The sequence below is a fragment of the Streptomyces sp. NPDC060031 genome (assembly GCF_042736805.1).
In the GTDB taxonomy this organism is placed as follows: Bacteria; Actinomycetota; Actinomycetes; order Streptomycetales; family Streptomycetaceae; genus Streptomyces.
Map to the genome: position 1 here is coordinate 1 of NZ_JBHWVM010000019.1, position 55,626 is coordinate 55,626.

Below are 55,626 nucleotides of genomic sequence, written 5' to 3' on the forward strand. Positions count from 1 at the left end.
AGCACCACGACACGAGCCTGGCAAGACAGTGAAACGAGCAGAGACACTCACCGAACACGTCCGCTTGAAAGAACAACGAGGTTAAAGATCAAGCTCAGGGTCTGAAATGGTGCGGTAGGCGCTGACCCAGTAGCCCTTGGGCATGGAACCTCCAGTGTTGGGATGAGTGCATCTGACTTACGGGTTGGTCTCGGACGAGCGTCGGCGGGCGAGAGCGAGGCTTGTCAGCGTCGTGATCGCCATGGCGCCGATGCCGACCAGCGCCGCGGTGGTGTAGGCGCTGTCGTCGGGGAAGAGGTGGCCGGGGCCGGTGCCCGTGGCGAGGATCAGGCCGCCGATGGCGCTGCCCAGGGAGTACCCGACGCTGCGGACGACGTAGTTGAAGCTCATGGCGCTCGACGTCTCGCTCTTGGGGGTGACGGCCAGGATGACGCCGGGCATCGCGGCCGAGAAGCCGCCGACGCCGAAGCCGAGCACGCCCATCGCCGCGAACAGTTCGGCCAGGTCCGACCGGGCCGCCGCGAACAGGGCGAACCCGCCGCCGACCACGACGGCGCTGCCGGCCAGGAGCAGGGGGTCGGCGATCCGCGTCCGGACCCGCGGCGTGAGCTTGCCGGCGACGAACCCCAGCACCGAGAACGGGATGAGGACCAGCCCGGCGACGAAGGTCGTCAGCCCGAAGCCGTAGCCGGCGCCGTGCGGCGTCTGCGCGTACCGGGTGCTGAGCGTGAGCAGGAGGTATGTGCCGATCCCGCCGACGAACATGGCGAGGTTCGCCCCGGCGACCGCCGGGTGCCGCACCGCCCGCACATCGACCAGGGGCGTCCTGCTGCGCAGCTCGATGACGGCCCAGACGCAGAGCAGCACCACCGCGACGACGGCGAGGCCCGCCGTCACGGCGAGGTGCCGGCTCCACAGATTCCGTTCGCCGGCGAGGAACAGCACCAGGAGCAGCGCAGCGGCCAGGACGACCGCGCCTGCCACGTCCACGTGGGCGGAGCGGCCTTCGGGGGCTTCGGGCATGGAGCGCCACGCGGTCAGGAGGGCGGCGGCGGTGACGGCCAGGCCGAGGCCGTAGGCGGCCCGTACCCCGCCGAGCTCGGCGAGCAGTGCGGCCAGCGGGTAGCCGACGCCGGCCCCGATGATCGAGGCCACCGAGATCAGGGCGATCACGGCCGCGCTGCGCTCCTCGGGGAGGTGGTCCCGGGCCACGCCCATCATCAGCGCCGTCAGCCCGAGCCCGACGCCCTGGGCCGCCCTGCCGACCAGCAGCCACGCGAACGGCAGCGGCAGCACGGTGAGCGCGCTGCCGGCGACGACGACCGCCAGCGTGGCGAGGATCGTGGCCCGCCGGTGCGGGCCGGCTCCGAGCCGGCCCAGGACCGGCGTGGCGACGGCGCCGCTGAGCAGCGCGACGGTCAGCGTCCACTGCGCGCTGCCGAGCGAGACGTGGAACGAGGTCGCCACGCTGGTGATGAGCGGCGTCCCGAGGCTGGCGACCGCCGCCACGACCAGAGCGATGAACATCAGGGCGGGGACCAGCAGCCGCGCCTCGGAACGGGCCACCGGGAACGCCTTCACCGCGACCCCGCCGACCGGCCGCCCGGTCACTGCTTCGGCCCTTCGCGGTCCTGGCTTTCGAGTTCTGCCAGATGCTTCAGCGCCGGAAGGGCCGCCACCAGCGCCTCGACCTCGTCGCCGGTGAGCTCGCCGATCAACCGCTCGAACGCGTGGACGCCCGCCTGGCGCCGCGTCCGGACGTAGGAGGCGCCGGCCTCGGTCAGGCACACCAGCGTGACCCGCTTGTCGGACGCGTCGCCCCGCCGCTCGACCAGGCCGGACTCCTCCATCACCCGGGCCAGGGCGGTCATCGCGGGCTGGGTGACGCCCTCGACCGCGGCCAGATCGGTGATGCGCCGCGGGCCGGTCCGGTCCAGGGTGGCCAGGGTGGCGGCGGACGTCAGGCTCATGTCCCGGGGCAGGCGTCTCGCGGCCCTGGTGGCCAGCCCGTAGAGGGCTGCCCCGATGGCGGCGGACGCGCCAGGAGCGGTGTCTTGACGACTCATGCTCAAAACATAGCAGTCTTATATTCATAGTTTATGGAAATGGTCGACTGCGCTGTGGTGGCGCCAAGGAAAGTGACCCCGGATCTCAAGATTCCCGACAGAGTCGCGGAGAGCCTCTTCGGCAGAGGTGGAACCGCCGACTCGAAGTGCTGGGCGAGGACCCGTTCGGTGATCCCCGCCGTCCCTCCGAGCCCCGAATCGAAGTGGCCGCCTACCCCGAAGTCATCGCGCTCACCGGCCTGTTCACCTCCCCGCACTGGCGCGACCACCCCCAACTGCCTGCCGGGGCAGCACGCCGTTTTGGCGTTGCTCAGACCCAGCGACGCGAACCCGGCGCCGCGCTCAGCCGGGACGCTGGGGAGGGGCGCTGCCGTCGGCGCCTGCCTCGGGGGCCGCCGTACCCGCGACGTCGCCCGCGCCCACAGCGCCCGGTCCGGTGTGGCGACATGCTGGAGACCGGCATAGGCCGCGGCCCTGCCGGGCTTCGCTCTCCCCGGCGACACGGCGACCCCGTTGGCCTCCCATCGGCGCTCGCCGTGAAGTGCCACCGCAGTGGCGGCCCGGCACCTCGCGGGGAAGCGAAGGCCTGCCGCCTCCCCGGCTGAGCCGCGCCCGGCGGTGTGCGGGGAACAGGCCGGGCGGGACGCTGGGCCGTCCGATCCACCTGGCCGGCCGGACGGGCCGGCCACCGCGCTTCGCACCATCGCAGTCACTCAGCGCGGCCGCCCCGCGGGTGCCCAGGACGGGTGGGGGAGAGGATGCGACGCTGGAGTGAGGGGCCCGCGAGTGGAGGTCCGAGTGCGTCTCATCCGGTCCGCGGCCCTCTCCTTCGGCCTGGCGACCATGTCCCGGTGCGGCTCAATGGATGCGACGCAGAATCGTGCGGTCAGCCTGTGAGCCCGCCGGCCGGGGGCACCACTCACCGAGCGTCGCCAGGCGGCATTGCCGCGTGGATCCGGCCCGCCGGGACCAGGACCGCGCGACCAACCCGGAAGGCAGGTGCGTCCCATGCGCACGTCGACCCGTATCGCAGGTGCCCTCACCGGCCTGACCCTCACCCTCGGCGGTGCGGCCCTCGCCGCTCCCGCGGTCCGGGCGGACATCCCCGCCTGCACGCAGATGGCCGAACTGGCCGGTGCCACCGATTCCGGCTCCGTCACAGCGGCCTGCAGCCGTGGCGTGGTCGGAGACCTGCAGAATTGTGTGACCGGGCTGACCGGGGCCGGAGTGGCGGGCGGCGCCGCGACCGGTGCCTGCCGGGCGGCGGCCCACGAACCGCGTTAGAGGCCCGCGCGCGGCAGCCGCCCGCCGGCACCGGTCGGAGGCACCGGTCGGAGGCAGGTACGGCCCGTCTCCTCCTCAACCCTCGGCCTGCCCGGCCACAAGGCGGCCCCGGTGGGCAGTCTCGACGCCAAGGACATCGACGTCGCCCCGCTTCTACCGACCCGCACGCGGCGTACCGGTGCGGCCGGTCGAGGCCGGTGACGTCATGCCTCTCCGGGGCCGGGCAGTCACTGCCCGGGCGCGGCGCCCAGCCTCGCCTCGCGGGCCTCATGCGGAGCGCCCATGCTGAGCAGGAGGGCGCCGTCGTCTTGAGACTTGTCCTTCCCGAAGGCCGAACGAAGGCGCCTGAGAGGAGGAGGAAGTCATGCGCATACGAAGAATCCTGGGCCTCGCCCTGGCCGCGGCAGCCCTTGCCGGCGTGAGCGCCGTCGGCGCTGTCAGCGCCGGGGCCGCCTCGTCTCCGAACATTTCCAGAGACGACTGCACGGCCGACGGCGGACAGATCGTTGGACGCCCCTACGGCGGCTACGTCTGCACGCTGCCTGACGGGACCTCGCAGCCGATCACTTGACCGGTCGGCGCACGGCTGGGCGACCAGTCCGGCCGGTGCACCCGGCGCGGTGCGTATGGGGTGACGGCCCCCGGTCCACCGTTGGATGCATCGCCCGCGCCCGTCTCGACACCGCGGCACTCGCGAGGATGGACGCCGACCGTCTCGAAGCCAAGGCCGCCACCTCTTCGAGACGGTCCGCGCCGTCCTGAACACCGCGCTCGCCGCCGTCCTGAACGGCCTCGGCCATGTCGTCATACAGTGACCGACGAGGTCGTTCGCATTTCCTGGCTGTATTGATTTCGGATTTCCCCCTGACGTGTGTCCTGAACATGAAAGGAAGTTGCATGTAGGAGCGATTTCCCGAAGTGATGCTGTGCGAGAGATGAAGGTTTCGTGGCCCTTCGGAGCCGCCCTGCGGGGGGAGGCTTCAAACCGCCTCATGCTGCGTTAGCTGAAGACTGTCGTGGTGAGCGATGAGGAAAAGGCGTCGTAAGAGGCGTCAGGTGGGGACCGGGAAGACGAACGCAAGTGAATCGCTGCTGACGTGTCGTAAGGAAACCAGACGACATCAAAACCGGGGTGTGTCAAGAACTCCGGGATGAGCCTGGCGGGTGCCCGTCTATTGGCCAGGTGGTGTCCGGCATGTAGGCGACGTGAGTCCGGTCTGCGGCTCTCGCACGGAACAGGAGAAGGCAGGTCCGATACGCCCCGACGCAAGGTCGGGGGAGAGGGAGTGCCCCGAGCGGAGGACACCGTGAGGGGTCGAGTACCGATGCGGACCCTGCTGGCAGACCGGCCCGTAGTAGTGACGAAGCCCCTGTAACGGGGGTGGAGCGAAGGGGCCGGGTCGTTCGTGACTGAGTTGATCACATCAACCGGGCAGTAGCCCGGGAGGAGTGCGATGGGCCAGTTGAAGTCTCAGATCAAGCCGTTTGATATTTCGAAGTGGGAAGTCAAGGAGGCGTGGGAGGAAGTCAGGTCACATAGGGGCGCACCCGGAGTGGACGGGCAGAGCATCGAGGACTTCGAGAAGGACCTGAAGGGCAACCTGTACAAGGTCTGGAACCGTATGTCGTCGGGCTCGTATTTCCCGCCGCCGGTGCGCGCGGTGGAGATCCCCAAGCCAAACGGAGGCGGCACGAGAATGCTCGGCATTCCCGCTGTCGCCGATCGTGTGGCGCAGACCGTCGTGGCCCGGCATCTGGTGCGAAGGGTGGACCCTGTATTCCACCCGGACAGCTACGGATACCGGCCTGGACGGTCCGCCTTGGACGCGGTGGAAAAGTGCCGGGAGCGCTGCTGGAAGCGGGACTGGGTGGTGGAGTTCGACATCGCCAAGTTCTTCGACAGCGTGCCCTGGGACCTGCTGGTCAAGGCGGTGGAGTCTCACACCGACGCGGTTTGGGTGAACTTGTACGCGCGTCGGTGGCTCGCCGCCCCGCTCGTCATGCCCGACGGCTCCCTGCTGGAGCGGGAACGCGGGACCCCGCAAGGGGCCCCGGTGTCTCCCGTCCTGGCGAACCTGTTCCTGCACTACGCGTTCGACGCCTGGATGGCCCGGGAATTCCCGAGCGTCTGGTTCGAACGCTATGCGGACGATGCGGTGCTGCACTGCGTCACCGAGCGCCAGGCCCGCCAGGTGCTGGCCGCGCTCAGGAGCAGGATGGTCGAAGTCGGGTTGCAGCTGCACCCGGACAAGACCCGGATCGTCTACTGCAAGGACCGCAAGCGACGCGGCTCCTACGAGCACACGTCGTTCACGTTCCTCGGGTACACGTTTCGCCCCAGGAAGAACCGGACTCGGCACGGCAGGCAGTTCCTGTCGTTCGAGCCGGCCATCAGCAGGCAGGCCCTGACCCGGATCGGTCGCGAGGTGCGTTCCTGGCAACTGCACCGCCGCGCCCGCACCTCCTTCGGAGACCTCGCCCGCACGATCAACCGTGTGGTCGGGGGGTGGATCAACTACTACGGACGCTTCCGGTCGTGGGAGCTGTTCCCCTTCGTGATGCGCATCAACGCCTACCTGGTGCGCTGGATCCGCAAGAAGTACAAACGGCTCGCAAGCCGTCGGAAGGCCCACGCGAAGCTCGTGGAAATCGCCCAGCGGTACCCGCGGATGTTCGCGCACTGGCGCCTCACCACTGCTGCCTGCGAGATCTGATGATCAGAACGACAAGAGCCGTGTAACGGGAGACTGTTAAGCACGGTTCTGTGAGGGCCGAGGGGTGAGATCCCCCTCGGCTACTCGATTCATCCCCACCCTGGAAGAGGTCCAGCAGGTCATCCCGCTCCACCAACCCGTCTGAGCCAAGGAGCCGACCGGCACGGTGCACCCGCCGGTCGGCTCCGCCGTGCTCCTCGAAGTTCCGGGGGATGACTCCGTCGTTCGGCCCATCAAGGGCACCGGCCGCAACGCCGAAAAGGACCAAGCGGAGTCGCCCCACCCTCGCGTTCCGGTACGCCTCCGCGCCCCAGGCCGCCCCGATGCCGGCGGTCCCGTGTCCCAGCCGACAGGCCCGGAGGAAATCCCGCATGCGCGTCTTCCTGCCCCTGACCGCCCTCACCACCGCCGCGCTCCTGCTCGTCACGGTCACCGGCGCGACTCCCGCCGCAGCAGACCGGAACCCCGACGGCACACAACTGGTCAAGGTGTCCCACGGAGACCCGTACGCGAAGTGCACCATCGGAGCGAGGTCCCCCGACAGCATCGTCCACCCGGCCACCGAGGTCGAGCCGTACCTGTCCGTCGATCCGCGCGACCCCAAGCGCGTGGTCACCGTGTTCCAGCAGGACCGCTGGAACGACGGCGGCGCCCGTGGGCTAGCGGCCGGCTGGACCACGGACGGACACACCTTTCACCGGAGCACGCTGCCGTTCAGCCTGTGTGCCCCCGGCGGCGCGGATTACGAACGGGCCTCCGACCCCTGGGTGAGCACCGGACCGGACGGCACGGTCTACGCCAGTGGGGAGGGTGTCGACTTCACGAAGAGCACGCGCAGCGCCCTCCTGGCAGTCACGTCCCGTGACGGCGGCCGCACTTGGCAGAACCTCACCACCACGCACGTCGACGAGCAGCCGTTTTTCAACGACAAGCCCTCACTCACCGCCGATCCGATCCGCAAGGGCACCGCCTACCAGGTCTGGAACCGCCTCGACAACGACCCACCCGGCCCCAGCTCCCTCGACGGTCCCGGCTACATCTCCCTCACCCGCGACGGCGGCCGCACCTGGAGCGGGGCCCGGCCGTTCGTCGACACCAGCAGCGTGCCCAACACCCAGACCATCGGTCATCTGATCGTCGTCGACAGGCGCACCAGCACCCTGTACGACTTCTTCGACCGGATCACCTACTCCGAGGACCTGAGCACCGTCGTCGAAGCCCGCTACGAGGTGGTCACCTCGACCGACGCCGGAGAGACCTGGAGCGCCCCGGTCATCGTGGCCCGGGACACCTCCGTACCGGAGGTCGACCCGAACGACCCCACCAAACTGCTGCGCGCCGCGGCCACCCTGCCGAGCCCGGCCGTCGACCCCAAGACAGGCGCGCTGTACATGGCCTATGAGGGCTCGGACTTCTCCGGCGGCAGGTTCGACTCCGTCCAGCTGGTGCGCTCCACCGACGGCGGACGCACCTGGGGAGCCCCGGAGCTGATCAGCCCGAAGGGCGTGCCGGCCTTCTCCCCGTCGATCGCGGTCGACGAGCGGGGCACGGTCGCACTCACCTACTGCGACCTGCGCTTCCTCGAGCCGGGCGACACCACCACCCTGCCCACCGCCTACCAGCTGGCCACCCTGCCGCACGGGGACCCGAAGCGCCGGGTCGAGCGACGCATCTCGCGGATCTTCGACTGGCTGCAGGCGCCGTTCGCCGGGGGCTACTTCCTCGGCGACTACCAAGGCCTGGTGGCAGACGGCAAGGGAGTACGGGCTGTGCTCACCGAGACCCACTCCGGCGCACCACAGAACCGTACGGACGTGTACACCAGCAGTCTCCGCACCCGCTGACCGACGCGGACGCCGTCGGCCGGCCCGACCGCCGACGGCTGCGGACAGGCCTCGGACCCACTCCGTGACCACGTTGTGCGGGGCGGTTTGGCCGCGTCCCGCCCGGCGGGGCGGCATGAACTCCGTGCGGACGCGTGCAGGTCGTCCGTTGTTCCGGCCTCGGCTCGCGGTCCGGGACCTTGTGTCGGCCGCCGCGCTCGGCCCACTGTCGTCCGGGTGGGGCTGGAGGCCGAGCGGACCGGACTCGTCCATGCGGACCAGGACAGCTTCCGCAGGCGACTCGGCGAGGCGGGCCTGCCGTTCGTGACGGCTCTCAAGCCAAGCCAAGCCAAGCCACGGCCAAGCCCTGATCAACGCCGTCGGCGCAGGCAGACCCCTTGATCTCTACACCCCGGTCCAACAAACCACCGCTAGGCCGCCGGGTTCTCCCGTACCGTCGCGAGGTCCGCCGAGGTCTTCGTGGCGATGAACTCCGTGATGCGGTAGGCGCACACGCCCGCCACCGTGAAGGGATCCTCGGCCGCGATCTTCTCGATCTCCCCCCGGGAGACGCCGGCGGCCAGGATGACGCCGCCGTCGCGCGGGACCTTGCGGCCGGAGGCGAGGAAGACGCCGGACGCGTAATAGCCGTCCAGCCAGGCGATGTGCGCGTCCATCTCTTCCTCGACGGCTTCGACGGGCGCGGTGTAGGTGAGCTCCATGACGAACATGATCGCCAGGCTACTCTCGCTCCACATGACGAGTGTGAAGACCCCCGCCGACGAGGCCGAGGCCCGGGCGATACAAGACGAACTGCGCAATCTGGTCGTGCTGGACGAGGCGGGCCCCCTGCCGGGACGCGGGCTGGTCGCCGGTGTCGACGTCGCCTACGACGACGAGCGCGACCTGGTCGCCGCCGCGGCCGTCGTCCTCGACGCGGCCACCCTCCAGGTCGTCGAGGAGACCACCGCCGTCGGGCACGTCAGCTTCCCCTACGTGCCCGGGCTGCTCGCCTTCCGGGAGCTGCCGACCGTACTGGCCGCGCTCGACGCCCTGACCGTCACCCCCGGGCTGGTCGTCTGCGACGGCTACGGCCTGGCCCACCCGCGCGGCTTCGGCCTCGCCTGCCACCTCGGGGTGGTCACCGGACTGCCGAGCATCGGCGTCGCGAAGAACCCGTTCACCTTCACGTACGAGGAACCGGGCGCCCGGCGCGGTGACGCGGCCCCGCTGCTCGCGGCCGACGGCGCGGTGGTCGGGCGGGCGCTGCGGACGCAGGACGGCATCAAGCCGGTGTACGTCTCCGTCGGCCACCGCGTCTCGCTGGACAACGCCTGCGCGCACGCGCTGGAGTTGAGCCCCCGCTTCCGGATCCCCGAAACCACCCGGCACGCCGACTCCCTGTGCCGGCGGGCCCTGCGCGAGGCGTCCTGACCCCCGCCACGTGCGGCGGCCGGGCCCCCTCGCGCCCGGCCCGGATCAGCGGGCGTCGGCCACCCGGAAGCGGATTCCCGCCTTCTGGAGCCGGTCCAGCAGGGCGTCGCCCATCGCCACCGCCGGGGTGAGCTGACCGGAGGTCTCGGGCAGGGCGTCGTAGGCCAGGCAGAGCGCCGACTCGGCCAGCATCTTCGCCGTCTCCCCGTAGCCCGGGTCGCCGCCGGACACCTCCGTGAACACCCGGTGCCCGCCGCCCTCGCCCACGAACCGCACCGTGAACCAGCTGCGCGCCCGCCGCTGCGCGTCCGGCCCCTGCCCCGGCTCCCAGCGGCTCGCCAGCCACCGCCGCACGGGCGGGACCTGAGCCAGCGCCACCGTCGCGCCCACCGCCGCCGCGCCGGCCACCGCGACGGGCAGGTGCCGTACGGAGGCGTACTGCCGGTAGCGGAAGTCCGGCCCGTACCGCTCCAGCGCGGCCGCCGACCGGGCCACCACCTGGGGGTCCAGCGTCGGCAGCGGCAGCGCCCAGGTGCCGGTCTCCCAGCTGTACCGCGGCGCGCCGAGCGGCCCCCGGACCCGGCGCTCCGGCAGCCGGGGCTCATGGAGTCGGCGCGCCCGGGCCGCGGCCAGGTGCTGGCGCCCGCGGCCCAGTGCGGTGAGCGCGGTGGTCAGGGTGCCGCCCGAGACGAGGGCGTTGGAGCGCATGAAGCCGTCCACGCGCAGCGGCACCCCGGCGGGCAGCTGCTGCACCGTGAAGTACGCCCCGAGGTCGGCCGGGATCGAGTCGAAGCCGCACGCGTGCACGAGGCGGGCGCCGGTCTCGCGGGCCCGCGCGTCGTGTTCGACGTACATCCGGTCCACGAACTCCGGCTCCCCGGTGAGGTCGAGGTAGTCGGTACCCGCCTCGGCGCAGGCGGCGACGAGCTCCGCCCCGTACCAGATGTACGGGCCGACGGTGCTGGCCAGCACCCGGGTGGACGCGGCCAATTCGGCCAGCGTCGCGGCGTCCCGGGCGTCGGCCCGCAGCAGGGGAAGCCGCGCGCACGACGGGTCGATGGCGGCCAGCCGCTCGCGCAGCCGCTCCAGTTTCGCGGTGTCGCGGCCCGCGAGGGCCCACCGGCAGCCCGCGGGGGCGTGCGCGGCGAGGTATTCGGCCGTGAGCGCCCCCACGAATCCGGTCGCGCCGAAGAGCACGACGTCGTAGGCCCGTTCCTGATCGCCGTGCCGAACCTGTGCGTTCATGCCCGCTCCTCCCAGCTGGTGTCGGGGGCTGAGGCTAGCGTGAGTTCCGACTGTCCGTGCGACCAGGTGTGACCTGCGGTAAATGGAGGCGTCGATGAAGGCTGCGGTGCGCAAGTGGGAGGCGGTACGGGAGTTCGCCCTCGGGCTCCCGGAGGCCGTGGAGGATCACCCGTGGGGACCGGAGGACTGCGTGGTGAAGGTCAACAAGAAGATCTTCGTCTTCCTGGGGAACGCCGACGGGCCCCAGCCGCCCGGGCTCTCCGTGAAGCTCAAGGACGAGGCGCTGCACGGCCACGCGATGACCGCGCCCGGCGCGGAGCCCACCGGGTACGGTCTGGGCCGGTCGGGCTGGGTGTCCGTACCGCTGGGGGAGAAGGGGGCGCCTTCGCGCCAGGTGCTGTGCGAGTGGGTGGAGGAGAGCTACCGGTCGGTCGCGCTCAAGCGGCTCGTCAAGGAGCTCGACGCGCGGATCGGGCCAACCGGCTAAGCGCTTGCTCGCCGGGGCTTGTGCTGAGTGGAACACGTTCCTAGCATCACTGGTGTTACATCAGTTGTGTCACACAGTCGCACGCCAGGGAACGCAGAGAAGCTGGGGGCTCGATGGCAGTGACAGGCAGCAACGGGCAGGGCGCCGCACGCGGACGCGGCCCGCTCGCCGGAGTGCGCGTCGTCGAGCTGGCGGGCATCGGGCCGGGCCCCTTCGCCGCCATGCTCCTGGCCGACCTGGGGGCGGACGTCGTACGGGTGGACCGCCCGGGCGGCGGCGGACTCGCGGTCAATCCGGACTTCGACATCACCAACCGCAACAAGCGCTCGGTCCTGGTCGACCTGAAGTCCGCCGAGGGCCCCGCCCGGGTCCTGGAGCTGGTCGAGCGCGCCGACGTGCTCATCGAGGGCTTTCGCCCCGGGGTCGCCGAGCGGCTCGGCGTCGGTCCGGCCGACTGCCACGCCCGCAACCCGCGGCTCGTGTACGGCCGGATGACCGGCTGGGGCCAGGGCGGCCCGCTCGCCCACACCGCCGGGCACGACATCGCGTACATCGCCGTCACCGGCGCCCTCGGGATGATCGGCAACCCGGGCGAGCCCCCGGCCGTGCCCGCCAACCTCGTCGGGGACTACGCGGGCGGCTCGCTCTACCTGGTCATCGGCGTCCTCGCCGCCCTCCAGCACGCCCGCACCCCCGGCGGCACCGGCCAGGTCGTGGACGCCGCCATCGTCGACGGCACCGCCCACCTCACCGCCATGATCCACGGGATGATGGCCGCCGGCGGCTGGCAGGACCGGCGCGGGGCCAACCTCCTCGACGGCGGCTGCCCCTTCTACGGGACGTACGAGACCTCCGACGGCCAGTACATGGCGGTCGGGGCGCTGGAGCAGCAGTTCTACGACACCTTCGTGGACCTGCTCGGCATCAAGGACCAGGCACCCGCCCGCAAGGACCTCGCCCGCTGGGGCGAACTGCGCGAGGTCGTCGCCGCGCGCTTCAAGTCCCGTACGCGCGCGCAGTGGACGGCGGTCTTCGAGGGCACCGACGCCTGCGTGGCGCCCGTGCTCTCGCTGCGCGAGGCCCCGCACCACCCGCACCTGGCAGCCCGCGCCACCTTCACCGAGTTCGGCGGGATCACCCAGCCGGCGCCCGCGCCCCGTTTCTCCGCGACCCCGGCCGCCGTCACGAGCGGCCCCGCCCAGCCGGGGGCGGACACCGAAAGCGTGGCCCGCGACTGGGACGTGCCCGCCCTCGTGACGAAGGAGGGCTGATGGAACTGTCGATGATGCTCGACTACGCCGGGGATCCGCGCCGGGCCGCCGACGAAGCCGCCGCGCTGGAGTCGGCCGGGCTGGACGCCGTGTGGGTCGCCGAGGCCTGGGGCTTCGACTCCCCGACGATCATGGGCTACCTGGCGGCCCGCACCGAGCGGATGAAGATCGGCTCGGCCATTCTCAACGTCTACTCGCGCACCCCCGCCCTCATCGCCCAGACGGCGGCCGGGCTCGACGCGGTGTCGGGCGGCCGGGCGCTGCTCGGCCTCGGCGCCTCCGGCCCGCAGGTGGTCGAGGGCTGGCACGGGATGGCGTACGACAAGCCGATCGGCCGCACCCGCGAGACGGTGGAGCTGTGCCGCCGGATCTGGCGCCGCGAGACCATCGACCACCACGGCATCACCGACATGCCGCTGCCGCCCGAAAAGGGCGGCCGGCACGGGAAGCCGCTGAAGATCCTCACCCGGCCGGTGCGCGCCGACATCCCCGTCTACGTCGCCTCGCTCGGCCCGGCGAACGTCACGATGACGGCCGAGATCGCCGACGGCTGGCTGCCGACCCTCTTCATCCCGGAGAAGGCCCACGCGGTGTGGGGGAGCGCGCTGGCCGAGGGCGCGGCGTGCCGGGCCCCGGAGCTCGGCCCGCTGCAGACCGTCGCGGGCGGACTGCTGGCCATCGGCGAGGACGCGGCGGCCGTACGGGACCTCGCGCGCCCGCAGATCGCCCTGTACGTCGGCGGCATGGGCGCGCCCGGCAAGAACTTCTACAACGACCTCGCCGTCGCCTACGGGTACGGCGAGGAGGCCCGGAAGATCCAGGAGCTCTACCTGTCCGGCCGCAAGCGCGACGCGGCGGCCGCGGTGCCGGACGAGTTCTGCGAACTGATGACCTTGTGCGGGCCCGCGGGCTACGTACGGGAGCGCGTCGAGGCCTTCCGCGAGGCGGGCGTCACCCTGCTCAATGTCACGCCGGTCGGCCCCGAGCCGGCCCGGCTGATCGAAACCGTCAAGAACTGGCTGTAGGGAGCCGACCGATGAAGCGCCAGATCTTCGACGCCGACCACGAGGCGTTCCGCGAGACCGTCCGCACCTTCCTCACCAAGGAGGTGCTGCCGCACTACGAGCAGTGGGAGAAGGACGGCATCGTCAGCCGGGAGGCCTGGCGGGCGGCCGGCCGGCAGGGGCTGCTGGGCCTGGCCGTCCCGGAGGAGTACGGGGGCGGCGGCAACACCGACTTCCGGTACGCGGCCGTGATCGCCGAGGAATTCACCCGGGCCGGCGCCCCCGGGCTCGCGATCGGCCTGCACAACGACATCATCGGGCCGTACCTGACCTCCCTGGCCACCGAGGAGCAGAAGCGCCGCTGGCTGCCCGGCTTCTGCTCCGGCGAGACGATCACCGCCATCGCGATGACCGAGCCGGGGGCCGGCTCCGACCTCCAGGGGATCCGCACCAGCGCCGAGGACCGCGGCGACCACTGGGTGCTCAACGGCTCCAAGACCTTCATCTCCAACGGCATTCTGGCCGACCTGGTCATCGTGGTGGCCAAGACCACCCAGGAGGGCGGGGCGCACGGCCTGTCGCTGCTGGTCGTCGAGCGCGGCGCGGAGGGCTTCGAGCGGGGCCGCAACCTCGACAAGATCGGCCAGAAGGCCCAGGACACCGCCGAGTTGTTCTTCCACGACGTCCGCGTCCCCAAGGAGAACCTGCTCGGCGAGCTGAACGGCGCCTTCGTCCACCTGATGACCAATCTCGCGCAGGAGCGGATGGGCATCGCGATGGCCGGCATCGCCGCCGCCGAGTACCTGCTGGAGATCACCACGCAGTACGTCAAGGAGCGCGAGGCCTTCGGCCGGCCGTTGTCCAAGCTCCAGCACATCCGCTTCGAGATCGCCGAGATGGCCACCGAGTGCGCGGTCACCCGCTCCTTCCTCGACCGGTGCATCAGCGACCACTCGAGCGGTCAACTGGACCATGTGCACGCCTCGATGGCCAAGTGGTGGGCCACGGAGCTCCAGAAGCGGGTGGCCGACCGCTGCCTGCAACTCCACGGCGGATACGGATACATGACCGAATACCGGGTCGCGCGGGCCTTCACCGACGGCCGCATCCAGACCATCTACGGCGGCACGACCGAGATCATGAAAGAGATCATCGGCCGCTCCCTCCTCGGCTAGAGCCCAGACCTCCTCGAAAGGCTTGACCAGTGAGCACCGAAGCTTACGTATACGACGCGATCCGCACCCCGCGCGGCCGCGGCAAGGCCAACGGCGCCCTGCACGGCACCAAGCCGATCGACCTGGTCGTCGGCCTCATCCACGCCCTGCGCGAGCGCAACCCCGGCCTGGACCCGGCCGCCATCGACGACATCGTGCTCGGCGTCGTCGGCCCGGTCGGCGACCAGGGCTCCGACATCGCCCGGATCGCGGCCATCGCCGCCGGGCTGCCGGACACCGTGGCCGGCGTACAGGAGAACCGCTTCTGTGCCTCCGGCCTCGAAGCCGTCAACCTGGCCGCCGCCAAGGTCCGCTCCGGCTGGGAGGACCTGGTCCTCGCGGGCGGCGTGGAGTCCATGAGCCGCGTACCGATGGCCTCGGACGGCGGCGCCTGGTTCGCCGACCCGATGACCAACTGGGACACCGGCTTCGTCCCGCAGGGCATCGGCGCCGACCTGATCGCCACCATCGAGGGATTCTCCCGGCGCGATGTCGACGAGTACGCCGCCCTCTCCCAGGAGCGCGCCGCCACGGCCGTCAAGGACGGCCGCTTCGCGGGCTCCGTGGTCCCGGTCACCGACCGCAACGGCCTGGTGGTCCTGGACCACGACGAGTTCATCCGCCCGGGCACCACGGCCGACACGCTGGCCAAGCTCAAGCCCTCCTTCGCCGACATCGGCGAGCTCGGCGGTTTCGACGCCGTCGCGCTGCAGAAGTACCACTGGGTCGAGAAGATCGACCACGTCCACCACGCGGGCAACTCCTCCGGCATCGTCGACGGCGCCTCGCTCGTCGCCATCGGCTCCCGCGAGGCCGGCGAGCGGGGCGGTCTGCGGCCCCGCGCCCGGATCGTCTCGGCCGCTGTCTCCGGCTCCGAGCCCACCATCATGCTCACCGGTCCCGCCCCGGCCACCCGCAAGGCGCTCGCCAAGGCCGGCCTGACCATCGACGACATCGACCTGGTCGAGATCAACGAGGCCTTCGCCGGCGTCGTGCTCCGCTTCGTCAAGGACATGGGCCTCTCCCTCGACAAGGTGAACGTCAACGGCGGCGCCATCGCGCTCGGCCACCCGCTCGGCGCCACCGGCGCGATGATCCTCGGCACCGTCATCGACGAACTGGAGCGCCAGGACAAGCGCTACGGCCTCGTCACCCTCTGCGTCGGCGGCGGCATGGGCGTCGCCACGATCGTCGAACGCCTGTAGCCGTGCGGCGCAGCGAAGGTCAGACCACCCCGTAGCGCCGGGAGAGCCGGCCCCGCCCCACCGGCCGGTCCCGCCGGGGCCCTGCCGCCCCGGCATCCGCCGAACCAGACTTCCACGGAGAGACCCACCCCATGACCGAGACCCGCACCATCCGCTGGGAACAGGACGAGACCGGTGTCGTCACCCTGGTCCTCGACGACCCCGACCAGTCCGCCAACACGATGAACCAGGCCTTCAAGGACTCCATCGCGGCGATCGCCGACCGCGCCGAGGCCGAGAAGGACTCCATCCGCGGCATCATCTACACCTCCGCCAAGAAGACCTTCTTCGCGGGCGGCGACCTCAAGGACATGATCCGGCTGCGCCCCGAGGACGCACAGCTCGCCTTCGACACCGGCACCGAGATCAAGCGCTCGCTGCGCCGCATCGAAACCCTCGGCAAGCCCGTCGTCGCCGCCATCAACGGCGCGGCCCTCGGCGGCGGTTACGAGATCTGCCTCGCCTCCCACCACCGCGTCGCCCTCGACGCGCCCGGCTCGAAGATCGGCCTGCCCGAAGTCACCCTCGGCCTGCTCCCCGCCGGCGGCGGTGTCACCCGTGCCGTCCGCCTGATGGGCATCGCCGACGCGCTGCTCAAGGTGCTGCTCCAGGGGACCCAGTACAACCCCCGGCGCGCCCTGGACAACGGCCTGGTCCACGAACTGGCCACCACCCCCGAGGAGATGCTGGCCAAGGCGCGCGCCTTCATCGACGCGAACCCGGAGTCCAAGCAGCCCTGGGACGTCCCCGGCTACAAGATCCCGGGCGGCACGCCGTCCAACCCGCGCTTCGCCGCCAACCTCCCGGCCTTCCCGGCCAGCCTGAAGAAGCAGCTCAACGGGGCCCCGTACCCGGCCCCGCGCAACATCCTGGCCTGCGCCGTCGAAGGCTCCCAGGTGGACTTCGAGACCGCCCTGACCATCGAGGCCCGCTACTTCACCGAGCTGGTCACCGGACAGACCGCCAAGAACATGATCCAGGCGTTCTTCTTCGACCTCCAGGCCGTCAACGCCGGCCGCAGCCGCCCCCAGGGCACCGCGCCGCGCAAGGTCACCAAGGTCGCCGTGCTCGGCGCGGGCATGATGGGGGCGGGCATCGCCTACTCCTGCGCCCGCGCGGGCATCGAGGTGGTCCTCAAGGACGTCACCCCCGAGGCCGCCGCCAAGGGCAAGGCGTACTCCGAGAAGCTGCTCGACAAGGCCCTCTCCCGGGGCCGCACCACCGAGGCCGAGCGGGCCGGGCTGCTGGCCCGGATCACCCCGACCGCCGAAGCCGGCGACCTGGCGGGCTGCGACGCCGTCATCGAGGCCGTCTTCGAGGACACCGCGCTCAAGCACAAGGTGTTCCAGGAGATCCAGGACGTCATCGACCCCGACGCGCTGCTCTGCTCCAACACCTCCACCCTGCCGATCTCCGGGCTCGCGGAGGGGGTGAAGCGGCCCGCCGACTTCATCGGCCTGCACTTCTTCTCGCCCGTCGACAAGATGCCGCTGGTGGAGATCATCAAGGGCGAGCGCACCGGCGAGGAGGCCATCGCCCGCGCCTTTGACCTGGTCCGCCAGATCAACAAGACCCCGATCGTGGTCAACGACTCGCGCGGCTTCTTCACCTCGCGCGTCATCGGCCAGTTCATCAACGAGGGCGTGGCGATGGTCGGCGAGGGCATCGAACCCGCCTCGATCGAGCAGGCCGCGGCCCAGGCCGGGTACCCCGCCAAGGTGCTCTCCCTGATGGACGAGCTGACCCTCACCCTGCCGCGCAAGATCCGCAACGAGACCCGCAAGGCCTTCGAGGCCGAGGGCCGGGCGTGGGCCGAGCACCCCGCCGACACCGTCATCGACCGCATGGTCGACGAGTTCGACCGCCCCGGCCGCAGCGGTGGCGGCGGCTTCTACGAGTACGACGAAGCGGGCAAGAGGTCCCGCATCTGGCCCGGCCTGCGCGAGCACTTCACCAAGCCGGGCGTGGAGATCCCCTTCGAGGACATGAAGGAGCGGATGCTGTTCTCCGAGGCGCTGGACACCGTCCGCTGCCTCGACGAGGGCGTGCTCACCTCGATCGCCGACGCCAACATCGGCTCCATCATGGGCATCGGCTTCCCGGCCTGGACCGGCGGCGTGATCCAGTACGTCAACGGCTACGAGGGCGGCCTGGCGGGCTTCGTAGCCCGCGCCCGCGAGCTGGCCGAGCAGTACGGCGAGCGCTTCGCCCCGCCGGCCTCCCTGGTGGCGAAGGCCGAGCGCGGCGAGACGTACGCCGACTAGTTCCGCGAACGGGGAAGGGCTGCCGGGCCGCGTCCCGGCGCCGGCGGTCCTTCCCCGTCGCCGTCCCTCCGCCCGCAGCCCCGGGGTTCGAACGGGCGTCCCGCGGCTGGCTATGCTGCTCCCCGAGCCGGAGGGGGAGGACACGTGGGGGAGAAGGACGGTGCGGAGGCCGCCGAGTTGAAGCACACCTGGCGCGTCACGGAGGTCGAGTACCGCACGCGCGTGGTGCTCACGCGGGTGACGGCCCCCTGCGGTGATGACGCGGCCGACGACGCGACCGATGCCCACCACGACGAAGGGGCGACGGATGTACAGGCCGGCCGCTAGACATGCCGTGACGACGACGGCCGCCGCGCTGCTGCTGCTGTCGGGGTGCGGCTCGCCCGGCGAGGGCGACGGCGACGACCGGCAGCCGACCGCCGCCCCGGCCGACAAGGGCCCGGTCTGCGTCGGCGAGGCGTCGAAGGACGGGGTGCGACTCCTGCGCGGGGGCGGCTTCCGGCTGCCGGGCGCGGGCGGGGCGCAGTACACCGCCGCGACCGCCGACGGCGCCACCCGCACCGCGGTCCTGCGCGACGGAGCCACGTACGAGGACGGGCAGCAGGAGCAGACCGTCACGGCCGGCCAGCAGGTCACGTTCGCGGGCCACGCCTACACCGTCGGCCAGATCTGCTCGTACCGCGTCGTCCTGGAACCGCAGGACGCGCAGGACCGTACCGCCCTCGCCGCGGCCCCCGCGTCGATGAAGTCGGCCGGCGGCCCCGCGGACAACGGGCTGTGCTTCACCGGCAACCCCGAGGTGATGGCCGCCGCGTCGAAGGGATTCCCCGCGGAGGGCGCCACGCTGTCGATCCTCGCCAACGGCGGTGTGACCGGCTTCCCCACCGGCCTGTCCCTCACGGTCTCCGCCATCGACCCGAAGGCGGGGACGGCCCATTTCAAGGGCGTGTGTGCGGCCGTCATGGTGGCCGACTACGAGGATGTCCGGATCGGGGACACCGTGGAACTGGCGGGTGCCCACTTCCAGGTGGCGGAGCTGACGGAGCAGGCCGTGCGCCTGCGGCGCACGGCGTAAGCCGGCCGCACGGGCCCTCGGGACGACACTCCCTAGGTCCCGTTCTCCCCCGATACGAACGCCACCCGCAGCTCCTCCTTCAGCGACCGCTGAAAGGCCGTCACCAGAGCCTGCACGACCATCGGTTGCATGTGCGCCGACAGCGTCTTCATCGACTCCACCCGCTCCGGATCGCTCTCGCCCTGCGTGAACGGCCCCCACACCTCGTCCCGGAACAGCGCGGTCAGCTCGTGCGCCGCCGTCCGCGCGTGCTCCAGCAGCACCTCGCGCGCGACCAGGATCGTCTCGTGCGCGATCGGTACGTCGAGCAGCGCGACCCCCAGCCGCAGCAGTCCCACGTCCACCCGGAAGCCGTCGCCCGAAGCGGAGAGCACGTTCATCGCGGTCAGCCGTCGCAGATCGGTGTCCGTCAGCGCCCGCCCGGCCCGCTTCTCCAGGTCCTCGCGCGAGGACTCCAGCGCCGCGTCCGGAGCCCACGTGGCCACCAGCGCCCGGTGGATCGCCAGATCGTGCGCGCTCAGGTCGTCCGGCAGGGCGTCGAGGTAGCGCTGACAAGCCGACAGGGTCATCCCCTGGTGCTGCAACTCCTCGATCAGCGCCAGCCGGGACAGGTGCTCCGGCCCGTAGTGCCCCACCCGACGGGGTCCGATCACGGGAGGGGGCAAAAGCCCGCGGGTGCTGTAGAACCGTACGGTGCGGACGGTCACACCCGCCCTGGCCGCCAGCTCATCGACGGTGAGCATCGGCTCGGGTGCCCGGTCGGTCATCGTCTGCGCCTCGCTCTCTGCTCCACAGCTTGGGTTCAACAGTATTGCTGTCGCACCAACGATGTGAAACGGCCAGGAGCTGCCCATGACCACGAACCTGCGACTGCCCGGACGACCCGAAGAGCTCACCCTCCCCGCCCTGCTCGCCCGAAACGCCGCCGAGCACGGCGGCCTCCCCGCCCTCTCGTGGCGCGAGGGCCCCGGCTGGTCGACCCTGACCTGGTCCGAGGTGCGCCGCAAGGTCGCCGTCCTCGCCTCCGGATACGCCGCCCTCGGCATCGAGCGCGGCGAGCACGTCCTGCTGATGATGGGCAACCGCCCCGAGCACTGGCTGACCGACCTGGCACTCGTCCATCTGGGCGCCGTCCCCGTCACCGTGTACGGAACCTCCGCGCCCGAGCAGATCGCGCACATCGCCCGGCACTCCCGGGCCAGGGTCGCCGTCGTCGAGGGCGCCCGCGAGCTGGCCCGGTGGGAACCTCTGCTGGCCGACGCCGGGGTCCCGCTGGAGCGGCTGGTCGTCGCCGAGGCCGCGGACGCCGGACCGCACCGCACCTACGGGTCCCTGCACGCGAGCGGCGCCCGGCTGCACCGGCCCGACGCCTTCGAGAAGGCCTGGCAGGAGACCCGCCCCGAGGACCCGCTGACCGTCGTCTACACCTCGGGCACCACCGGCGACCCCAAGGGCGTCCGGCTGACCCACCGCAACATCATGCTCCAGTCCGTCCGCCTCGACCGGGACGTGGAGCTGCCCGAGCACGCCGAGCACATCTGCTACCTGCCCTTCGCGCACATCGCCGAGCGGATCCTCGGCATCTACCTGCCGCTGCTGCGGGCCGCGCACGTGCGGCTGTGCGCCGACCCGGCCGCGGTGTCCGTGGCGGTGCGCGAACTGCACCCGGTGCAGTTCTTCGGCGTGCCCCGGGTGTGGGAGAAGCTCGCCGCCTCGGTACGGGCGGTCCTCGCGCGGCTTCCGGCGGAGCAGCGGGAGGCCATCGAAGCCGCCAACGACCTGGCGCGCGCCGTCGCGGGCCACCGGGAGCGCGGCGAGGAGGTCCCGCAAGGGCTCGAAGCCTCGTACCTCCGGGCCAAGGAGCGGGTGCTGGACCCGCTGCTGGGGCTGGCCGGGCTGGACCGGCTGCAGTGGACGGCCAGCGCCACCGCGCCGATGCCGATCGACGTGGTGCGCTTCTGGGCCGGCTGGGGGATCACGATCATGGACGCCTGGGGGCTCACCGAGACCTCTGGCGTGTGCACGGTCAACCGCCCGGACGGCTTCCGGCTGGGCTCGGTGGGCCGCCCGATCGAGGGGCTGGAGCTGCGGCTCGCCGAGGACGGGGAGATCCTGACCCGCGGCGCCACGGTCTTCGGCGGCTACCTGCTGCCCGACGGGACGGTGGAGAGCGCGGCCGACGCGGAGGGCTGGTTCCCGACCGGGGACGTCGGCCGGCTGGACGAGGACGGGTTCCTCTGGCTGACCGACCGCAAGAAGGAACTGATCATCACCTCGAACGGCAAGAACGTCTCGCCGGCGCTGGTGGAGAACACCGTCAAGGAGCACCCGCTGATCGGCCAGGCGCTGGTCCACGGCGACGGCCGCTCCTACCTCGTCGCCCTGCTCGTCCTGGACCCCGAACTGGCCCCGGCCTGGGCGGCGGCCCGCGGCATCGAGGCCGTCTCGCTCACGGAGCTGGCCGGGCACCCGGCCGTCAGGGAGGAGATCGCCCGCGCGGTCGAGGCGGCCAACGCCCGGCTGAACCGCACCGAGCAGATCAAGAGGTACCGGCTGCTGACCGAGGAGTGGGGTCCGGAGAGCGGGGAACTCACGCCCTCGCTCAAGATCCGCCGCCGGGTGATCCGCGAGAAGTACGGGGCGCTGATCGACGGGCTCTACGCCGAGCCCCGGGAGGGTGTCCGCGAAGCCCCGTGACCCGGAGCGACCGCCGGCCCGACCGCCGGCCCGGGTCGGGTCCGGCGGTCCCTAGCGGCCGTCAGCGGGTGGTGGTCCCCTGGCTAAAAAGGCTGGTCAAGTCAGCCTCTAGTGAGACTCGACCAGCGGCGGACGGTCAGGGAGTAGCCCCGGCCGGAAGGGGGCCCGGCCGGGACTGAGGCGCGGTCAGTGCGCGATGACGAAGCCCCGCTCGGGCTGTGCCCCACGCGCCATCGCGACTCGGGCACGGACATGCGCTGTGACGTCACGGCCCTCGGCGTCGACCACGAGCCACACGCCGTCAGGATCACCGGGGCTCACCGGAGTGACGACCCCGGGGATTCCGTGCCGCCGCATCGCGCTGTGGAGCTCGAAGGCGTCGTTCGCAGTCATGTCCTCACCCTTTCCTCGCGTGCGCCGAACCTACTCCCCTTCGCCGCCACCGCCACCGCCACCACCGCCGTGGGTGGCGCAGCCGCCGGGGTTGATCGGGCCGCAGCCGCCGGGGACCGGGGTGTGGCTACAGTTCGCCGCCACCGAGACGAGCGGCCGCTCCGGGCCGACCCACAGCTCGGCGTCGGGCGTGTACCCGGCCTGCTCGATCAGCGCCACGGTCCGGGTCAGCACGTCCGGGTCGTGGCGGGACGGATCCGGCCGCTCGGGGAAGTGGTGGACCATCCGCCCCAGACGTGCGGTCAGCGACTCGTACAGGTTCGTATGCAGGATGAGCGCATGCCACCCCTCGTCCACCTCGCGGGTCGGCGCGATCCGGACCGTGGGGAACTTGGCCGCGGCGGCCACGAACTTGAGCGCCTCGACGGCGATCCGGGACGCCATGGAGATGTCCATGCCGGGGTTGTTGTCGAGGACGGTGGCAAGGACACCGGAGAACTGGGCGTCACTGAGGAGCGCGCGAGCGTTCATGGGTGCGGTGAGGGTCGGGGTGCTGCCGGTGTACGGGCCGTCGGTGGAGCAGGGCGGCGGCGGGCCAGCGGGCTTGTTGGAGCAGGCCATGTCTTCTCCTCGGTGTGCGGTCGGATGGTGCATGACCCGAACCGGAGCCCGTGAAGGGTGTCGCCAGGGTTCGGGGCGGAAGGCCCGGTCATCTGTGCGCACGCCGAGCGCGCAGACGACCGGGAGCCTTAGGGGTGGATCGTGCCGACGACGATCGCGCCGAGCACGATCAGGACACTCAGGACGTACAGGCCTTGGCGCTGCCACTCGCTCACGACGTTGACTCGATGTTGTCGACGTGGGTGGTGACCTCCAGGCCGGACTCGGTCCGGATGTACGCGAGATCGACCCACCGCGCGTAGACGATGTCGCCGCTCACGTTCTCGTGGACGACGGCCATCAGCTCGCCTTGGGCGCCGGACGCGATGTCGCGGACCTGCGTGCGGAGCAGCGGGTGCGGGACGTGCTCGTAGACCTCAGGCATCGGTCGGCTCCTCGCGGGAGCCGGTGAAGTGCTCCCAGCCGACGCGGGCTCGGTCGAGCAGTTCCGCGCTGGGCTCGCCCAAAACCTGGGTGCCCCACGCTGCGGGGTATCCGTCCGGGGTGTCGATGCCGACCACGCCGTGGGTGCAGTCATCGCTGGTCACGGCGACACGGCCGACTGCTGCGGGAGGGCATCGACGAGCCTTCGCAAGCCGCGGGCGAGCGAGCGGGCGTGGCTCCAGTCGCCGGCGGCATGCCGCCGGAAACCGGCCTGGAGGCCGGCGGTGAGGAGGTCTTCGACGAGGCGGGCGGCCTCGGGGGCTTTGGTCACGGCATGCTCCCTACCGTCTTCAGTGGGTGGTGAGAGACACCATGGACCCACTGAAGTCCTGTTGCGAGGACTTTCAAGCGGCCTTTCGGAGTCCTCGCACAGGGCTTTCTGGTCTTGTTCTGGTGAACCATGGAAGTCAAGAGGACGTCCTGAGATAGTGGGTTAGGACACCTATCCATCAGGGGAGTTGGAATGACCCGACCCACCGGCAACGCCCGGTTCAGGGCAGCCCGCCAAGCCGCTGGCTACCGGACTCAGCAGGAACTTGTGGACGCTCTCGCGTCCCGCGGGCTCCACATCGGCCTGCGGCAGGCCCGCCGCTACGAAGGCGAGAACCCGCCCCTCCCGAATCCGGACGTACGGCAAGCCCTCGTCACACTCCTCGGCCGCCCCCTCGACGAACTCGGCTTCAACGTGCCGCCCGGCACCGGGCCCCAGGCCACCAAGAGCCTCATCGCCCCCGCGAACCGTGGCCCGCTCCGGAGCCCCAGCGCGCCGCAGCCCGCCACCGCCGGGGCCGACTTCCTCGCCGTCACCCGCGCCCACCGCCGGCTGTACTGGACTGTCGCCCCCGCGATACTGCACCCCGCTGTCGCCGCACACGCCACCCTCGGCGGCCAGCTCCTCGACGCGACCACGGGCCGCACCCGACAGACCCTCGCCGCCGCCCTCGGGGAGAGCTGGCTCTTGGCGGGCAGGATCGAGTTCTTCGACCTTCGCGAACCCGACCGGGCCGGAGACACCTGGGTGCGCGCGCTCCAGGCCGCCGGAGAGGCCGACGACGCCCTCCTCGGCGCCGCGATCCTCGCTCACATGGCGTTCATCCCCGGGTGGGTCGGGCAGCGCCCCGCCGCGACAGAGCGCATGGTCGCGGCCCGGACCTATGCGCGACGAGGACAGGCGAGCGGCCACTTCGTAGCCTGGCTCGACGCGGTCGAGGCCGAGTGCGCCACCCGCTGCGGGGACACGCGTGCGGCCCTCAACCTGATTGCCCACGGGGAGACCGTCGTCGAGGACATCGCTAGCCCTACACCCGAGTGGATGGACTGGTTCAGCCCGATCCGACTGGCAGCCTTCAAGGGCCACACGCAGCTGGTCGCCGGGCACCTCCCGCAGGCCCGCGAGACGCTGCTCCACGTGCTCGACGAACTCCCTGGGGATGCCGACAAACAGCGCACGGTCATCCTCGGCGACCTCGGCGCGGTGGAAGCCGCCGCCGGACGCCCGGCGGACGCGGCCCAATACGCCCTCCGCGCGCTGGAGCTGTTGGAGACGCACTGGTACGCCACCGGGCTGGAGCGGGTCCGCGAGGTGCGGCGCGCGCTCGGCCCGTGGGAGCACGAGCAGTACGTCCGCGACCTCGATGACCGGCTCTACGGCTGGGGCGCGGTGGTCAGCGCTCTCGCGTGTTGAACTCGGCGATCCGGGGGGCCAGTTCGGCGAGGCTCTCGATGCGGAAGGTCGGCAGCTCGCGTGCCTCGGCGGTGTCCCATTGGATCGTGGCCCACGGGCCCCGGCGGACGAGCGCGGTGTGCATGCCTGCGGCGGCCCCGGGGCGGAGGTCGTTGTCGACGCGGTCGCCGACGTAGAGAATCTCTGACGGCTCGGCCGGGACAACTCCGGCGACGCGCTCGAAGAACTCGGGGTCCGGCTTCGAGGCGCCCCAGTCGTCCGAGGTACCGATCAGGTCCACGTCCTTGGTGAACAGCTCGCGCAGCAGCCCCCCGGCGCGCACGGTCTGGTTCCCGGCGATGGCGAGCCAGAGCCCATCGGCGCGGAGTTGCGCGAGCGCGGGCCGGACGTCCGGGTAGAGGTCGTCCTCGCCGAACCATTCCGGCTTCCCTGCGGCAGCACGTGCTTCCCGCTCCGCCGCCAAGTCGAAGCCGGGCTTGAACGGCTCGAAGACCTCGCGGTAGTCGCGGCCCTGGGACACGACCGCGCCGAACATCGCGGCGAACGTGTGGCGGGGTACCCCGAGCCAGTCGGCCCACGTGCCGTACTCCCGGGTTTCATCCACGAGGCACTCACCGACATCGAAGACCACGGCGCGAATCGTCATGCGGCCAGCCTAGTCACGGGCCGGGACGCACGACATCGCCCCTCCCGCCCGAAGGCGAGAGGGGGCGATGTCGTTCAGGAGACCCCATATCACTGGCTGGCCCAGCCGGCATTGATGATGGTGGTGGTCTGCTGGGTGAGGTCGAGCGTGGACGGTAGCGACGTCTGGCCGGTCAGCACGTCCGAGTAGCGCAGCCTCGGCGCGGCCCGACGGTCCTGGCGTCGCTGATCAGGCAAAAGGGCCCACGACCGGCTGACTTTCCGGATCGGTTGGTTACGGGGCCACGTACCCCACGACGGGATAGTGGTCCGAGAGGTTGGTGTACGTGTAGGAGGTGCCCCAGCTGGAGACCGTCCAGGGGGCCGTCTCCTCCTTGACCACGTTGTTCTCCCAGCCGGCCGGGCGGGCGTTGCCCTTGCGGTAGAGGACGTAGTCGAGGTCCTCGCGCGGGTCCGTCGGGTAGCGGTAGTTCGCGATCGAGTTCAGCGCGGTGTCGAAGGAGTACGGGTGGCCCGTGCGCGTGTCGGAGCCCGCCAGGTCGGCGTTGGCGAGCATCGACGCGTGCTCGGGCGTGCGGGAGTCGACGTTCATGTCGCCCGCCACGATGACCTGCTCGTTCGCCGGTATGTTCTTGCCGTCCAGGAAGGCGTCGATCGCCCTGAACTGGCGGGCGCGCATGTCCGCTGCCTCGCCCGCGCCGCAGCCCGGGTCGGTGGACTGGGCGTGCGTGCCGAGCACGTGCACCTTCGCGCCGTTGACGTTCAGCACGACGTAGGCGAAGCCCTTGTTGGACCACCAGTCGGCGCCGCAGGCGTCCTTGTAGACGACCTGCTCCTTGCGGATGATCGGCCACTTGCTCAGGATCATGACGCCGCCGTCCTCCGGGGTGGTGGAGGAGTACGCGCCGCCCGTGGCGTCCCAGCCGCTCTTGCTGCGGCCGACGACCGGGGTCTGGTACGGGTACTGCGCGGCCGAGTTGGCCTTCAGGGCGTCCGAGGCCCCGTTGTCGAAGGCCTCCTGGAGCACGACCACGTCGTGGCCCTGGTAGAAGGACGCCTTCGGGATCTCCGTGGCCCGGTGGTCCTGGCCCCAGTTCGGGTAGAGGTTCTTGCTCATCAGGAACGTGTTGTACGACAGGACGCTGAGCCGCGGGGCCGCGACGCCCTCCGCGGCCGTGGCGGCGGGCGCGGTGGTGACGGCCAGCGCCCCGGCGGCGATCGCCGCGACGGCCGTGGCGGCGGCCCGGGTGCGAGGGTGCGAGGTGTGCAGCATGAGGTCTCCGTCATTCCTGTGGGGGAAGATCGACGCCGTCATCCAAGCAGCCACGGTTACTTCGGGGTAACACCCGTGACAAGACTTTCTGTCCGGCCCGGGTCAACACGGGGGCGGGGGCTTGTGGGGCGCCCGGTCATACTGGGAAGACGGAGACCAGTGAGATCTGGGGGAGTACGGATGAGCACGACCGACGCGCCGGGAACCGCGGCACGCAAGACGGCCGGCGGGCGCACCGACCCGCTGCCGCCCCCGCCCGGCGGAGTGCTCTGGAGCACCGCCGGGGACATCCGGTCCCTGCTCACGCTGCCCGCCGCCTTCACCCTGCAGGTCGCCCACCCCGCGGTCGGTGCCGGGGTCGACCAGTACTCGGTCTTCCGCACCGACCCCTGGGGCCGCGGCGAGCGCTCGCTGCGCTCGGTCCAGCTGTGGGTCTACGGCGGGGAGCACGCCGCCGCCGAGGGGCGCCGGGTGCGCCGGCTGCACAAGGAGATCCGGGGCACCGACACCCGCGGGCGGCGCTACCACTCCCTCGACCCCGCCTGCTACGCATGGGTGCACGCCACCGGCTTCCCGGTCTCCCTGTACGCCGGGCGCTACCTGTTCCGCCGCATCACCCCCGCCCAGGAGCGGCAGCTGTACCGGGAGTGGCTCCAGGTGGGCCGGATCCTCGGCCTCCATGACCGGGACATGCCGCAGAGCATCGAGGAGTTCTGGCCCTACTACCACCGGATGCTGGCCGAGGAGATCGAGCCCACCAAGGTCGCCCGCGAGCTCGTCGCCACCGATGTGCCGGTGCCGTGCCCCGCGGGCGGTCCTGCGGCCGCGCGGCTGCTGCTCAGGCTCACCTGGCCGCTGCTGCGCGTGCTGTACCTGCGCTTCCGGGCCTTCGTCACCGTCGGCTACATGCCCCCCGAGGCCCGCGCCGCCATCGGCCTGGAGTGGACCCCGGCCCAGGAGCGCAGGCTCCGCCGCTTCAGCACGGCCGCACGACTCCTCGTTCCGCTGCTGCCGGAGCGGCTGCGGTACCTGCCGATCGCGCGGGAGGCCCGGGCGCGCCGACGCGCCGGCGCCCGCTGAGGGGTGCCGGCGCGCGGGTGGTGGTCAGTGCCCGTGCTGCTTGCGCTCGTGGATCGTGTTGGTCTCGGCGATCTTCTTCCAGGACTTCGGCTCCGCCTGCGGCTTGGCCGGGGCCGCCTGGAGGGAGCGGGCCGCGGAGGCCTTGGCGGCCGGCGGGGCGAAGGCCGGCTTGCCGGGGGTGTACAGCCAGTTCTCGAACAGTTGGGCGAGCGGCTTGCCCGAGACCTTCTCCGCGTACCGGACGAAGGTCCCGACCCCGGCGTTGCCGTACGCGTGCTCGGTCGGCCAGCCCTTGAGGATCGCGAAGAACTTCTCGTCGCCGATCTCGTTCCGCAGCGCCTGCAGGGCGATGGCCCCGCGGTCGTAGACCGCCCCGTGGAACTGGTTCTCCGGGCCCGGGTCACCCGGCTTGACCTGCCAGAACGGGTCCTCGGCCGGGCGGGAGACGTAGGTCCAGTCGGCGAGCTCCTGCGCGGTGCCCTCGCCCTCCTTCTCCGACCACAGCCACTGGCTGTAGCGGGCGAAGCCCTCGTTGATCCAGATGTCCTTCCAGTTCTCCACGGACACGCTGTCCCCGTACCACTGGTGGGCCAACTCGTGCACGACCACCGAGGCGTTGGCGCCGTTCGCGAACTGGCGGGGGCTGTAGAACGGCCGGGTCTGGGTCTCCAGCGCGAAGCCGCTGGGCACGTTCGGGACGTAGCCGCCCAGCGCGTTGAAGGGGTACGGGCCGAAGACGCCCTCCAGCCACTCCGCGACCTCGCCGGTGCGCTCCACGCTCGCACGCGCCGCGCCGGCGTTGTCGCCGAGGTCCGTGCTGTACGCGTTGAGGATCGGCAGTCCGCTCGCCGTCTTGTCGGTGGTGATGTCGAACTTGCCGATGGCGAGGGTGGCCAGGTAGGTGGCCTGCGGCTTGTTCGAGCGCCAGTTGTAGCGGGTCCAGCCGAGCTTGGAGCTCTGCGACTGGAGGACACCGTTGCTGATCGCCTGGGTGCCGTCCGGGACGTTGACGGAGATGTCGAAGGTCGCCTTGTCGCGCGGGTGGTCGTTGCTCGGGAACCACCAGATGGCCGAGTCGGGCTCCTGCGCGGCGATCCCGCCGTCCGGCGTGCGCTGCCAGGCGCTCCAGCCGTCGACCTTGAACTCCGAGGGCTTGCCGGCGTACTTGACGACGATGCTCGCCTGCTTGCCGCGCTGGAGCGCGGCGGCGGGGGTGACCTCGAGCTCCTGGGTGCCGGTCTTGGCGAACTTCGCCTTGGCGCCGTTGACCCGGATCTCGCTGACCGCGAGGCCGAAGTCGAGGTTGAAGCGGGACAGGTCCTGCTGGGCGGTGGCGAGGAGGGTGGCGGTGCCCTCCAGCAGGTCCGTCTTCGGCTGGTACTTCAGGCGCAGGTCGTAGTGGGAGATGTCGTATCCCCCGTTTCCGCTGGCCGGGTAGTAGGGGTCGCCGATACCCGGGGCGCCCGGAGCGGAACTCGCCGCCGACGCCGGGATCGCCAGCAGAAGGGAGGCGGCGAGAACGCTCGGGGCGATGGCTTTGCGGTACACCTAGAGCTCCAAGTGGTAGGGGAGACAGAGCGGTTCAAGGTCTCGTCGTTCGACCGTATTCACGCCCGGTGCCCCACGTCATGTCCATGGCCCCTGCTGTCACACGATCGCCATTCGGCCGTCACAGGGAGCGCGTGGCCGGGGCCGGGGAGTGCGCCGGGGGCGGCGAAGACGGCCCCGAGGCGCCGCAGCAGGGCGCCGGGACCGCCCGCGCCCGGGCGGTGAGCCGTGGAAGAAAGGCCGGAAAGAACCGGGCCGGACGGCCGGCGTGCCGGATGCCGGGCACCGGACCTACCCTGCGTACCGAACAGTCGGTATCGTGCGGCGCATGACAATTCCCGAGCGCGCTGCCCGTCGCTGTTGGCACGCCGCGATCAACCCGCTGCACGCCACCATCTACTTCTCGCCCGACCTCGGCAAGGAGTACGCCGGCCTCGGCATCACCGACCGCGTGGCCGTCAACCTCGCCAGCCGCTCCGCCGCCATGGGCGCGGTCGGCGCCGGCGCGGTGACCGCCACGTTCTACAACTACCGCCACGACCTCGTCTCCCGGCACCTGCCGGCCGTCTGGGAGACCGCCACACCCGAGCAGGCCCTGGCCGCCCGGCTGCGGGCCGTCGACTCCACCCTGCGCCGGCTGCTCGGTCCGCAGACCATCGAGTCCGCCGAGCTGGCCGAGGCCGCCGACCTCGCGATACGGGCCACCGAGGCCTGCACCCGGCACGCCCGCACCCTCTACGCGGCCCACGCCGACCTCCCCGTACCCGAGGAGCCGCACCTGCGGCTGTGGCACGCCACCACGCTGCTGCGCGAGCACCGCGGCGACGGCCACCTCGCAGCCCTGCTCCTCGCGGACCTCGACCCGGTCGAGGCCCTGGTCAGCCACACGGCCACCGGCCGCGGCATGACCCCGAAGTGGCTCAAGATCATCCGCGGTTGGGAGCAGTCCGACCTGGACGCGGCGCAGGAGCGGCTCGCCGCTCGCGGGATCCTGGACGCGGACGGCGAGCTCACCGCGGAGGGCCAAGACCTGCGCGAGGCCCTGGAGGCGGACACCGACCGCCTGGACGCGGCCCCGTACGAGCACCTCGGCGCGGAGGGTCTGGCCCGGCTCGCCGAACTCGGCGGCGGTTTCGTCATGCAGGCCGTCGGCGCCGGAGCCTTCCCCGGTGACCTCTTCGGCAAGGTCTGAGCGGCACCCCGAGCAGGTCCCCGAGCAGGTCCCCGAGCACGTCCCCGAGCAGGTCCCGAACCGGGGCTCCCCGCGTCCGTCACCGCCACCTGCCACAATTGGCAGCCTTCCAGTGCAAACGAAGGCAGGCGGGACCCGATCGTGACGATGTCCATCGAAGGCAGGATCGCCGAAGAGCTCGGCGTACGGGAGCGGCAGGTCAAGGCCGCCGTCGAGCTGCTCGACGGCGGCTCGACCGTGCCGTTCATCGCGCGCTACCGCAAGGAAGCGACCGAGATGCTCGACGACGCGCAGCTGCGCACCCTCGAGGAGCGGCTGCGGTATCTGCGCGAACTCGCGGACCGGCGGGCGGCGATCCTGGACTCCGTACGGGAGCAGGGCAAGCTCGACGCCGAGCTGGAGGCCCGGATCAACGCGGCCGACACCAAGGCCCGACTGGAGGACATCTACCTCCCCTTCAAGCCCAAGCGCCGCACCAAGGCGCAGATCGCCCGCGAGGCCGGTCTGGAGCCGCTCGCCGAAGGCCTGCTGGCCGACCCGTCGGTGGAACCGGCCGTCGCGGCGGCCGCGTTCGTGGACGCGGACAAGGGCGTCGCCGACCCGGCGGCCGCGCTGGAGGGCGCCCGCGCCATCCTCACCGAGAAGTTCGGCGAGGACGCCGACCTGATCGGCGAACTGCGCGAGCGCATGTGGGGCCGCGGCCGGCTCGCCGCGAAGGTCCGCGAGGGCAAGGAGGAGGCGGGCGCCAAGTTCGCCGACTACTTCGACTTCGCCGAGCCGTTCACCGCACTGCCCTCGCACCGCGTGCTGGCCATGCTGCGCGGCGAGAAGGAGGACGTGCTCGACCTCACCCTGGTGCCGGAGGAGGCGAGCGACACGCCCGGGCCCTCCACGTACGAGGGCATGGTCGCCCGCCGCTTCGGCATCGGTGATCGCGGCCGCCCCGGCGACAAGTGGCTCGCCGACACCGTCCGCTGGGCCTGGCGGACGAAGCTCCAGGTTCACCTCGGCATCGACCTGCGGATGCGGCTGCGCGCCGCCGCCGAGGACGAGGCCGTACGGGTCTTCGCGGCCAACCTGCGCGACCTGCTGCTCGCCGCACCCGCCGGGACCCGCGCGACGCTCGGTCTGGACCCGGGCTTCCGTACGGGCGTGAAGGTCGCGGTCGTGGACGCCACCGGCAAGGTCGTCGCCACGGACGTGATCTACCCGCACGTTCCCGCCAACAAGTGGGACGAGTCCCTCGCCAAGCTGGCCCGCCTCGCCGAGGAGCACGCGGTCGAGCTGGTCGCCATCGGCAACGGCACCGCCTCCCGCGAGACCGACAAGCTCGCCGGGGACCTCATCACCCGCCACCCCGAGCTGAAGCTGACCAAGGTGATGGTCTCGGAGGCGGGCGCTTCGGTGTACTCGGCCTCCGCCTTCGCCTCGCAGGAACTCCCCGGCATGGACGTGTCGCTGCGCGGCGCCGTCTCCATCGCCCGGCGGCTCCAGGACCCGCTCGCCGAACTGGTCAAGATCGACCCGAAGTCGATCGGGGTGGGCCAGTACCAGCACGACCTGGCCGAGGTGAAGCTCTCGCGTTCGCTCGACGCCGTGGTCGAGGACTGTGTGAACGGCGTCGGCGTGGACGTCAACACCGCGTCCGCGCCGCTGCTCTCGCGGGTCTCGGGGATCAGCGGCGGTCTCGCCGAGAACATCGTGTCGCACCGCGACGCCAACGGCCCCTTCCGCAACCGCAAGGGGCTCAAGGACGTGGCCCGCCTCGGCCCGAAGGCGTACGAGCAGTGCGCGGGCTTCCTGCGGATCCGTGACGGGGACGACCCGCTGGACTCCTCCAGCGTGCACCCCGAGGCGTACCCGGTGGTCCGGGCCATGGGCAAGACGGCGGGCAGCGACGTGGCGGCCCTGATCGGCAACAGTGGCGTACTGCGCTCGCTGCGGCCGGAGCAGTTCGTCACCGAGGCCTTCGGCCTGCCGACGGTGACGGACATCCTGCGCGAGCTGGAGAAGCCCGGCCGGGACCCGCGGCCCGCCTTCAAGACGGCGACCTTCAAGGAGGGCGTGGAGAAGATCGGCGACCTGGCCCCCGGGATGATCCTGGAGGGTGTGGTCACCAACGTGGCCGCCTTCGGCGCCTTCATCGACATCGGCGTCCACCAGGACGGGCTGGCGCACGTGTCGGCGCTGTCGAAGACCTTCGTCAAGGACCCCCGGGACGTGGTCAAGCCGGGCGACGTCGTCCGCGTGAAGGTCATGGAGGTGGACATCCCGCGCAAGCGGATCTCGCTGACCCTGCGGCTGGAGGACGAGGCGGACCGCGAACGGCCCGCGGGCGAGCCGAAGGCGCGCGAGGAGCGCCAGGAGCGGCGCGGCGGCAGCCGCCCGCCCCAGCAGCGCGGCGCCCGCGACGCCGGCCAGGGCCAGGGCCAGGCCCGGCGCGGTCAGGGTCAGGGTCAGGGTCAGGGGGGCCAGCGCCAGGGCCAAGGAGGCCAGCGCCAAGGCCAAGGAGGCCAGCGCCAGGGCGGCAGCGGCGGCGGCGCTCCGGCCCCGGCCAACAGCGCCATGGCCGACGCCCTGCGCCGCGCCGGCCTCACCGGCCCCGAGGAGCGGCGCAAGCGCTAGTGGCAGTTGCGGGATGGCCGAATAGGCACCCCACATGGGGACATACCTTGCCAACGCCCGTACAAGATCTGTAGGGATGGTGGAACGCCCGTTCGTCTTCCGGCGGACGGGCTTCCGCGTTTCCCGAAGGACGCCATGCCCCTGCCCACGCACGCGTACCGACGTTGCCCGAGAAAGGGTCCGAAGAGGGATCAGAAGAGGGATCACATGCGCCATCCCCAACTCAGCCTGCGCAAAAGGTGCGAGTCGATTCTCGGCCGTCTGGACCTGACGCACCCCTTCTCCCTCGACGCCCTGTGCGACCGGGTCGCGGAGCAGCGCGGCCGACCCATCAGACTGCACCCGCTGCCCAAGGAGGCGGCCGAGTCCGGGGTGTGCGGACTGTGGGTGGGCACCGCGAGCGTGGACTACGTCTTCTACGAGGCCCAGACCACCCCCTTGCACCGGGAGCACATCGTGCTCCACGAAATCGGCCACATCCTGTTCGGGCACCACTCGCTGGACGGCGAGGAGACCGACGGACGGGCCCCCACCGTGCTCGGGCGCACCAACTACACCACCCGTCAGGAGCAGGAGGCGGAGATGCTCGCCAGCATGATCCGCATCCGCACGGCGAGCGCGGGCCGGCCCGCGTCCGGGGGCGGGGGCCGTGACACCCTCGCCCGGCTGGAGTCGGCCATGGGCTACGAGCGGCGGAGGCCGGGCCACCATGGCAGCTGATCTCACCGCCTTCGGCGACTGGCTCGCCGTCCCCAGCGTCGTCTGCCTCTGGATCGCGGTACTGCTGCGCGCCCCGGGCGCGCTGCGCTCCCCACACCAGCGCGGCCTGTGGCTCGCGGTCGCCACGGCCGCCGCCGCGATGACCCTGAACCTGCCCGCCGTCGTCACGTACGCGATGGGCCGCGACCCCGGCTACGCCCACACCATCGGCCTGGTCCGCAACTTCATCGGCGTGCTGTCGGCGGGCGCCGTGCTCTACTTCGTGGCCGCCGCCACCCGCGGCCGCCGGCTCCAACTCGCCTCCGGCACCGGCACGGTGGTCTGGCTGACCGCGCTGCTCGTGCTCGACGCCGCCGCTCCCGCGCACGGCACGCACACCATCCCGCCGGTCGGCGACCCGGTGCCGTCCCTGGCGTACTGGCTGGTGCTGATCTCCGCGCACCTGCTCGCCAACACCGTCTGCGTGTACGTCTGCTGGCGCTACAGCCGGCGCACCGAGAGCCGCGGTCTCGCCGCCGGACTGCGACTGTTCGGCCTCGGTACCGCGCTCGCCGGGCTGTTCTGGTTCGCGTACCTGCTCAAGGCGCTGTTCGCCAGCACCTGGGCGATGCCCGCCCTGCCGCTGCTGATGAACCTGCACGGCCTGGTGCGCGCCGCCGCCATCCTCGTGCCGATGCTGTTCGCCTTCCGCCGTACCAGCGCCGACATCGCCACCGCCTGGCGGCTCTGGCCGCTGTGGCGCGACCTGGTCCACGCCGTCCCGCACGTCGCCCTGACCAAGCCGCGGGCCGGCCGGGTGCTGGAGCTGCTGTGGCCGCCGGTACCGCGCAACCTGCTGGTGTACCGCAAGGTCATCGAGACCCGTGACGCGATCCTGATCCTGGGGGAGTACGTCGCCCCGGGCGCCCCGGAGCGGGCCCGCAGCCATGTCGCCGGACACGGAGTGCCCGACCAGCGGCGCGCCGCGGCCGCCCTGGCCTGCGTACTCAAGGAGGCGCGGGGGGCGAAGCTGGCCGGGGCCGGGCAACAGCGCGGCGAGGCCGATGCGTTGGAGCTGCCGCCCGCCATCCAGACGTCGGCCGAGGGCGGTGACCTGGAGAGCGAGGCCCGTTTCCTCGTCGACGTCGCCCGGGCCTACGCCTCGCCGGCCGCCACCGCCTTCGCCCCGTGACGCGTTCAACAGCCAGGAAGTGAAAAGCCCTTGACCACCGTACTGATCACCGGAGCCAGCGCCGGACTCGGCGCCGCCTTCGCCCGCGGCTTCGCGGCCAAGGGCTGCGCCCTCGTCCTCGTCGCCCGCGACAAGCACCGCCTCGAAACCGTCGCCGAATCACTGGAAAGGGAGTTCGGCGCCCGCTGCGAGGTGCTGCCCGCCGACCTGCTCGACGCGGGCGGGTGCGCGGCCGTGGAGCAGCGGCTCGCCGACCCCACCCGTCCCGTGGACATCCTGGTCAACAACGCGGGCTTCGGCCTCCCCGCGCCCTTCCCGTACAGCCCCGTCGAGGACGAGGAGCGGATGCTCGACCTGCTGGTGAAGGTCCCGCTGCGCCTCACCCACGCCGCTCTGCCGGGCCTGCGCGAACGCCGCCGGGGCGCGGTCGTCAACGTCTCCTCGGTGGCGGGTCTCCTGCCGACCGGGACCTACGGGGCCGCCAAGGCCTGGGTCACCGCCTTCAGCGAGTCCCTGCGCGTGGACATGGAGCCGTACGGGGTCCGCGTGCTGGCGGTGGTACCGGGGTTCACCCGCACCGAGTTCCAGGAGCGTGCCGGGATGGACGTCAGCGCCCTGCGCGAGGCGGTCTGGCTGGAGCCGCGGGCCGTGGTGGCCCAGGCCCTGAAGGACCTCGCCCGCCGCCGCCCGATCAGCGTCACCGGCCGTCGCTACCAGGCGTACGCGCTGGCCGTCCGCCACCTCCCGCGCACCTTCGTGGCCCGGAAGATGGCCCGCACCCGGCGCGCCCCGGCCGGCCGGCCGGGCGAGCGCTGAAGCTGCCGCGGCACCCCGATGCGCGGCCCGGTGACGGGTCCGCGCACGGCGTGCTGCGGGAGTGACGAATCAGTGGCCGTGGCCGTGTCCGCGGCCGTGCCCGTGTCCGCCGTAACCGTTGTCGTCGTCATCGTGGTCCCAGCCGCTGTTGTGCCAGCCATGGCCGTAGCCGCCGTCGTCATCGTCGCCGCAGTCGCCGCCGGTGACGTAGCTCACGGGCTGGGCCGGGGCGGCCGCCGAGGCGGTCCCCGCCGCGCCGAGTGCGGCCCCGCCGGCCATCAGGAGACCGGCAGCGGAGGCCGCGAAGAGGCGCTTCGCTCGCTGTGCATGCATGAGAATGTCCCTTCCTCCACCCCCTCGCGCCTCATCGAGGCATGAAGGGGGGAACCGCGGCCGCACAAGCAGAAGCATGCGCAGCGCGGATCGGATGCAGGGCCGCGGTCAGTGCGGAAGCACGTTTTCCGGCCACAAGGGCCTCGGACGCCACATGGTCCAGGAGAGGAACGCATCAGAGGTGCCTCCCTGCCGACGCAGAACTCCGGCCAGGGGCGTGTGCTCCGCGGTTGCGGCTCTCAATCACCAAGGCTAGTCGCGCCCGGGCCGGTCGGCACCTCGAGAGGTCGACAGGCCGCCCCCGCACTCGGCGCCGCCAACTGCCCGCCCCGTGGCCTAGATCTCCGTGACCTTGCCGGCCGCGACTTCCAGGCGGCGGGTCACGTGGACCGCGTCGAGCATGCGGCGGTCGTGGGTGACCAGCAGGAGGGTGCCCTCATAGGCGTCCAGGGCGGACTCCAGCTGTTCGATCGCCGGGAGGTCGAGGTGGTTGGTGGGCTCGTCCAGCACCAGCAGGTTCACCCCGCGGCCCTGGAGCAGCGCCAGGGCGGCGCGGGTGCGCTCGCCGGGGGAGAGGGTGGCCGCCGGACGCAGCACGTGGGCCGCCTTCAGGCCGAACTTCGCCAGGAGCGTGCGGACTTCGGCCGGCTCGGTGTCCGGGACGGCCGCGCAGAAGGCCTCCAGCAGCGGCTCGTCGCCGAGGAACAGCCCGCGCGCCTGGTCGACCTCGCCGACCAGTACGCCGGAGCCGAGCGTGGCGGAGCCGGAGTCGGGGGTCAGCCGGCCCAGCAGGACGGCCAGCAGCGTGGACTTGCCGGCGCCGTTGGCCCCGGTGATCGCGACCCGGTCCGCCCAGTCGATCTGCAGACTGGCGGGCCCGAAACCGAAGTCCCCCCGCCGCACGGCCGCCTCGCGCAGCGTGGCGACGACCGAGCCGGAGCGCGGGGCCGCCGCGATCTCCATGCGCAGCTCCCACTCCTTGCGCGGCTCGTCGACCACGTCCAGTCGCTCGATCGCGCGCTGCGTCTGCCGGGCCTTGGCGGCCTGCTTCTCGCTCGACTCGCCGCGCAGGTTCTTGCCGATCTTGTCGTTGTCGGTGGCCTTGCGGCGGGCGTTGCGCACGCCCTTGTCCATCCAGTTGCGCTGCATCTGCGCCCGGCCCTCCAGGGCGGACTTCTTGCCCGCGTACTCCTCGAACTCCTCGCGGGCGTGGTTGCGGGCGCGCTCGCGCTCCTCCAGATAGGCGTCGTAGCCGCCGCCGTAGAGGTTGATCTGCTGCTGGGTCAGGTCGAGTTCGAGGACCTTGGTGACCGTGCGGGTGAGGAACTCGCGGTCGTGGCTGATGACGATCGTGCCCGCGCGCAGGCCCTTGACGAACTGCTCCAGCCGCTCCAGGCCGTCGAGGTCGAGGTCGTTGGTGGGCTCGTCGAGCAGGAACACGTCGTAGCGGGAGAGGAGGAGCGAGGCGAGGCCCGCGCGCGCCGCCTGGCCGCCGGAGAGCGCCGTCATCGGGAGGTCCAGGCCCACGGTGAGGCCGAGCTCGGCGGCGACCTCCTCGGCCCGCTCGTCGAGGTCGGCGCCGCCCAGGTTCAGCCACCGGTCCAGGGCGTCCGCGTACGCGTCGTCCGCACCCGGGGTCCCGTCCACCAGACCCTGCGTGGCCTCGTCGAGCTCCGCCTGCGCGGCGGCCACACCCGTGCGCCGGGCCAGGAAGTCCCGTACCGATTCTTCGGGCCGGCGCTCCGGCTCCTGCGGGAGGTGGCCGACGGCGGCGGTGGGCGGGGAGAGCCGCAGTTCACCGGTCTCGGGGGTGTCCAGCCCGGCGAGCAGGCGCAGCAGGGTGGACTTCCCGGCGCCGTTGACGCCGACGAGGCCGATGACGTCGCCGGGCGCGACGACGAGGTCGAGATCGGCGAAGAGGGTGCGCTCACCGTGCGCGGCGGTGAGGTTCTTGGCGACGAGGGTTGCAGTCATGATCTGTCGATCCTATCCGCGCGGCTCCCCTCCCCGGTGCGGGGAGGTCATGGCCGGATAGGTGGGATACCCGGCATTGCGGCCATCGGCTCCGCATCCCAGGATGAGGTCATGTCGCCTCGAAACGTGCTCGTCGTCCTCTACGACGGGGTGCAGAGCTTGGACGTCACCGGGCCGGTGGAGGTCTTCGCGGGCGTCGCCCGGGCCCCGGGTCCCGGGCGGTACGACATCCGGACGGTCTCCCTCGGCGGTGCGCCGGTCCGTACGAACAGCGGGCTGACGCTGGTGCCGGACGGGGACCTGGAGGGCGAGCGACCGGGGGCCGGGACCACGCTGCTGGTGCCCGGGGGGCAGTACTCGGCCGACTTCGAACCGCGGCTCACCGGCTGGCTGCGCGCCCACGGGGGTGGGGCGGAGCGGCTGGTGTCCGTGTGCACCGGAGGCCTGCTGCTGGCCGAGGCCGGGCTGCTGGACGGGCGGCGGGCGACGACGCACTGGCACGCCTGCGAGCAGATGGCCCGGGACTACCCGGCCGTCGAGGTCGAGCCGGACCCCATCTACGTACGGGACGGGCCGGTGAGCACCTCGGCCGGGGTGACGGCGGGGATCGACCTCGCGCTGGCCCTGGTCGAGGAGGACTTCGGGCGGGACCTCGCGCTGGCCATCGCCCGCCACCTGGTGGTCTTTCTGCGCCGGCCGGGGAACCAGGCCCAGTTCAGCGCGCAGCTCGCGGCGCAGACCGCCCGGCGGGAGCCGCTGCGGGACGTCCAGCAGTGGATCACCGAGCATCCGGGCGGGGACCTCACCGTGGAGGCGCTCGCGGCCCGGGCCCGGCTCTCCCCGCGCCACTTCGCCCGCGCCTTCCAGGCGGAGACCGGGGTGACGCCCGGCCGGTACGTCGAGCGGGTACGGGTGGAGCACGCGCGGCGGCTGCTGGAGGACAGTGCGGAGGGGGTGGCCCAGATCTCGCGCGCCTGCGGTTACGGGACGCCGGAGGCACTGCGCCGGGCCTTCGTGAAGACCCTGGGCCAGTCCCCGGCGGAGTACCGCCGCCGCTTCGGCGGCCGCGCCTGACGCGCCCCTGTACAGCGCACTGCCCCGTACGGGGCGCAGCCACAACCGAGACCGTCTACCGCTCCGGAGGAGCCATGCAGATCGCCATCCTGCTCTTCGACCGTTTCACCGCCCTCGATGCCGTCGGGCCCTTCGACACCCTCGGCCGGCTCCCGGGGGCCGAGACCGTGTTCGTGGCCGAGCGGCCCGGACCCGTGCGCAATGACTCCGGCGTGCTCGCGCTGGTGGCGGACAAGGCGCTCGCCGATGTGCCGAACCCCGACATCATCCTGGTCCCCGGCGGCCCCGGGCAGAGCGACCAGATGGAGAACGAGGTCCTGCTCGACTGGCTCCGGGCGGCCGACGCCACCAGCACCTGGACCACGTCGGTATGCACCGGCTCGCTGCTGCTGGCCGCCGCCGGGCTGCTCCGTGGCCGGCGGGCCACCTCGCACTGGCTCGCACTCGACCAGCTCCCGTCGTACGGGGCCGAGCCCACCGGCGAGCGGGTCGTCTTCGACGGGAAGTACGTGACCGCCGCCGGGGTGTCCTCCGGCATCGACATGGGCCTGGCCCTGCTGGGCCGGATCGGCGGGGACCGGCTGGCCCAGTCCGTCCAACTGCTGACCGAGTACGACCCCCAGCCGCCCTACGACGCGGGCTCGCCGGACAAGGCCCCGGCCGACGTGGTCGAGGAATGGCGGGGCAAGAGCCGTTTCATCCTCCGGTAGGAGCGGATGGCCCGGTGGTCCAGGTGAAGGCCGCAGTGCGGCGCTCCAGGAACGCGGCGACACCCTCGGCGGTGTCGCCGCTCGCGGCCGCCTGCGCCGCCCAGTGGGCGTCCCGGTCGGTCCGGCCGTCGGCGAACTCCTTCGCGGCCGCCTGGGTCAGCTGTGAGCGCGTGGTCAGGATCCTGGTGAACTCCCTTACCCGCTTGTCCAGTTGACCCGCAGGCAGCAGCTCGTTCAGGAATCCCGCCCGCAAGGCCTGCTCGGCATCGATCAACTCGGCCGAGAACAGGAGGTACTTGGCGACGGCCGGCCCGACCAGGGCCGTCAACCGCCGGGTGGACGAGGCCGCGTACACGATGCCCAGCCTCGCCGGCGTGACCCCGAAGGAGGCGCCCTCCTGCGCGAAGCGCAGGTCACAGGCAGCCGCCAGCTGGCTGCCGCCGCCCACGCAGAAGCCGCGGATGGCCGCCACCGTGGGCTTCGGGAAGGCCGCCAGGGCCTCCTCGGCGGCCACGGCCAGGGCCTGCTGGTCCTCGCCCCCGGTGATGGCGGAGATGTCCGCCCCCGCGCAGAAGGTCTCGCCGGCGCCCGTCAGTACCAGCACCCGGACGGCGGGATCGGCCGCGAAACCTTCCAGCAGCTCCGGCAGGCGGCGCCACATCATCGCGGTCATGGCGTTCCGCTTGGCGGGATGGGAGATCACGACGGTGGCGACCCCGTCGGCCACCGAGTGCAGAAGCGTTGCGGTTGCGGCTGCGTCCATGCGCCGGATGCTATCCCGGGCCGTGCTACCTATGATCAAGGGAGTCCGTCCGGGGGGTGCGAGGAGGTGGCACGTCCATGGGCGCAGACCGTGCAGACCGTGCGGACCGGACCGAGGGAGGAAGGGACAGGGAGCAGGTCCGCCGGAGTTTCGGCATGATGGCCCTGCTGGGGGTCCTGCTGGTGATCGCGGGGCTGGTGGGGCTGATCTACACCGCCGCCGCCACCCTGACCTCGATGTTCCTCTTCGGCTGGCTGCTGCTGGTCGGCGGCCTGGTCGGGCTGGCGCAGGCCGTGCAGTCCCGCAAGAGCAACTATTTCTGGCTCGCGGTCATCGTCGCCGCCATCAACATCGCGGCCGGTTTCGTGATCCTGCGCCGCCCCGAGGCGAGCGCCGAGGCACTGACCATGTTCGCGGCCCTCCTCTTCCTCACCGGCGGGGTGTTCCGGCTGGTCGGCGGGCTGGTCGTGCGCGGGGCGAACTTCGGGCTGACCCTCGTCCAGGGCGCCTTCGGCATCCTGCTGGGCGTGCTGATCCTCTCCAACTGGCCCGGCAACAGTCTGTACGTGATCGGAACCTTCTTCTCCCTCGCCCTGCTGTTCGACGGGCTGAGCCTGATGGGCGTGGGCCTGGGAGCCCGCCGCATTCTGGGCTTGGTCAGGGAAGACACCCCGCAGGGCGGGGCGGCGGAGGGGGCGGGTGCGGGGGCCGAGACGCGCCAGGCGGCCGAGAAGCGCCTGCCAGAAGATCAGGATCGGTCCAACAACTGACTCTGTCATGCGCCGGTGGTCAGAAAGCGTCCGATAGGCGCTGACTTATGGTCAGCGGTCCGGCCCGGACCGGGCTGTTCCCCACTCTTGTCGCGTGGAGACGATCGAGCGCGAAGACGGGGGCCGGGACATGGACGTCAGCGGGAGTGTCCCGCCAGCCGAGGGGGACGGACCGAAGGCTCCGGCCGCCGCCCCCCTTGCCTATGAGGGAGTGTGGCGGTTCACCGCTCCCGCGGTAGAAGAATCCGTTCCGCAGGCCCGCCGGGCGGTCCGCGACCTGCTGGGGCGCCAAGGGGTGCCGGCCCATCAGGACCTGGTGTACTCCCTGCTGCTGATCGTCTCCGAACTGGTGACGAACTCGGTCCGGCACGCGGCCCTGCTCTCCCCGGAGGTCGCCGTGGAGGTCGCCATCGGCCGGGAGTGGGTACGGGTGGCCGTCGAGGACAACCACCCGTACCGCCCCAAGGCGCTGGAGGCGGATTTCGGCCAGACCGGCGGCCGGGGCCTGCTCCTGGTCCGGGAGATCACACTGGAGTCCGGCGGGGTCTGCGACGTCGAGCACACCTCGACGGGCGGCAAGGTCATCTGGGCGGCCCTGCCGCTCACCGCACCGACCCCGGCCGGCTGATCCCCGTAGGGCTGATCTCCGGCCGGCCGATCCCCGTAGGGCTGCTCCCGTACGGCCCGCGGCCTACCAGCCCGCGGCCTCGCCGGTCAGCTCGCGGATCGCGGGCCGGGCCGCGTCCAGCACGGTCATGAACCAGGCCGAGAACGGCGCCTCGGCATGCCTCTTCGCCAGTTCCTCGGCGGTGACGAACGCGGTGTCGGCGACCTCCTCCGGATCCGGTCGCAGAGCCGCCTGAGCGAGTCCCACGAACAGGTGGTTGTACTCCTGCTCGACCAGCCCCGACGCGGGGTCCGGGTGGTTGTAGCGGACCGTGCCCGCCTCGGCGAGCAGGGAGGGTGACAGCCCCAGTTCCTCGTGGGTCCGCCGGGCCGCGGCCGCGAACGGGGACTCCCCGGGGTAGGGGTGACCGCAACAGGTGTTCGACCAGACGCCGGGGGAGTGGTACTTCCCGAGGGCCCGCTGCTGGAGCAGCAGACGGCCCTGCTCGTCGAAGAGGAACACGGAGAACGCCCGGTGCAGCAGACCGGGGGCCTGATGGGCGGAGAGCTTCTCCGCCGTGCCGATGGTGTTGCCGGACTCGTCGACCAGTTCGAGCATGATCGTTTCTTGAGTGCCGGTGCCGTTGGACGCGCTGTTCGCGGCGGTGGCTGGTGTGGTCGGCATACCCATCCTTCGCTTCGGACTTCGACCTTCAGTCTGCCGTACAAAAGGGGCTTGTCCCCACTTCGGTGATCCGCGCATGTCTGCCCCCCGGCGCGTGATAAGCGACGGGGGGCAGATCATCCGGCCGCGGCGGGATCAGACCCCGAACGGGGCCGGATACGTGACCGTGCCTGCCGCGACCGGCACGGAATCGTCCAGGACCAGCGCCATCATCGCCTCGTCGGGCACCTCGAAGGGCGCCCGGATCCCGAAGCGCGAGGCCGGCAGGAACCCGAAGCGCGGGTAGTACTCCGGGTGCCCCAGGACCAGGACCAGCGCCTCCCCCCGCTCCTTGGCCGCCGCGAGCAGCGCCCGTACGACGGCGCTGCCGGCGCCTGAGCGCTGGTGCGCGGGAGCGGTCGCCACCGGCGCGAGGGCCAGCGCCGCCGCGCCGCCGACCTCGCAGCGGGTCAGCAGCGCGTGCGCCGCCACGGATCCGTCAGGGCCCTCGGCCACGTACGAGAGCCCCGGCAGCCACGAGCCGTCGGTCCGCAGCGCGTCCACGAGATCCGCCTCCAGCGGGGTCTCGAAGGCCGCCAGGTGGACGTCCCGTACCGCCGCCTCGTCGGCCGCGGTCTCCGGACGGGCAGCCCAGGCGCCCCCGTCCCCGGCGCTCACGGGGCGCAGGACGAAGCCGGTGTACCCGTACTCGTGCCCGTACCGCTCCCGTACGTCGAGCTCCTCACGTACGGCGGCCAGCGCCGCGGCCGCCTCCGGGTCCACGGGCTCCGCGCCCCCGGCCACCCGCTCGGCGAGCGGGCCGTAGTACTCGCCCCAGTCGGAGTCGGGCAGGTGGTGCACGCCCAGCACCCGGTACCCGGCGGCCTGGGCGGACGCGAGGTTGCGGGCGGTGGAGCGCAGGGCGCACTGGGGGTCCCAGAAGGCGCGGGCCCCGGCGGAGGGCTCCTCGGAGGTCCACTCGCACTCGGTCAGCACCAGGGTGCCGCCGGGCGCGAGCAGCCGCTTCCACTGCGCGAGCGCGTGGTCGAAGCCGAGGATGTAGGCGGAGCCCTCGGCCCAGATCAGGTCGAAGGAACCGTCCTCGCAGGAGAGTGCGCCCATGTCCGCCCTGACGGCGTGGACGCGGTCACCGAGCCCGCGGGCCTCGGCGCCCTCGCGGAGCTCGTCGAGGAAGCCCTCGTAGACGTCGACGGCGGTGACGCGTGCGCCCTCGCCCGCCTCGGCGGCGAGCAGCAGGGCGCTACGGCCCGGACCGCAGCCCAGGTCGAGGACGCGCGGCCGCTCGGGCAGCCGTCCGCACAGGGACAGCAGGTGACGGGTGCTCGCGTCGGACCCGGGAGCCTGTCGGGGCAGCCCGCGGTGCAGCGCGTAGAAGGCCCGCATGAAGGGGCTGAAGGAACTGAAGGTGGTGTTGTCGGTCAACGTGAACCCTTGAACGGGGGCTCCGGCCGACCCGGGGGCGCCTCCCAGCGATGGCTGGGGGATCGCCCTGGTGCGCGAAGCGCGGGGTCAGGCCCGGCCGGATGCCCGGCAGAAATGGGGGATGCACCGGAGTTCGCTGCGCATGGCCGCGACCACTGCGACGGTCATCAACCCACCTCTTTCACTCGACACGATCAGGGGCGTGTCCACCGTAACATCCATGCCGTTTGTGGTATCGCGCCGTGATCGTCAATGATGATCGCGCCTGCCCCGAAGCCCGGAATGCTCGGCTCATCGGGGCGTAAACGGGTGGTGAACCCCTGCTTCCGTTCATCCGATAGCCTCTGCCGACGAGCCGCCGCCCACGAGGCGGCCGTCACGTGTTCGTCACAAGGAGTGAGTTCGTCTGCCGACCGTCATCCTCACCGGCCTGCCGGTCCCCGGATCACCGCTCGCCGACCAGCTGCGCTCCCTCGGCTTCGACGTCCGTTCCGCCGCCGCACCTGAAGAGACCGCCGCCGCGCTGGCCGCCGTACCCGCCGACCAGCGGGTGGCCGTCGTGGACAGCGGGTTCGTCGGGCACGCGCACGCACTGCGGCTCGCGCTGACCGACCCGAGGTTCGACGCCTGCGCCGTGACCGGGGCCCTCGCCGTCCAGCCGGGCGCCCGCGCGGCCCTCGACAAGGCCGCCGAGTCGGCGCCCGAGGGCGCCGGCCCGTACGCCGACCGGCTCGCCGCCGCGGTCGAGACCGCCGGGACCACCGTCCAGCGCCCCGAGTTGGGCACGCTCGTCGCCGCCGTACCCGCCACCACGGCGGAACGCGACGCGGCGGCCGTCGCCGTCGCCGCCGTGGACGACGAGGCCGTCCGGCTGCGCACCGCCGTGAAGTCCCGCGACGGGTTCTTCACCACCTTCTTCATCAGCCCGTACTCGCGCTACATCGCCCGCTGGTGCGCGCGTCGCGGCCTCACCCCGAACCAGGTGACCACCGCCTCGCTGATCACCGCGCTGATCGCGGCCGGCTGCGCCGCCACGGGCGAGCGCTGGGGCTACGTCGCGGCGGGCGTACTGCTGCTCGTCTCCTTCGTCCTGGACTGCACCGACGGGCAGCTCGCCCGCTACTCGCTCCAGTACTCGACGATGGGTGCCTGGCTGGACGCGACCTTCGACCGCGCGAAGGAGTATTCCTTCTACGCGGGCCTCGCGCTCGGGGCCGCCAGGAACGGCGATGACGTCTGGGCCCTCGCGCTCGGCTCGATGATCCTGATGACCTGCCGGCACGTCGTCGACTTCGCCTTCAACGAGGCCAATCACGACGCCACGGCCAACACCAGTCCCACCGCGGCCCTGTCCGACAAGCTCGACAGCGTCGGCTGGACGGTCTGGGTCCGCCGGATGATCATCCTCCCGATCGGTGAGCGCTGGGCGATGATCGCGGTACTGACCGCCGTCACCACCCCGCGGACCGTCTTCTACGCCCTGCTGATCGGCTGCGCCTTCGGCGCCCTCTACACCACCGCCGGCCGGGTCCTGCGTTCGCTGACCCGCAAGGCGACCCGTACCGACCGGGCCGCTCAGGCCCTCGCGGACCTCGCCGACTCCGGTGTGCTCGCCTGGATGCGCTCGTCGGCCCCCGCGAAGCGCCGGCCGGACAAGGCCGCGGTGGGGCTGGCCCTGGCCGGCTCCGTGCTGATGGTCGGCGGGGCCGTCACCCGCGACTTCTCCGACCCCTGGCTGATCGGGACCGCCGTGGCGTACGCGTTCTTCGCGGGCGCGGCCGTCTCCAGGCCCCTCAAGGGCCCGCTCGACTGGCTGATCCCGCCGCTCTTCCGCTTCGCCGAGTACGTGACGATCCTCGCGCTGGCCGCCAAGTCGGACGTCCCCGGAGCCCTTCCGGCGGCATTCGGACTGGTCGCGGCGGTCGCCTACCATCATTACGACACGGTGTACCGCATCCGCGGTGGCTCCGGCGCGCCCCCGCGCTGGCTGGTGCGGGCGATCGGCGGGCACGAGGGCCGGGTCCTGCTGACCGTGGTCCTGGCAACCGTCCTCGCACGCGACGCGTTCCCCGTCGCGCTCACGGCCATGGCCGTGTTCGTGGCACTGGTGGTGCTCGTGGAGAGCATCCGATTCTGGGTCTCCTCCGGAGCACCCGCCGTACATGACGAAGGAGAACCAGCATGATCGGCCTTGTACTCGCTGCCGGTGCCGGACGCCGCCTGCGTCCCTACACCGACACCCTGCCCAAGGCCCTCGTGCCCGTCGGCCCCGAAGGCGCGGAGGAGAGCATCACGGTCCTGGACCTGACGCTCGGCAACTTCGCCGCCGTCGGCCTCACCGAGGTCGCGATCGTCGTCGGCTACCGCAAGGAAGCCGTCTACGAGCGTCGGGAGGCCCTGGAGGCCAAGTACGGCGTCAAGATCACGCTGATCGACAACGACAAGGCCGAGGAGTGGAACAACGCCTACTCCCTGTGGTGCGCGCGTGAGGTCCTGGGGCAGGGCGTGATCCTCGCCAACGGCGACACCGTGCACCCGGTCTCCGTCGAGGAGACCCTGCTCGCGGCCCGCGGCAACGGCCAGAAGATCATCCTCGCCCTCGACACGGTCAAGAACCTGGCCGACGAGGAGATGAAGGTCATCACGACCACCGGCGACGCCGACGGGGGTGCCGTCCAGAAGATCACCAAGCTGATGGACCCCGCCGGGGCCACCGGTGAGTACATCGGTGTCACCCTCATCGAGGCCGAGGCCGCCGCCGAGCTCGCCGACGCGCTGAAGACCACCTTCGAGCGGGACCCCGACCTCTACTACGAGGACGGCTACCAGGAGCTCGTGAACCGCGGCTTCACGATCGACGTGGCCCCCATCGGCGACATCAAGTGGGTCGAGATCGACAACCACGACGACCTCGCCAAGGGCCGGACGATCGCATGCCAGTACTGACGCGGCTCATCCCCTCGCCGGTCGTCGTAGACATCAGCCGCGGCGCCATGGACGACCTGGCCGGCCTCCTGGCCGACCAGCGGATCTCCGCGTCCGGCAAGCTGGCGATCGCGATCAGCGGCGGCTCCGGCGTGGCGCTGCGCGCCAAGCTGGAGCCCGTGCTGCCGCACGCCGACTGGTACCCGGTCGTCGACGGCACCATCGATTCTGCGGTCAAGCTGGCCGACGACATAAAGGGCCGCCGCTACGACGCCGTGGTGGGCCTGGGCGGGGGCAAGATCATCGACGTGGCGAAGTACGCCGCGGCGCGGGTCGGGCTGCCCATGGTGGCCGTCGCCACCAACCTCTCCCACGACGGCATCTGCTCGCCGGTGTCCATCCTGGACAACGACAACGGCCGGGGCTCCTACGGTGTCCCCACGCCGATCGCCATGGTGATCGACCTCGACGTGATCAAGGAAGCCCCGGTGCGGTTCATCCGCGCCGGCATCGGTGACGCGATCTCCAACATCTCGGCCATCGCCGACTGGGAGCTCTCGCACCGCCTCACCGGCGAGCCCGTCGACGGCCTGGCCGCCGCCATGGCCCGCTCCGCCGGCGAGTCCGTCCTGCGCCACCCCGGCGGCTGCGGCGACGACGAGTTCCTCACCGTGCTCTCCGAGGCGCTGGTCCTCTCCGGCATCGCCATGTCGATCAGCGGGGACACCCGCCCGTCGTCCGGCGCCTGCCACGAGATCAGCCACGCCTTCGACCTGCTCTACCCGGGGCGCTCCGCGCTCCACGGCGAGCAGGTCGGCATCGGCGCCGCCTTCGCGATGCACCTGCGCGGAGCCGCCGAGCAGTCCGGGCTCTTCGTCCAGGTGCTGCGCGGCCACGGGCTGCCCGTGCTGCCCCAGGAGATCGGTTTCAGCGTCGACGAGTTCGTCGCGGCCGTCGAGTACGCCCCCCAGACCCGTCCGGGACGCTTCACCATCCTGGAACACCTCAACCTGTCCGCCGCCGAGATCAGGGACGCTTACGCCGACTATGCCAAGACCATCCGTAGCTGAACTCCGGCCCGTCGTTCACCCGGCGGGCGTGAAGGACCGGCGCAGCGGCGAGCACTGGGGCGGACGCCTCTACATGCGCGAGATCTCCCTGCGCATCACCCGCTTCCTGGTCACCACGAAGGTCACGCCGAACCAGCTGACCTACGTGATGACCCTGGCCGGCGTCCTCGCGGCCCCGGCCCTGCTGGTGCCGGGCGTCTGGGGCGCCGTACTCGGTGTCGTGGCGGTCCAGCTGTACCTGCTGCTCGACTGCGTGGACGGCGAGGTCGCCCGCTGGAAGCAGCAGTTCTCGCTGTCCGGCGTGTACCTGGACCGCGTCGGCGCGTACCTGTGCGACGCGGCGGTGCTGGTCGGCTTCGGCCTGCGCGCCGCCGACCTGTGGGGCAGCGGGCGGATCGACTGGCTGTGGGCCTTCCTCGGCACCCTCGCGGCGCTCGGCGCGATCCTGATCAAGGCCGAGACCGACCTCGTCGGCGTCGCCCGGCACCAGGTCGGGAAGGAGCCGGTCAAGGAATCGGCGTCCGAGCCGCGCTCCTCCGGCATGGCGCTGGCCCGCCGGGCCGCCGCCGCGCTCAAGTTCCACCGGCTCGTCCTCGGCATCGAGGCGTCGCTGCTGATCCTCGTGCTGGCCGTCGTGGACCAGGTCCGGGGCGACCTGTTCTTCTCGCGGCTCGGCGTCGCCGTGCTGGCCGGCATCGCGCTGCTCCAGACGGTGCTGCACCTGGTGTCGGTCCTGGCCTCCAGCAGGCTCAAGTGACCGCGCCGATGCGGCTGGGCGCCGTGATCATCACCATGGGCAACCGGCCCGACGAGCTCAAGGCGCTGCTCGACTCGGTGGCCCGCCAGGAGGGCGACCCGGTCGAGGTCGTCGTCGTGGGCCAGGGCGTGCGGGTCAGCGGGCTCCCAGAGGGCGTGCGCACCGTCGACCTGCCCGAGAACCTGGGCATCCCCGGCGGCCGCAACGTGGGCATCGAGGCCTTCGGGCCCGGCGGCCGCGAAGTGGACGCCCTGCTCTTCCTCGACGACGACGGGCTGCTGGAGCGGACCGACACCGCCGAGCTGTGCCGGCAGGCCTTCACCGAGGCCCCCGAGCTCGGGATCGTCAGTTTCCGGATCGCCGATCCGCAGACCGGCGAGACCCAGCGCCGGCACGTGCCCCGGCTGCGGGCCTCCGACCCGATGCGCTCCTCGCGCGTGACCACCTTCCTGGGCGGCGCCAACGCCGTCCGCACGAAGGTGTTCGAGCAGGTCGGGCCCCTGCCGGGGGAGTTCTTCTACGCCCACGAGGAAACCGACCTGGCCTGGCGGGCACTCGACGCAGGGTGGCTGATCGACTACCGGGCGGACATGGTGCTGCTGCACCCGACGACAGCCCCCTCCCGGCACGCGGTGTACCACCGTATGGTGGCTCGTAACCGTGTGTGGCTCGCCCGCCGAAACCTGCCCGCTCCGTTGGTCCCGGTCTACCTGGGCGTCTGGCTCCTGCTGACGCTCGTACGCAGACCGTCGGTACCGGCGCTCAAGGCCTGGTTCGGCGGTTTCAGGGAGGGTTTGACGACTCCCTGCGGGCCTCGGCGCCCGATGAGATGGCGTACGGTCTGGCGGTTGACCCGACTGGGCCGACCACCTGTCATCTGACGGGCCCGCGTCTGGGAACATGGCGCGATCATGGGCCTCCTGCGACCAGCCTGATGCCCTTCCTGCCGCATCTTGAAGACGAAAGTTTCAACTTGTGAGTGACACAACCCACGACGGCGCCCTCGCCACGAGCAAGCCGCCGTCCGACGACGTGAGGCTGAGCCCCGCGGAACTCGCCGGGAAGTACGGCCTGTCAGTCAGCGGTGCCCGGCCCGGGCTCGGCGAGTACGTGCGGCAGCTCTGGGACCGGCGCCACTTCATCATGGCCTTCTCCAGGGCCAAGCTGGTCGCGCAGTACAGCGAGGCGAAGCTCGGCCAGGTCTGGCAGGTGGCGACCCCGCTGCTGAACGCCCTGGTGTACTACCTGATCTTCGGCCTGATCCTGGACGCGGGCCGGGGCATGGAGAAGGGGGTCTACATCCCCTTCCTGGTGATGGGCATCTTCGTCTTCACCTTCACCCAGAGCTCCCTGATGGCGGGTGTCCGGGCCATCCCCGGCAACATCGGCCTCGTCCGGGCCCTGCACTTCCCGCGCGCCTCGCTGCCGATCTCCTTCTCGATGCAGCAGCTCGGACAGCTGCTGTACTCGATGATCGTCGTGTTCATCGTCGCGGTCGCCTTCGGGAACTACCCGCAGCTGTCGTGGCTGCTGGTCATCCCGACGCTGGCGCTGCAGTTCGTCTTCAACACCGGGCTCGCCCTGATCTTCGCGCGGATGGGGTCCAAGACCCCCGACCTCGCGCAGCTGATGCCCTTCATCACGCGCACCTGGATGTACGCCTCCGGCGTCATGTTCTCGATCAGCGAGATGCTCAAGGACAAGCCCGAGTGGATCGGGACCGCGCTCCAGTGGAACCCGGCCGCGATCTACATGGACCTGGTCCGCTTCGCGCTGATCGACGGGTACGGAGCGAGCAACCTGCCGCCGCATGTCTGGGCCTTCGCGGTCGGCTGGGCCGTCGTGATCGGCCTCGGCGGGTTCATCTACTTCTGGAAGGCTGAGGAGCGTTACGGCCGTGGCTGATAGCAACCAGGGGAAGATCCCCACCGTCATCGCCGACGACGTCCACATCGTCTACCGCGTGAACACCGGCGGTGGCGGCAAGGGCAGCGCCACCGCGGCGCTCAGCAAGATACTCCGCCGGGGCAAGGGCGACGCCCCGGGCGTGCGCCGGGTCCACGCCGTGCGCGGGGTCTCCTTCACGGCTTACCGCGGTGAGGCCATCGGCCTCATCGGCTCCAACGGCTCCGGCAAGTCGACGCTGCTGCGCGCCATCGCGGGTCTGCTGCCCTGCGAGTCGGGCAAGGTCTACACCGACGGCCAGCCCTCGCTGCTGGGTGTCAACGCGGCGCTGATGAACGACCTCACCGGCGAGCGCAACGTGGTCCTCGGTGGTCTCGCCATGGGAATGTCCCGTGAGCAGGTCAAGGAGCGCTATCAGGAGATCGTCGACTTCTCGGGAATCAACGAGAAGGGCGACTTCATCTCGCTGCCGATGCGCACCTACTCCTCCGGCATGGCGGCGCGACTGCGCTTCTCCATCGCGGCGGCCAAGGACCACGACGTCCTGATGATCGACGAGGCCCTGGCCACCGGTGACCGCAGTTTCCAGGTGCGTTCCGAGAACCGCATCCGCGAACTGCGGGAAAAGGCCGGTTCGGTCTTTCTGGTGAGCCACAACAACAAGTCCATCCGCGACACCTGTGACCGGGTGCTGTGGCTGGAGAAGGGCGAACTCCTGATGGACGGGCCCACGGAGGAAGTCGTCTCGGCATACGAGAAGGCGACCGGCCACTGACCGCTGTACCGCAGGCCGTAACAGGCCCCCGCCGCTCCCCGCGGCGGGGGCCTCGGCATGCGGGGGAGCGATTTGCGCATTGTAGGGACGACATTAAGTAGCTGACCGAATACCCGTTGAGCTTCCGCGGCGTTGTACAGCGTAAGCTGGACCGCGTCCTGAATCGAGGCAAGAGGGGACGATTCCCCGCAGGTGAACGGCCTGGGGTACCCCGGGGAAAGTCCGGCGGCGTGTCCGAAATAGGATGTATTGGGTCGGCAGTGTAGAACGGGAGATGTGACGGCAATGGCTACGGGAATTCTCCGGCCCCCAAGCACGACGGCCGTCCCCGCCCCGGGCGGCGGGAGGTGACCGCGGGGCACGGCATCCGCACCCGGTCCGACACAGCCCACGCGCGCGCCACCCTCGGCAAAGCGGCGTCGGAGAACTTCCCCGTCGCCCCCGCCTTCCTCCCCCGCGCCTGGCGCGAGGGCCTCATGGCCGTCTACGGGTACGCGCGCCTGGTCGACGACATCGGCGACGGCGACCTCGCCCCCGGCGGACGCGACGCCGTACTCCTCGGGCTCGACCCCGCAGCCGTGGACGACCGGCTCGCCATGCTCGATGCCCTCGAGGCCGACCTGCACCGTGTCTTCAACGGCTCGGGCGGTACCGACGGCCCCCCGCGCCACCCGCTCCTGCTGGCCCTGCGGCCCGTCGTCCGCGCCCACGCGCTGACCCCCGAGCCCTTCCTCGGCCTCATCGAAGCCAACCGCCAGGACCAGCGGGTCGCGCGCTACGAGACGTACGGGGACCTCCTCGACTACTGCGAGCTCTCCGCGAACCCCGTCGGCCGCCTCGTGCTGTCCCTCACCGGCACCAGCACCCCCGAGCGCGTCCGCCGCTCCGACATGATCTGCACCGCGCTGCAGATCGCCGAACACCTCCAGGACGTCACCGAGGACCTCGGACGGGACCGGATCTACCTCCCCGCCGAGGACATGCGCCGTTTCCACGTCACCGAGGCCGACCTGGGGGCCACCAGCGCCGGCGCATCCGTACGCTCCCTCATCGCATTCGAAACAGAACGCGCACGGGACCTCCTGAATGAAGGCACCCCGCTCGTGGGTAGCGTGCACGGAAGGCTCCGGCTGCTGCTCGCGGGTTTCGTGGGAGGAGGGCGCGCCGCCCTGCGCGCCGTCTCCGCAGCCGGCTTCGACGTACTTCCCGGCCCGCCCAAGCCCATCAAGAGCCGACTGTTCCGCGAGGTGGCCGCCGTCCTTCGCACCGTGCCGAGAAAGGGGTGAGCCCGAACGTGGAGGGCCCCACACACGCGTCCACACCGTCTGCGCCGTCCGCCCCGGTACAGGCGGCCTACAGCTACTGCGATGCCGTCACCGGCTCGCAGGCGCGCAACTTCGCGTACGGCATCCGGCTGCTGCCCACCGACAAGCGGCACGCGATGTCCGCGCTGTACGCCTTCTCCCGGCGGGTCGACGACATCGGCGACGGCACGCTGCCCCCCGAGGCGAAGCTGACCCGGCTGGAGGAGACCCGCGCCCTGCTCGGCCGGATCAGGGCCGAGGAGATCGACGAGGACGACACCGACCCGGTCGCCGTCGCCCTCGCGCACGCGGCGAACCGTTTCCCGATCCCGCTCGAAGGGCTCGACGAGCTCATCGACGGCGTGCTGATGGACGTGCGCGGCGAGACCTACGCGACCTGGGACGACCTCAAGGTCTACTGCCGCTGCGTGGCCGGAGCCATCGGGCGGCTCTCGCTCGGCGTGTTCGGCACCGTCCCCACCGCGGGCCCCGGCGCCCCCGACGCCGCCCGCGCCGGCGAGTACGCCGACACCCTCGGCCTCGCCCTGCAACTGACCAACATCCTGCGGGACGTACGGGAGGACGCCGGCAACGGCCGCACCTACCTGCCCGCCGAGGACCTCGCCAAGTTCGGCTGCTCCGACGGCTTCCAGAGCGACCGGTTGCCCCCCGGCGCCGACTTCGCCGGGCTCGTCCACCACGAAGTCCGGCGCGCCCGCGCCCTGTTCGTCGAGGGCTACCGACTGCTGCCGATGCTCGACCGGCGCAGCGGCGCCTGCGTCGCCGCCATGGCGGGCATCTACCGGCGCCTGCTGGACCGCATCGAGCGCGAGCCCGAGGCGGTGCTCCGCGGCCGCGTCTCGCTGCCGACGCACGAGAAGGCGTACGTGGCCGTCCGCGGCCTCTCCGGCCTCGACGCGCGGACCATCTCGCGGCAGAGCAACCGGAGGCGGGCCTGATGGCGGGCCCGCAGGCAGGCGGCGCAACCCCGCGCCGCGCGGCGGCGTCTGTCGCAGCGACGGAGGAGGACGTATGACCGCCAGCACCGCCAACCGGGCAGTGGTCGTCGGCGGCGGCCTCGCCGGGGTCACCGCCGCGCTCGAACTCGCCGACGCGGGACTGCGGGTCACCCTGCTCGAAGGCCGGCCCCGGCTCGGCGGCCTCGCCTTCTCCTTCAAGCGCGGCGAACTGACCATCGACAACGGCCAGCACGTCTACCTGCGCTGCTGCACCGCCTACCGGTGGTTCCTGGACCGCGTCGACGGCGCCGACCTCGCGCCCCTGCAGGACCGGCTCGACGTGCCCGTCCTCGACGCCGCCCACCCCCGCGGACCCCGCCTGGGCCGGCTGCGCCGCAGCGCCCTGCCCGTACCGCTGCACCTGGCCGCCTCGCTGGCCCGGTACCCGCACCTCTCGCTCGCCGAACGGGCGAGCGTCGGGCGCGCCGCCCTCGCGCTGCGCCGGCTCGACCCCACCGACCCGGCCCTCGACGGCCTGGACTTCGCCACCTGGCTGGCCCGCTACGGCCAGTCCCCGCGCGCCATCGAGGCACTGTGGGACCTGGTCGGCATCGCCACCCTCAACGCCACCGCCGGCCAGTCCTCGCTGGGGCTGGCCGCCATGGTCTTCAAGACCGGCCTGCTCTCCGAGAACGGCGCCGCGGACATCGGCTGGGCCAAGGTCCCCCTCGGCGACCTGCACGACACCCTCGCCCGCAAGGCCCTGGACGCGGCCGGCGTACGGACCGGGCTGCGCACCCGGGTCACCGCCATCACCCGCAGCGCTGAAGGGAATTGGCGCGTCGACACCGAGAGCGAGTCGCTCGACGCCGGCACCGTCGTCCTCGCCGTCCCGCAGCGCGAGGCCCACGGACTGCTCCCGCCCGGCGCGCTCGCCGACCCGGACAAGCTCCTCGACATCGGCACCGCGCCGATCCTCAACGTCCATGTCGTCTACGACCGCAAGGTCCTCAAGGCGCCCTTCTTCGCGGCGCTCGGCTCACCGGTCCAGTGGGTCTTCGACCGCACCGACGCCTCCGGCCTTCCCGACGGAGGCCAGTACCTGGCCCTGTCCCAGTCCGTGGCCCAGGACGACATCGACGAGCCCGTCTCGGTGCTGCGGGCCAAGTACCTGCCCGAACTGGAGCGGCTGTTGCCCGCCGCGCGCGGCGCGAAGGTACGGGACTTCTTCGTCACCCGGGAGCGCACGGCGACCTTCGCCCCCAGCCCCGGAGTCGGCCGGCTCCGGCCCGGCGCGCGGACCGACACGCCGGGGCTCTACCTCGCCGGTGCGTGGACCGCCACCGGCTGGCCCGCGACCATGGAGAGCGCAGTCCGCAGCGGACTGAGCGCGGCGCACGCCGCACTCACCGCGCTCGGCCGTCCCCGCGAACACCCCCTGCAGGAGGCGGCATGACCACCACCAGCACCACCGGCACAACTGCGGCAGCACGCACCGCAGTACGTACAGGAACAAGAGGA

Annotated in this window: 55 protein-coding genes and 1 pseudogene; 35 read left to right on the plus strand and 21 right to left on the minus strand. The window is 71.7% G+C overall.

From position 1 onward, the window contains the following. Nucleotides 1-177: 177 nt before the first annotated feature. Together ACFWB8_RS11115 and ACFWB8_RS11120 are read right to left on the minus strand one after the other, a co-directional pair. Complete coding sequence (locus tag ACFWB8_RS11115; RefSeq protein ID WP_385224548.1) at nt 178-1,611, minus strand: MFS transporter; 1,434 nt, start codon at nt 1,609-1,611, stop codon at nt 178-180. Continuing rightward, complete coding sequence (locus ACFWB8_RS11120) at nt 1,608-1,970, minus strand: MarR family winged helix-turn-helix transcriptional regulator (protein WP_369265735.1); 363 nt, start codon at nt 1,968-1,970, stop codon at nt 1,608-1,610. Before ACFWB8_RS11120 ends, ACFWB8_RS11115 begins: the two co-directional genes overlap by 4 nt. Before the next feature lie 1,104 nt (nt 1,971-3,074). Here ACFWB8_RS11120 and ACFWB8_RS11125 point away from each other — a divergent pair. The 4 genes from ACFWB8_RS11125 (at nt 3,075) to ACFWB8_RS11140 (ending at nt 7,908) form a co-directional block, all read left to right on the plus strand. Continuing rightward, nucleotides 3,075-3,350, plus strand: coding sequence for a hypothetical protein (locus tag ACFWB8_RS11125; protein WP_385224550.1), 276 nt, complete (start codon nt 3,075-3,077; stop codon nt 3,348-3,350). 364 nt (nt 3,351-3,714) lie between these two features. Continuing rightward, complete coding sequence (locus tag ACFWB8_RS11130) at nt 3,715-3,921, plus strand: hypothetical protein (protein WP_385224552.1); 207 nt, start codon at nt 3,715-3,717, stop codon at nt 3,919-3,921. Between the two features lie 883 nt (nt 3,922-4,804). Continuing rightward, nucleotides 4,805-6,064 carry a group II intron reverse transcriptase/maturase gene (gene ltrA, locus ACFWB8_RS11135; protein ID WP_385224554.1) on the plus strand — a complete coding sequence of 420 codons (1,260 nt, stop codon included), beginning with the start codon at nt 4,805-4,807 and terminating at the stop codon, nt 6,062-6,064. A gap of 371 nt (nt 6,065-6,435) precedes the next feature. Next, nucleotides 6,436-7,908 carry a sialidase family protein gene (locus tag ACFWB8_RS11140; protein WP_385224556.1) on the plus strand — a complete coding sequence of 491 codons (1,473 nt, stop codon included), beginning with the start codon at nt 6,436-6,438 and terminating at the stop codon, nt 7,906-7,908. Between the two features lie 118 nt (nt 7,909-8,026). Here the strand turns inward: ACFWB8_RS11140 and ACFWB8_RS11145 are convergent. Both ACFWB8_RS11145 and ACFWB8_RS11150 read right to left on the minus strand, forming a co-directional pair. Continuing rightward, nucleotides 8,027-8,166 (minus strand): annotated as a pseudogene (locus ACFWB8_RS11145) (IS630 family transposase); the annotation flags it as partial. Nucleotides 8,167-8,318: 152 nt separating this feature from the next. Further along, nucleotides 8,319-8,618 carry a YciI family protein gene (locus ACFWB8_RS11150; protein WP_385224733.1) on the minus strand — a complete coding sequence of 100 codons (300 nt, stop codon included), beginning with the start codon at nt 8,616-8,618 and terminating at the stop codon, nt 8,319-8,321. 25 nt (nt 8,619-8,643) lie between these two features. Between ACFWB8_RS11150 and ACFWB8_RS11155 the strand changes: the two genes are divergently transcribed. Beyond that, the gene (locus tag ACFWB8_RS11155) at nt 8,644-9,321 is read left to right on the plus strand and encodes an endonuclease V (RefSeq protein ID WP_385224558.1); all 678 of its coding nucleotides are present in this window, start codon (nt 8,644-8,646) and stop codon (nt 9,319-9,321) included. Between the two features lie 45 nt (nt 9,322-9,366). On the opposite strand, the gene ACFWB8_RS11160 is transcribed toward ACFWB8_RS11155, so the two are convergent. After that, entirely contained in the window at nt 9,367-10,566 is a 1,200-nt protein-coding gene (locus tag ACFWB8_RS11160) for a saccharopine dehydrogenase family protein (protein ID WP_385224560.1), read from the minus strand. 82 nt (nt 10,567-10,648) lie between these two features. Here ACFWB8_RS11160 and ACFWB8_RS11165 point away from each other — a divergent pair, with 82 nt between their 5' ends. From ACFWB8_RS11165 to ACFWB8_RS11200, 8 genes are all read left to right on the plus strand, one after another. Further along, the gene (locus tag ACFWB8_RS11165; RefSeq protein ID WP_385224562.1) at nt 10,649-11,053 is read left to right on the plus strand and encodes an MmcQ/YjbR family DNA-binding protein; all 405 of its coding nucleotides are present in this window, start codon (nt 10,649-10,651) and stop codon (nt 11,051-11,053) included. A gap of 113 nt (nt 11,054-11,166) precedes the next feature. Then, complete coding sequence (locus tag ACFWB8_RS11170) at nt 11,167-12,324, plus strand: CaiB/BaiF CoA transferase family protein (RefSeq protein WP_385224564.1); 1,158 nt, start codon at nt 11,167-11,169, stop codon at nt 12,322-12,324. Next, on the plus strand, nt 12,324-13,349 hold the full coding sequence (locus tag ACFWB8_RS11175; RefSeq protein WP_385224566.1) for an LLM class F420-dependent oxidoreductase: 1,026 nt from the start codon (nt 12,324-12,326) through the stop codon (nt 13,347-13,349). Before ACFWB8_RS11170 ends, ACFWB8_RS11175 begins: the two co-directional genes overlap by 1 nt. Nucleotides 13,350-13,360: 11 nt before the next feature. After that, complete coding sequence (locus tag ACFWB8_RS11180; RefSeq protein WP_385224568.1) at nt 13,361-14,503, plus strand: acyl-CoA dehydrogenase family protein; 1,143 nt, start codon at nt 13,361-13,363, stop codon at nt 14,501-14,503. A 29-nt stretch (nt 14,504-14,532) separates the two neighbouring features. After that, the gene (locus tag ACFWB8_RS11185) at nt 14,533-15,747 is read left to right on the plus strand and encodes an acetyl-CoA C-acetyltransferase (RefSeq protein WP_385224570.1); all 1,215 of its coding nucleotides are present in this window, start codon (nt 14,533-14,535) and stop codon (nt 15,745-15,747) included. Between the two features lie 131 nt (nt 15,748-15,878). Beyond that, a complete protein-coding gene (locus tag ACFWB8_RS11190) occupies nt 15,879-18,050 on the plus strand; it encodes a 3-hydroxyacyl-CoA dehydrogenase NAD-binding domain-containing protein (RefSeq protein WP_385224572.1) in 2,172 nt (723 codons plus the stop codon). A 144-nt stretch (nt 18,051-18,194) separates the two neighbouring features. Then, nucleotides 18,195-18,377, plus strand: a complete 183-nt coding sequence (locus ACFWB8_RS11195; protein WP_385224574.1) for a hypothetical protein — start codon at nt 18,195-18,197, stop codon at nt 18,375-18,377. Then, complete coding sequence (locus tag ACFWB8_RS11200) at nt 18,358-19,125, plus strand: hypothetical protein (protein ID WP_385224576.1); 768 nt, start codon at nt 18,358-18,360, stop codon at nt 19,123-19,125. The genes ACFWB8_RS11195 and ACFWB8_RS11200 overlap by 20 nt, the downstream gene beginning before the upstream one ends. 32 nt (nt 19,126-19,157) lie before the next feature. Here ACFWB8_RS11200 and ACFWB8_RS11205 read toward each other — a convergent pair whose 3' ends face one another. Further along, the gene (locus ACFWB8_RS11205; protein ID WP_385224578.1) at nt 19,158-19,892 is read right to left on the minus strand and encodes a MerR family transcriptional regulator; all 735 of its coding nucleotides are present in this window, start codon (nt 19,890-19,892) and stop codon (nt 19,158-19,160) included. A gap of 85 nt (nt 19,893-19,977) precedes the next feature. Here ACFWB8_RS11205 and ACFWB8_RS11210 point away from each other — a divergent pair, with 85 nt between their 5' ends. Further along, nucleotides 19,978-21,822: an AMP-dependent synthetase/ligase gene (locus tag ACFWB8_RS11210; RefSeq protein ID WP_385224580.1), complete on the plus strand. Its 1,845-nt coding sequence runs from the start codon at nt 19,978-19,980 to the stop codon at nt 21,820-21,822. Between the two features lie 186 nt (nt 21,823-22,008). Here the strand turns inward: ACFWB8_RS11210 and ACFWB8_RS11215 are convergent, their stop codons facing one another. The 5 genes from ACFWB8_RS11215 to ACFWB8_RS11235 form a co-directional block, all read right to left on the minus strand. Continuing rightward, a complete protein-coding gene (locus ACFWB8_RS11215; protein ID WP_385224582.1) occupies nt 22,009-22,215 on the minus strand; it encodes a hypothetical protein in 207 nt (68 codons plus the stop codon). Between the two features lie 30 nt (nt 22,216-22,245). Further along, the gene (locus ACFWB8_RS11220) at nt 22,246-22,836 is read right to left on the minus strand and encodes a glycine-rich domain-containing protein (RefSeq protein ID WP_385224584.1); all 591 of its coding nucleotides are present in this window, start codon (nt 22,834-22,836) and stop codon (nt 22,246-22,248) included. 211 nt (nt 22,837-23,047) lie between these two features. Next, a complete protein-coding gene (locus ACFWB8_RS11225) occupies nt 23,048-23,260 on the minus strand; it encodes a hypothetical protein (protein ID WP_385224586.1) in 213 nt (70 codons plus the stop codon). Beyond that, on the minus strand, nt 23,253-23,423 hold the full coding sequence (locus tag ACFWB8_RS11230) for a hypothetical protein (RefSeq protein ID WP_385224588.1): 171 nt from the start codon (nt 23,421-23,423) through the stop codon (nt 23,253-23,255). Before ACFWB8_RS11230 ends, ACFWB8_RS11225 begins: the two co-directional genes overlap by 8 nt. Further along, nucleotides 23,420-23,590, minus strand: a complete 171-nt coding sequence (locus ACFWB8_RS11235; RefSeq protein WP_385224590.1) for a hypothetical protein — start codon at nt 23,588-23,590, stop codon at nt 23,420-23,422. Before ACFWB8_RS11235 ends, ACFWB8_RS11230 begins: the two co-directional genes overlap by 4 nt. Before the next feature lie 192 nt (nt 23,591-23,782). On the opposite strand from ACFWB8_RS11235, the gene ACFWB8_RS11240 reads away from it, so the two are divergent. Beyond that, nucleotides 23,783-25,003, plus strand: a complete 1,221-nt coding sequence (locus ACFWB8_RS11240) for a transcriptional regulator (protein WP_385224592.1) — start codon at nt 23,783-23,785, stop codon at nt 25,001-25,003. On the opposite strand, the gene ACFWB8_RS11245 is transcribed toward ACFWB8_RS11240, so the two are convergent. The 3 genes from ACFWB8_RS11245 to sph all read right to left on the minus strand — a co-directional run bounded on the left by ACFWB8_RS11245 (nt 24,984) and on the right by sph (nt 26,921). Next, complete coding sequence (locus ACFWB8_RS11245; RefSeq protein ID WP_385224594.1) at nt 24,984-25,649, minus strand: HAD family hydrolase; 666 nt, start codon at nt 25,647-25,649, stop codon at nt 24,984-24,986. The genes ACFWB8_RS11240 and ACFWB8_RS11245 overlap by 20 nt on opposite strands. Before the next feature lie 89 nt (nt 25,650-25,738). Next, nucleotides 25,739-25,885: a hypothetical protein gene (locus ACFWB8_RS11250; protein ID WP_385224596.1), complete on the minus strand. Its 147-nt coding sequence runs from the start codon at nt 25,883-25,885 to the stop codon at nt 25,739-25,741. 37 nt (nt 25,886-25,922) lie between these two features. Then, the gene (gene sph / locus ACFWB8_RS11255) at nt 25,923-26,921 is read right to left on the minus strand and encodes a sphingomyelin phosphodiesterase (RefSeq protein ID WP_385224598.1); all 999 of its coding nucleotides are present in this window, start codon (nt 26,919-26,921) and stop codon (nt 25,923-25,925) included. A gap of 180 nt (nt 26,922-27,101) precedes the next feature. On the opposite strand from sph, the gene ACFWB8_RS11260 reads away from it, so the two are divergent. Continuing rightward, complete coding sequence (locus ACFWB8_RS11260; RefSeq protein ID WP_385224600.1) at nt 27,102-28,001, plus strand: oxygenase MpaB family protein; 900 nt, start codon at nt 27,102-27,104, stop codon at nt 27,999-28,001. Nucleotides 28,002-28,025: 24 nt separating this feature from the next. On the opposite strand, the gene ACFWB8_RS11265 is transcribed toward ACFWB8_RS11260, so the two are convergent. Beyond that, nucleotides 28,026-29,549, minus strand: a complete 1,524-nt coding sequence (locus ACFWB8_RS11265; RefSeq protein ID WP_385224602.1) for a M1 family metallopeptidase — start codon at nt 29,547-29,549, stop codon at nt 28,026-28,028. Nucleotides 29,550-29,877: 328 nt separating this feature from the next. Here ACFWB8_RS11265 and ACFWB8_RS11270 point away from each other — a divergent pair, with 328 nt between their 5' ends. The 5 genes from ACFWB8_RS11270 to ACFWB8_RS11290 all read left to right on the plus strand — a co-directional run bounded on the left by ACFWB8_RS11270 (nt 29,878) and on the right by ACFWB8_RS11290 (nt 36,073). Further along, a complete protein-coding gene (locus ACFWB8_RS11270; protein WP_385224604.1) occupies nt 29,878-30,741 on the plus strand; it encodes a hypothetical protein in 864 nt (287 codons plus the stop codon). Nucleotides 30,742-30,882: 141 nt separating this feature from the next. Next, entirely contained in the window at nt 30,883-33,366 is a 2,484-nt protein-coding gene (locus tag ACFWB8_RS11275) for a Tex family protein (RefSeq protein WP_385224606.1), read from the plus strand. A 207-nt stretch (nt 33,367-33,573) separates the two neighbouring features. Next, nucleotides 33,574-34,086 carry a hypothetical protein gene (locus ACFWB8_RS11280; RefSeq protein WP_385224608.1) on the plus strand — a complete coding sequence of 171 codons (513 nt, stop codon included), beginning with the start codon at nt 33,574-33,576 and terminating at the stop codon, nt 34,084-34,086. Continuing rightward, complete coding sequence (locus ACFWB8_RS11285; protein WP_385224610.1) at nt 34,076-35,257, plus strand: MAB_1171c family putative transporter; 1,182 nt, start codon at nt 34,076-34,078, stop codon at nt 35,255-35,257. Before ACFWB8_RS11280 ends, ACFWB8_RS11285 begins: the two co-directional genes overlap by 11 nt. Before the next feature lie 30 nt (nt 35,258-35,287). Further along, on the plus strand, nt 35,288-36,073 hold the full coding sequence (locus ACFWB8_RS11290; protein ID WP_385224612.1) for an SDR family NAD(P)-dependent oxidoreductase: 786 nt from the start codon (nt 35,288-35,290) through the stop codon (nt 36,071-36,073). Nucleotides 36,074-36,142: 69 nt separating this feature from the next. Here the strand turns inward: ACFWB8_RS11290 and ACFWB8_RS11295 are convergent, their stop codons facing one another. Both ACFWB8_RS11295 and ACFWB8_RS11300 read right to left on the minus strand, forming a co-directional pair. Continuing rightward, nucleotides 36,143-36,406 carry a hypothetical protein gene (locus tag ACFWB8_RS11295; protein WP_385224614.1) on the minus strand — a complete coding sequence of 88 codons (264 nt, stop codon included), beginning with the start codon at nt 36,404-36,406 and terminating at the stop codon, nt 36,143-36,145. A 336-nt stretch (nt 36,407-36,742) separates the two neighbouring features. Next, a complete protein-coding gene (locus ACFWB8_RS11300) occupies nt 36,743-38,380 on the minus strand; it encodes an ABC-F family ATP-binding cassette domain-containing protein (protein WP_385224616.1) in 1,638 nt (545 codons plus the stop codon). Nucleotides 38,381-38,491: 111 nt separating this feature from the next. On the opposite strand from ACFWB8_RS11300, the gene ACFWB8_RS11305 reads away from it, so the two are divergent. Then, nucleotides 38,492-39,454, plus strand: coding sequence for a GlxA family transcriptional regulator (locus ACFWB8_RS11305; RefSeq protein WP_385224618.1), 963 nt, complete (start codon nt 38,492-38,494; stop codon nt 39,452-39,454). A gap of 74 nt (nt 39,455-39,528) precedes the next feature. Then, nucleotides 39,529-40,164, plus strand: a complete 636-nt coding sequence (locus tag ACFWB8_RS11310; protein WP_385224621.1) for a DJ-1/PfpI family protein — start codon at nt 39,529-39,531, stop codon at nt 40,162-40,164. Here ACFWB8_RS11310 and ACFWB8_RS11315 read toward each other — a convergent pair. After that, the gene (locus tag ACFWB8_RS11315; RefSeq protein ID WP_385224623.1) at nt 40,151-40,927 is read right to left on the minus strand and encodes an enoyl-CoA hydratase/isomerase family protein; all 777 of its coding nucleotides are present in this window, start codon (nt 40,925-40,927) and stop codon (nt 40,151-40,153) included. The genes ACFWB8_RS11310 and ACFWB8_RS11315 overlap by 14 nt on opposite strands. Before the next feature lie 77 nt (nt 40,928-41,004). Between ACFWB8_RS11315 and ACFWB8_RS11320 the strand changes: the two genes are divergently transcribed. Then, nucleotides 41,005-41,697 (plus strand): HdeD family acid-resistance protein, encoded by a 693-nt coding sequence (locus ACFWB8_RS11320; protein ID WP_385224625.1) that lies wholly within the window; start codon nt 41,005-41,007, stop codon nt 41,695-41,697. Nucleotides 41,698-41,791: 94 nt separating this feature from the next. Continuing rightward, the gene (locus ACFWB8_RS11325; RefSeq protein ID WP_385224627.1) at nt 41,792-42,325 is read left to right on the plus strand and encodes an ATP-binding protein; all 534 of its coding nucleotides are present in this window, start codon (nt 41,792-41,794) and stop codon (nt 42,323-42,325) included. Nucleotides 42,326-42,388: 63 nt separating this feature from the next. On the opposite strand, the gene idi is transcribed toward ACFWB8_RS11325, so the two are convergent. The 3 genes from idi to ACFWB8_RS11340 form a co-directional block, all read right to left on the minus strand. Further along, the gene (gene idi / locus ACFWB8_RS11330; RefSeq protein ID WP_385224629.1) at nt 42,389-42,988 is read right to left on the minus strand and encodes an isopentenyl-diphosphate Delta-isomerase; all 600 of its coding nucleotides are present in this window, start codon (nt 42,986-42,988) and stop codon (nt 42,389-42,391) included. Nucleotides 42,989-43,123: 135 nt separating this feature from the next. Then, nucleotides 43,124-44,410, minus strand: a complete 1,287-nt coding sequence (locus ACFWB8_RS11335) for a GNAT family N-acetyltransferase (protein WP_385224631.1) — start codon at nt 44,408-44,410, stop codon at nt 43,124-43,126. A gap of 445 nt (nt 44,411-44,855) precedes the next feature. Then, nucleotides 44,856-44,993, minus strand: a complete 138-nt coding sequence (locus ACFWB8_RS11340) for a hypothetical protein (protein WP_385224633.1) — start codon at nt 44,991-44,993, stop codon at nt 44,856-44,858. Here ACFWB8_RS11340 and ACFWB8_RS11345 point away from each other — a divergent pair. From ACFWB8_RS11345 to hpnE, 10 genes are all read left to right on the plus strand, one after another. Further along, on the plus strand, nt 44,970-46,595 hold the full coding sequence (locus tag ACFWB8_RS11345) for a DUF5941 domain-containing protein (RefSeq protein WP_385224635.1): 1,626 nt from the start codon (nt 44,970-44,972) through the stop codon (nt 46,593-46,595). The genes ACFWB8_RS11340 and ACFWB8_RS11345 overlap by 24 nt on opposite strands. Continuing rightward, a complete protein-coding gene (locus ACFWB8_RS11350) occupies nt 46,592-47,356 on the plus strand; it encodes a sugar phosphate nucleotidyltransferase (protein WP_385224637.1) in 765 nt (254 codons plus the stop codon). The genes ACFWB8_RS11345 and ACFWB8_RS11350 overlap by 4 nt, the downstream gene beginning before the upstream one ends. Next, nucleotides 47,344-48,405 carry an iron-containing alcohol dehydrogenase family protein gene (locus tag ACFWB8_RS11355; protein WP_385224639.1) on the plus strand — a complete coding sequence of 354 codons (1,062 nt, stop codon included), beginning with the start codon at nt 47,344-47,346 and terminating at the stop codon, nt 48,403-48,405. The genes ACFWB8_RS11350 and ACFWB8_RS11355 overlap by 13 nt, the downstream gene beginning before the upstream one ends. Continuing rightward, on the plus strand, nt 48,383-49,162 hold the full coding sequence (locus ACFWB8_RS11360; protein ID WP_385224641.1) for a CDP-alcohol phosphatidyltransferase family protein: 780 nt from the start codon (nt 48,383-48,385) through the stop codon (nt 49,160-49,162). The genes ACFWB8_RS11355 and ACFWB8_RS11360 overlap by 23 nt, the downstream gene beginning before the upstream one ends. Before the next feature lie 8 nt (nt 49,163-49,170). Next, nucleotides 49,171-50,043, plus strand: a complete 873-nt coding sequence (locus tag ACFWB8_RS11365; protein ID WP_385224735.1) for a glycosyltransferase family 2 protein — start codon at nt 49,171-49,173, stop codon at nt 50,041-50,043. Between the two features lie 94 nt (nt 50,044-50,137). Beyond that, complete coding sequence (locus tag ACFWB8_RS11370) at nt 50,138-51,067, plus strand: ABC transporter permease (RefSeq protein ID WP_385224642.1); 930 nt, start codon at nt 50,138-50,140, stop codon at nt 51,065-51,067. After that, nucleotides 51,060-51,842: an ABC transporter ATP-binding protein gene (locus ACFWB8_RS11375; RefSeq protein WP_385224644.1), complete on the plus strand. Its 783-nt coding sequence runs from the start codon at nt 51,060-51,062 to the stop codon at nt 51,840-51,842. Before ACFWB8_RS11370 ends, ACFWB8_RS11375 begins: the two co-directional genes overlap by 8 nt. A gap of 347 nt (nt 51,843-52,189) precedes the next feature. Then, nucleotides 52,190-53,128: a squalene synthase HpnC gene (gene hpnC / locus ACFWB8_RS11380; RefSeq protein ID WP_385224646.1), complete on the plus strand. Its 939-nt coding sequence runs from the start codon at nt 52,190-52,192 to the stop codon at nt 53,126-53,128. Beyond that, the gene (hpnD, locus tag ACFWB8_RS11385; RefSeq protein ID WP_385224648.1) at nt 53,125-54,105 is read left to right on the plus strand and encodes a presqualene diphosphate synthase HpnD; all 981 of its coding nucleotides are present in this window, start codon (nt 53,125-53,127) and stop codon (nt 54,103-54,105) included. Before hpnC ends, hpnD begins: the two co-directional genes overlap by 4 nt. Before the next feature lie 73 nt (nt 54,106-54,178). Next, on the plus strand, nt 54,179-55,561 hold the full coding sequence (gene hpnE, locus ACFWB8_RS11390; protein WP_385224650.1) for a hydroxysqualene dehydroxylase HpnE: 1,383 nt from the start codon (nt 54,179-54,181) through the stop codon (nt 55,559-55,561). Nucleotides 55,562-55,626: the final 65 nt, after the last annotated feature.

Bases quoted from the DNA above. Each gene is read 5' to 3' on its own strand.
- ACFWB8_RS11120 (WP_369265735.1), bottom strand. From the start codon at position 1,970: ATGAGCCTGACGTCCGCCGCCACCCTGGCCACCCTGGACCGGACCGGC.
- ACFWB8_RS11125 (WP_385224550.1), top strand. From the start codon at position 3,075: ATGCGCACGTCGACCCGTATCGCAGGTGCCCTCACCGGCCTGACCCTC.
- ACFWB8_RS11130 (WP_385224552.1), top strand. From the start codon at position 3,715: ATGCGCATACGAAGAATCCTGGGCCTCGCCCTGGCCGCGGCAGCCCTT.
- ltrA (WP_385224554.1), top strand. From the start codon at position 4,805: ATGGGCCAGTTGAAGTCTCAGATCAAGCCGTTTGATATTTCGAAGTGG.
- ACFWB8_RS11140 (WP_385224556.1), top strand. From the start codon at position 6,436: ATGCGCGTCTTCCTGCCCCTGACCGCCCTCACCACCGCCGCGCTCCTG.
- ACFWB8_RS11150 (WP_385224733.1), bottom strand. From the start codon at position 8,618: ATGTTCGTCATGGAGCTCACCTACACCGCGCCCGTCGAAGCCGTCGAG.
- ACFWB8_RS11155 (WP_385224558.1), top strand. From the start codon at position 8,644: ATGACGAGTGTGAAGACCCCCGCCGACGAGGCCGAGGCCCGGGCGATA.
- ACFWB8_RS11160 (WP_385224560.1), bottom strand. From the start codon at position 10,566: ATGAACGCACAGGTTCGGCACGGCGATCAGGAACGGGCCTACGACGTC.
- ACFWB8_RS11165 (WP_385224562.1), top strand. From the start codon at position 10,649: ATGGAGGCGTCGATGAAGGCTGCGGTGCGCAAGTGGGAGGCGGTACGG.
- ACFWB8_RS11170 (WP_385224564.1), top strand. From the start codon at position 11,167: ATGGCAGTGACAGGCAGCAACGGGCAGGGCGCCGCACGCGGACGCGGC.
- ACFWB8_RS11175 (WP_385224566.1), top strand. From the start codon at position 12,324: ATGGAACTGTCGATGATGCTCGACTACGCCGGGGATCCGCGCCGGGCC.
- ACFWB8_RS11180 (WP_385224568.1), top strand. From the start codon at position 13,361: ATGAAGCGCCAGATCTTCGACGCCGACCACGAGGCGTTCCGCGAGACC.
- ACFWB8_RS11190 (WP_385224572.1), top strand. From the start codon at position 15,879: ATGACCGAGACCCGCACCATCCGCTGGGAACAGGACGAGACCGGTGTC.
- ACFWB8_RS11200 (WP_385224576.1), top strand. From the start codon at position 18,358: ATGTACAGGCCGGCCGCTAGACATGCCGTGACGACGACGGCCGCCGCG.
- ACFWB8_RS11205 (WP_385224578.1), bottom strand. From the start codon at position 19,892: ATGACCGACCGGGCACCCGAGCCGATGCTCACCGTCGATGAGCTGGCG.
- ACFWB8_RS11210 (WP_385224580.1), top strand. From the start codon at position 19,978: ATGACCACGAACCTGCGACTGCCCGGACGACCCGAAGAGCTCACCCTC.
- ACFWB8_RS11215 (WP_385224582.1), bottom strand. From the start codon at position 22,215: ATGACTGCGAACGACGCCTTCGAGCTCCACAGCGCGATGCGGCGGCAC.
- ACFWB8_RS11220 (WP_385224584.1), bottom strand. From the start codon at position 22,836: ATGGCCTGCTCCAACAAGCCCGCTGGCCCGCCGCCGCCCTGCTCCACC.
- ACFWB8_RS11225 (WP_385224586.1), bottom strand. From the start codon at position 23,260: ATGCCTGAGGTCTACGAGCACGTCCCGCACCCGCTGCTCCGCACGCAG.
- ACFWB8_RS11240 (WP_385224592.1), top strand. From the start codon at position 23,783: ATGACCCGACCCACCGGCAACGCCCGGTTCAGGGCAGCCCGCCAAGCC.
- ACFWB8_RS11245 (WP_385224594.1), bottom strand. From the start codon at position 25,649: ATGACGATTCGCGCCGTGGTCTTCGATGTCGGTGAGTGCCTCGTGGAT.
- sph (WP_385224598.1), bottom strand. From the start codon at position 26,921: ATGCTGCACACCTCGCACCCTCGCACCCGGGCCGCCGCCACGGCCGTC.
- ACFWB8_RS11260 (WP_385224600.1), top strand. From the start codon at position 27,102: ATGAGCACGACCGACGCGCCGGGAACCGCGGCACGCAAGACGGCCGGC.
- ACFWB8_RS11270 (WP_385224604.1), top strand. From the start codon at position 29,878: ATGACAATTCCCGAGCGCGCTGCCCGTCGCTGTTGGCACGCCGCGATC.
- ACFWB8_RS11280 (WP_385224608.1), top strand. From the start codon at position 33,574: ATGCGCCATCCCCAACTCAGCCTGCGCAAAAGGTGCGAGTCGATTCTC.
- ACFWB8_RS11285 (WP_385224610.1), top strand. From the start codon at position 34,076: ATGGCAGCTGATCTCACCGCCTTCGGCGACTGGCTCGCCGTCCCCAGC.
- ACFWB8_RS11295 (WP_385224614.1), bottom strand. From the start codon at position 36,406: ATGCATGCACAGCGAGCGAAGCGCCTCTTCGCGGCCTCCGCTGCCGGT.
- ACFWB8_RS11300 (WP_385224616.1), bottom strand. From the start codon at position 38,380: ATGACTGCAACCCTCGTCGCCAAGAACCTCACCGCCGCGCACGGTGAG.
- ACFWB8_RS11305 (WP_385224618.1), top strand. From the start codon at position 38,492: ATGTCGCCTCGAAACGTGCTCGTCGTCCTCTACGACGGGGTGCAGAGC.
- ACFWB8_RS11310 (WP_385224621.1), top strand. From the start codon at position 39,529: ATGCAGATCGCCATCCTGCTCTTCGACCGTTTCACCGCCCTCGATGCC.
- ACFWB8_RS11315 (WP_385224623.1), bottom strand. From the start codon at position 40,927: ATGGACGCAGCCGCAACCGCAACGCTTCTGCACTCGGTGGCCGACGGG.
- ACFWB8_RS11320 (WP_385224625.1), top strand. From the start codon at position 41,005: ATGGGCGCAGACCGTGCAGACCGTGCGGACCGGACCGAGGGAGGAAGG.
- idi (WP_385224629.1), bottom strand. From the start codon at position 42,988: ATGCCGACCACACCAGCCACCGCCGCGAACAGCGCGTCCAACGGCACC.
- ACFWB8_RS11350 (WP_385224637.1), top strand. From the start codon at position 46,592: ATGATCGGCCTTGTACTCGCTGCCGGTGCCGGACGCCGCCTGCGTCCC.
- ACFWB8_RS11355 (WP_385224639.1), top strand. From the start codon at position 47,344: ATGCCAGTACTGACGCGGCTCATCCCCTCGCCGGTCGTCGTAGACATC.
- ACFWB8_RS11360 (WP_385224641.1), top strand. From the start codon at position 48,383: ATGCCAAGACCATCCGTAGCTGAACTCCGGCCCGTCGTTCACCCGGCG.
- ACFWB8_RS11365 (WP_385224735.1), top strand. From the start codon at position 49,171: ATGCGGCTGGGCGCCGTGATCATCACCATGGGCAACCGGCCCGACGAG.
- hpnE (WP_385224650.1), top strand. From the start codon at position 54,179: ATGACCGCCAGCACCGCCAACCGGGCAGTGGTCGTCGGCGGCGGCCTC.